Source organism: Janthinobacterium sp. CG3, from assembly GCF_000344615.1.
In the GTDB taxonomy this organism is placed as follows: domain Bacteria; phylum Pseudomonadota; class Gammaproteobacteria; order Burkholderiales; family Burkholderiaceae_D; genus Janthinobacterium.
Map to the genome: position 1 here is coordinate 56048 of NZ_KB467826.1, position 57671 is coordinate 113718.

At 61.3% G+C, this 57671-nt stretch carries 54 protein-coding genes and 2 pseudogenes (2 of these 56 running past the window's edge); 37 read left to right on the forward strand and 19 right to left on the reverse strand.

Annotation, left to right across the window (positions count from 1 at the left end; translation table 11 throughout):
• On the reverse strand, positions 1-955 hold the 5' portion of the coding sequence (locus JANGC3_RS0127425) for a methyl-accepting chemotaxis protein (protein WP_157407077.1). It extends 791 nt beyond the left edge of the window; the window shows 955 of its 1746 coding nt (coding positions 1-955); it begins with the start codon at positions 953-955; the stop codon falls past the left edge of the window.
• A 124-nt stretch (positions 956-1079) separates the two neighbouring features.
• The gene (locus JANGC3_RS0127430) at positions 1080-1580 is read right to left on the reverse strand and encodes a chemotaxis protein CheW (RefSeq protein WP_017879701.1); all 501 of its coding nucleotides are present in this window, start codon (positions 1578-1580) and stop codon (positions 1080-1082) included.
• 605 nt (positions 1581-2185) lie between these two features.
• On the opposite strand from JANGC3_RS0127430, the gene JANGC3_RS30375 reads away from it, so the two are divergent.
• Together JANGC3_RS30375 and JANGC3_RS0127445 are read left to right on the forward strand one after the other, a co-directional pair.
• Positions 2186-2878 (forward strand): IS6 family transposase, encoded by a 693-nt coding sequence (locus JANGC3_RS30375; RefSeq protein WP_017879703.1) that lies wholly within the window; start codon positions 2186-2188, stop codon positions 2876-2878.
• On the forward strand, positions 2875-4218 hold the full coding sequence (locus JANGC3_RS0127445; RefSeq protein ID WP_269746288.1) for a PLxRFG domain-containing protein: 1344 nt from the start codon (positions 2875-2877) through the stop codon (positions 4216-4218). The genes JANGC3_RS30375 and JANGC3_RS0127445 overlap by 4 nt, the downstream gene beginning before the upstream one ends.
• A gap of 79 nt (positions 4219-4297) precedes the next feature.
• Here the strand turns inward: JANGC3_RS0127445 and JANGC3_RS32000 are convergent.
• Positions 4298-4579, reverse strand: a pseudogene (locus JANGC3_RS32000) (zinc ribbon domain-containing protein); the annotation flags it as partial.
• A gap of 2 nt (positions 4580-4581) precedes the next feature.
• On the opposite strand from JANGC3_RS32000, the pseudogene JANGC3_RS32005 reads away from it, so the two are divergent.
• From JANGC3_RS32005 to JANGC3_RS30380, 3 genes and pseudogenes are all read left to right on the forward strand, one after another.
• A pseudogene (locus JANGC3_RS32005) lies at positions 4582-4935 on the forward strand (RNA-guided endonuclease InsQ/TnpB family protein); the annotation flags it as partial.
• A gap of 723 nt (positions 4936-5658) precedes the next feature.
• Complete coding sequence (locus JANGC3_RS0127455; protein ID WP_157407078.1) at positions 5659-5922, forward strand: hypothetical protein; 264 nt, start codon at positions 5659-5661, stop codon at positions 5920-5922.
• Between the two features lie 234 nt (positions 5923-6156).
• Positions 6157-7152 carry a tyrosine-type recombinase/integrase gene (locus JANGC3_RS30380; protein ID WP_157407079.1) on the forward strand — a complete coding sequence of 332 codons (996 nt, stop codon included), beginning with the start codon at positions 6157-6159 and terminating at the stop codon, positions 7150-7152.
• A 21-nt stretch (positions 7153-7173) separates the two neighbouring features.
• Here the strand turns inward: JANGC3_RS30380 and JANGC3_RS0127465 are convergent, their stop codons facing one another.
• From JANGC3_RS0127465 to tnpA (JANGC3_RS0127500), 6 genes are all read right to left on the reverse strand, one after another.
• Positions 7174-7623 carry a hypothetical protein gene (locus tag JANGC3_RS0127465; protein WP_017879708.1) on the reverse strand — a complete coding sequence of 150 codons (450 nt, stop codon included), beginning with the start codon at positions 7621-7623 and terminating at the stop codon, positions 7174-7176.
• A complete protein-coding gene (locus JANGC3_RS33100) occupies positions 7620-8627 on the reverse strand; it encodes a hypothetical protein (protein WP_157407080.1) in 1008 nt (335 codons plus the stop codon). The genes JANGC3_RS0127465 and JANGC3_RS33100 overlap by 4 nt, the downstream gene beginning before the upstream one ends.
• A 255-nt stretch (positions 8628-8882) precedes the next feature.
• A complete protein-coding gene (locus tag JANGC3_RS32010; RefSeq protein ID WP_081612065.1) occupies positions 8883-9839 on the reverse strand; it encodes a ParB/RepB/Spo0J family partition protein in 957 nt (318 codons plus the stop codon).
• On the reverse strand, positions 9836-10891 hold the full coding sequence (locus JANGC3_RS31055) for a ParA family protein (protein ID WP_157407081.1): 1056 nt from the start codon (positions 10889-10891) through the stop codon (positions 9836-9838). Before JANGC3_RS31055 ends, JANGC3_RS32010 begins: the two co-directional genes overlap by 4 nt.
• Before the next feature lie 140 nt (positions 10892-11031).
• Complete coding sequence (locus JANGC3_RS30395; protein WP_017879713.1) at positions 11032-11373, reverse strand: DNA ligase LigA-related protein; 342 nt, start codon at positions 11371-11373, stop codon at positions 11032-11034.
• 187 nt (positions 11374-11560) lie between these two features.
• The gene (gene tnpA / locus JANGC3_RS0127500) at positions 11561-11977 is read right to left on the reverse strand and encodes an IS200/IS605 family transposase (RefSeq protein ID WP_026133604.1); all 417 of its coding nucleotides are present in this window, start codon (positions 11975-11977) and stop codon (positions 11561-11563) included.
• Between the two features lie 21 nt (positions 11978-11998).
• Between tnpA (JANGC3_RS0127500) and JANGC3_RS0127505 the strand changes: the two genes are divergently transcribed.
• A complete protein-coding gene (locus tag JANGC3_RS0127505) occupies positions 11999-13240 on the forward strand; it encodes an RNA-guided endonuclease InsQ/TnpB family protein (protein WP_017879715.1) in 1242 nt (413 codons plus the stop codon).
• On the opposite strand, the gene JANGC3_RS0127510 is transcribed toward JANGC3_RS0127505, so the two are convergent.
• The 8 genes from JANGC3_RS0127510 to tnpA (JANGC3_RS0127540) form a co-directional block, all read right to left on the reverse strand.
• Entirely contained in the window at positions 13237-13434 is a 198-nt protein-coding gene (locus JANGC3_RS0127510) for a hypothetical protein (RefSeq protein WP_035789228.1), read from the reverse strand. The genes JANGC3_RS0127505 and JANGC3_RS0127510 overlap by 4 nt on opposite strands.
• The gene (locus tag JANGC3_RS0127515) at positions 13431-13736 is read right to left on the reverse strand and encodes a hypothetical protein (protein ID WP_017879717.1); all 306 of its coding nucleotides are present in this window, start codon (positions 13734-13736) and stop codon (positions 13431-13433) included. Before JANGC3_RS0127515 ends, JANGC3_RS0127510 begins: the two co-directional genes overlap by 4 nt.
• Entirely contained in the window at positions 13733-13975 is a 243-nt protein-coding gene (locus tag JANGC3_RS0127520) for a hypothetical protein (protein ID WP_017879718.1), read from the reverse strand. The genes JANGC3_RS0127515 and JANGC3_RS0127520 overlap by 4 nt, the downstream gene beginning before the upstream one ends.
• Positions 13972-14100 carry a hypothetical protein gene (locus tag JANGC3_RS34190; RefSeq protein ID WP_269746289.1) on the reverse strand — a complete coding sequence of 43 codons (129 nt, stop codon included), beginning with the start codon at positions 14098-14100 and terminating at the stop codon, positions 13972-13974. The genes JANGC3_RS0127520 and JANGC3_RS34190 overlap by 4 nt, the downstream gene beginning before the upstream one ends.
• The gene (locus JANGC3_RS0127525) at positions 14097-14681 is read right to left on the reverse strand and encodes a hypothetical protein (protein WP_157407082.1); all 585 of its coding nucleotides are present in this window, start codon (positions 14679-14681) and stop codon (positions 14097-14099) included. The genes JANGC3_RS34190 and JANGC3_RS0127525 overlap by 4 nt, the downstream gene beginning before the upstream one ends.
• Positions 14682-14691: 10 nt before the next feature.
• Positions 14692-15147 (reverse strand): transcriptional regulator, encoded by a 456-nt coding sequence (locus tag JANGC3_RS30400; RefSeq protein WP_017879720.1) that lies wholly within the window; start codon positions 15145-15147, stop codon positions 14692-14694.
• Positions 15144-15299 carry a hypothetical protein gene (locus JANGC3_RS33105; RefSeq protein WP_157407083.1) on the reverse strand — a complete coding sequence of 52 codons (156 nt, stop codon included), beginning with the start codon at positions 15297-15299 and terminating at the stop codon, positions 15144-15146. The genes JANGC3_RS30400 and JANGC3_RS33105 overlap by 4 nt, the downstream gene beginning before the upstream one ends.
• 153 nt (positions 15300-15452) lie before the next feature.
• Positions 15453-15866, reverse strand: a complete 414-nt coding sequence (gene tnpA / locus JANGC3_RS0127540) for an IS200/IS605 family transposase (protein ID WP_026133605.1) — start codon at positions 15864-15866, stop codon at positions 15453-15455.
• A gap of 21 nt (positions 15867-15887) precedes the next feature.
• On the opposite strand from tnpA (JANGC3_RS0127540), the gene JANGC3_RS0127545 reads away from it, so the two are divergent.
• The 29 genes from JANGC3_RS0127545 (at position 15888) to JANGC3_RS30435 (ending at position 52987) form a co-directional block, all read left to right on the forward strand.
• Entirely contained in the window at positions 15888-17105 is a 1218-nt protein-coding gene (locus tag JANGC3_RS0127545) for an RNA-guided endonuclease InsQ/TnpB family protein (protein ID WP_017879723.1), read from the forward strand.
• Between the two features lie 100 nt (positions 17106-17205).
• Positions 17206-19563: a hypothetical protein gene (locus tag JANGC3_RS0127550; RefSeq protein ID WP_157407084.1), complete on the forward strand. Its 2358-nt coding sequence runs from the start codon at positions 17206-17208 to the stop codon at positions 19561-19563.
• On the forward strand, positions 19560-19793 hold the full coding sequence (locus tag JANGC3_RS0127555) for a hypothetical protein (protein ID WP_017879725.1): 234 nt from the start codon (positions 19560-19562) through the stop codon (positions 19791-19793). The genes JANGC3_RS0127550 and JANGC3_RS0127555 overlap by 4 nt, the downstream gene beginning before the upstream one ends.
• A gap of 84 nt (positions 19794-19877) precedes the next feature.
• The gene (locus JANGC3_RS0127560) at positions 19878-20762 is read left to right on the forward strand and encodes a hypothetical protein (RefSeq protein WP_017879726.1); all 885 of its coding nucleotides are present in this window, start codon (positions 19878-19880) and stop codon (positions 20760-20762) included.
• A 258-nt stretch (positions 20763-21020) separates the two neighbouring features.
• Complete coding sequence (locus JANGC3_RS0127565; protein WP_017879727.1) at positions 21021-21998, forward strand: N4-gp56 family major capsid protein; 978 nt, start codon at positions 21021-21023, stop codon at positions 21996-21998.
• Positions 21999-22078: 80 nt separating this feature from the next.
• The gene (locus tag JANGC3_RS0127570) at positions 22079-22459 is read left to right on the forward strand and encodes a hypothetical protein (protein WP_157407085.1); all 381 of its coding nucleotides are present in this window, start codon (positions 22079-22081) and stop codon (positions 22457-22459) included.
• Positions 22460-22533: 74 nt separating this feature from the next.
• Positions 22534-23331, forward strand: coding sequence for a phage adaptor protein (locus JANGC3_RS0127575; RefSeq protein WP_035789229.1), 798 nt, complete (start codon positions 22534-22536; stop codon positions 23329-23331).
• An 86-nt stretch (positions 23332-23417) separates the two neighbouring features.
• Positions 23418-23975: a phage adaptor protein gene (locus tag JANGC3_RS0127580; protein ID WP_017879730.1), complete on the forward strand. Its 558-nt coding sequence runs from the start codon at positions 23418-23420 to the stop codon at positions 23973-23975.
• Positions 23975-24361 (forward strand): hypothetical protein, encoded by a 387-nt coding sequence (locus JANGC3_RS0127585; RefSeq protein ID WP_017879731.1) that lies wholly within the window; start codon positions 23975-23977, stop codon positions 24359-24361. The genes JANGC3_RS0127580 and JANGC3_RS0127585 overlap by 1 nt, the downstream gene beginning before the upstream one ends.
• On the forward strand, positions 24361-24981 hold the full coding sequence (locus tag JANGC3_RS0127590; protein ID WP_017879732.1) for a hypothetical protein: 621 nt from the start codon (positions 24361-24363) through the stop codon (positions 24979-24981). The genes JANGC3_RS0127585 and JANGC3_RS0127590 overlap by 1 nt, the downstream gene beginning before the upstream one ends.
• Before the next feature lie 12 nt (positions 24982-24993).
• A complete protein-coding gene (locus JANGC3_RS0127595) occupies positions 24994-25434 on the forward strand; it encodes a hypothetical protein (RefSeq protein WP_017879733.1) in 441 nt (146 codons plus the stop codon).
• Entirely contained in the window at positions 25434-28610 is a 3177-nt protein-coding gene (locus JANGC3_RS31060) for a LamG domain-containing protein (protein WP_017879734.1), read from the forward strand. The genes JANGC3_RS0127595 and JANGC3_RS31060 overlap by 1 nt, the downstream gene beginning before the upstream one ends.
• Entirely contained in the window at positions 28603-29136 is a 534-nt protein-coding gene (locus JANGC3_RS0127605; RefSeq protein ID WP_017879735.1) for a hypothetical protein, read from the forward strand. Before JANGC3_RS31060 ends, JANGC3_RS0127605 begins: the two co-directional genes overlap by 8 nt.
• Positions 29137-29153: 17 nt before the next feature.
• Positions 29154-29510: a hypothetical protein gene (locus JANGC3_RS0127610; RefSeq protein WP_017879736.1), complete on the forward strand. Its 357-nt coding sequence runs from the start codon at positions 29154-29156 to the stop codon at positions 29508-29510.
• On the forward strand, positions 29507-29791 hold the full coding sequence (locus JANGC3_RS0127615) for a hypothetical protein (protein WP_157407086.1): 285 nt from the start codon (positions 29507-29509) through the stop codon (positions 29789-29791). Before JANGC3_RS0127610 ends, JANGC3_RS0127615 begins: the two co-directional genes overlap by 4 nt.
• Positions 29767-30177 carry a holin gene (locus tag JANGC3_RS0127620; protein ID WP_232429835.1) on the forward strand — a complete coding sequence of 137 codons (411 nt, stop codon included), beginning with the start codon at positions 29767-29769 and terminating at the stop codon, positions 30175-30177. Before JANGC3_RS0127615 ends, JANGC3_RS0127620 begins: the two co-directional genes overlap by 25 nt.
• Before the next feature lie 130 nt (positions 30178-30307).
• Entirely contained in the window at positions 30308-30838 is a 531-nt protein-coding gene (locus JANGC3_RS0127625; protein WP_035789232.1) for a glycoside hydrolase family 19 protein, read from the forward strand.
• Between the two features lie 26 nt (positions 30839-30864).
• Positions 30865-31323: a lysis system i-spanin subunit Rz gene (locus JANGC3_RS30410; RefSeq protein WP_157407087.1), complete on the forward strand. Its 459-nt coding sequence runs from the start codon at positions 30865-30867 to the stop codon at positions 31321-31323.
• Positions 31324-31381: 58 nt separating this feature from the next.
• Complete coding sequence (locus JANGC3_RS0127635; protein ID WP_157407088.1) at positions 31382-32977, forward strand: hypothetical protein; 1596 nt, start codon at positions 31382-31384, stop codon at positions 32975-32977.
• A 64-nt stretch (positions 32978-33041) separates the two neighbouring features.
• Entirely contained in the window at positions 33042-34847 is a 1806-nt protein-coding gene (locus tag JANGC3_RS0127640; RefSeq protein WP_017879742.1) for a phage tail tip fiber protein, read from the forward strand.
• On the forward strand, positions 34844-35203 hold the full coding sequence (locus tag JANGC3_RS0127645) for a hypothetical protein (protein ID WP_017879743.1): 360 nt from the start codon (positions 34844-34846) through the stop codon (positions 35201-35203). Before JANGC3_RS0127640 ends, JANGC3_RS0127645 begins: the two co-directional genes overlap by 4 nt.
• The gene (locus tag JANGC3_RS33110) at positions 35200-35370 is read left to right on the forward strand and encodes a hypothetical protein (protein WP_017879744.1); all 171 of its coding nucleotides are present in this window, start codon (positions 35200-35202) and stop codon (positions 35368-35370) included. Before JANGC3_RS0127645 ends, JANGC3_RS33110 begins: the two co-directional genes overlap by 4 nt.
• A gap of 124 nt (positions 35371-35494) precedes the next feature.
• Entirely contained in the window at positions 35495-36064 is a 570-nt protein-coding gene (locus JANGC3_RS0127655) for an aspartyl/asparaginyl beta-hydroxylase domain-containing protein (protein WP_017879745.1), read from the forward strand.
• The gene (locus JANGC3_RS0127660; RefSeq protein WP_017879746.1) at positions 36061-36270 is read left to right on the forward strand and encodes a hypothetical protein; all 210 of its coding nucleotides are present in this window, start codon (positions 36061-36063) and stop codon (positions 36268-36270) included. Before JANGC3_RS0127655 ends, JANGC3_RS0127660 begins: the two co-directional genes overlap by 4 nt.
• Positions 36267-36743 carry a hypothetical protein gene (locus tag JANGC3_RS0127665; RefSeq protein WP_157407089.1) on the forward strand — a complete coding sequence of 159 codons (477 nt, stop codon included), beginning with the start codon at positions 36267-36269 and terminating at the stop codon, positions 36741-36743. Before JANGC3_RS0127660 ends, JANGC3_RS0127665 begins: the two co-directional genes overlap by 4 nt.
• Positions 36724-37638 carry a hypothetical protein gene (locus JANGC3_RS31065; protein WP_157407090.1) on the forward strand — a complete coding sequence of 305 codons (915 nt, stop codon included), beginning with the start codon at positions 36724-36726 and terminating at the stop codon, positions 37636-37638. The genes JANGC3_RS0127665 and JANGC3_RS31065 overlap by 20 nt, the downstream gene beginning before the upstream one ends.
• A gap of 2 nt (positions 37639-37640) precedes the next feature.
• The gene (locus JANGC3_RS30420; RefSeq protein WP_157407091.1) at positions 37641-39356 is read left to right on the forward strand and encodes a hypothetical protein; all 1716 of its coding nucleotides are present in this window, start codon (positions 37641-37643) and stop codon (positions 39354-39356) included.
• A gap of 285 nt (positions 39357-39641) precedes the next feature.
• Positions 39642-52298 (forward strand): PLxRFG domain-containing protein, encoded by a 12657-nt coding sequence (locus tag JANGC3_RS31070; protein WP_198292120.1) that lies wholly within the window; start codon positions 39642-39644, stop codon positions 52296-52298.
• Positions 52295-52987, forward strand: a complete 693-nt coding sequence (locus JANGC3_RS30435) for an IS6 family transposase (protein WP_017879703.1) — start codon at positions 52295-52297, stop codon at positions 52985-52987. The genes JANGC3_RS31070 and JANGC3_RS30435 overlap by 4 nt, the downstream gene beginning before the upstream one ends.
• Positions 52988-53564: 577 nt before the next feature.
• Here the strand turns inward: JANGC3_RS30435 and JANGC3_RS0127695 are convergent.
• A complete protein-coding gene (locus tag JANGC3_RS0127695) occupies positions 53565-54245 on the reverse strand; it encodes a hypothetical protein (RefSeq protein WP_026133609.1) in 681 nt (226 codons plus the stop codon).
• Positions 54246-54398: 153 nt separating this feature from the next.
• Positions 54399-54524, reverse strand: a complete 126-nt coding sequence (locus JANGC3_RS34195; protein ID WP_269746290.1) for a hypothetical protein — start codon at positions 54522-54524, stop codon at positions 54399-54401.
• A 792-nt stretch (positions 54525-55316) separates the two neighbouring features.
• Between JANGC3_RS34195 and JANGC3_RS0127710 the strand changes: the two genes are divergently transcribed.
• Together JANGC3_RS0127710 and JANGC3_RS0127715 are read left to right on the forward strand one after the other, a co-directional pair.
• Positions 55317-57242 carry a methyl-accepting chemotaxis protein gene (locus tag JANGC3_RS0127710; protein WP_017879753.1) on the forward strand — a complete coding sequence of 642 codons (1926 nt, stop codon included), beginning with the start codon at positions 55317-55319 and terminating at the stop codon, positions 57240-57242.
• A gap of 12 nt (positions 57243-57254) precedes the next feature.
• Positions 57255-57671, forward strand: partial view of a chemotaxis protein CheW gene (locus JANGC3_RS0127715; protein ID WP_026133610.1) — the 5' end (the start) only. The gene runs 1158 nt beyond the window's last position; only the first 417 of its 1575 coding nucleotides appear in the window; its start codon is at positions 57255-57257; the stop codon falls past the right edge of the window.

Here is a 57671-nt window from a genome sequence, read left to right on the forward strand (position 1 = left end):
CGGTGGAAGTCAGTTCTTCCATCGAGGAGGCGGTTTCCTCCAGTGAACTGGCTTGCTGTTCGGTGCGCGATGACAGGTCCAGGTTGCCGGACGCGATCTGACTGGACGCCGTAGCGATGGCGTCGGTGCCACTGCGCACTTGGCCGACAATATTGGCGATGCTGTCGCGCATGGTCTTAATCCCATGCAGCAAGCTCGAGTTGTCACTCCCCTTGAGCTCAATCGACACCGTCAGATCGCCTTCGGCGATGCGGCGGGTGATACCGGCTGCATAATCCGGTTCGCCGCCGAGCTGTTTTAACAGGCCGCGTCCAATCACGACGCCGACCGCCAGCAAGATGCCACCCAGGATTAGCGAAGCGAGCGAAAAATTTAGCACCCTGTTCCAGATCGTCGCATCAACCGTATCGATATACACACCCGAGCCAATGATCCAGCCCCAAGGCGCGAACCCCTTCACGTATGACACCTTCTGTACCGGTTTGTCACTGCCTTGCTTGGGCCACATGTAGAACACGAAGCCGGCGTTGGAAGCCTTAACAATCTTCACAAATTCGACAAACAGATGCTTGCCGGTCGGATCCTTGTTGTCGCTCAAGTCCTTGCCTTCCAGATCCGGCTTGATTGGATGCATCAGCATGGTTGGATGCATGTCGTTGATCCAGAAATATTCGGTGTCGCTGTAACGTAGGCCCTTGATGCTGTCCATCGCCTTCTGCTGCGCTTCCTGCTGCGGCAGCACGCCTTTGGCGGCCTGTGTGTTGTAATACTCGAGAATGCCGTATGCGGTTTCCACCGCTTGGCGCACATTGCTTTGTCTTTCGTTCAGAATCAGTGTCCGTTCCGAATACAGGAACAGCGCGGTCAGGACCACGATGCCGATGATCGCGTTCATGGTGAGCAGGCCGAGTTTTTTGGCAATGCTTATGGATTGGATGCGTGATGAGTTCAACATAATGGCCTGTCTATGGTTCGTGTAGGTGGTTACTTGTCCATCGTCTTACTAGTGTTGCTATAAGCTGCCGGCCCGATTTGTCTTACAGCCAGCGCAAGCAGCGCGAGCCTTCAACGAACCTAGCTCAGGCAGCCAGCTTGTCGATTAGTCCGATTTCCGAACTCGACATCAGTTTGCCGATATCGACCAAGATCAGCATGCGTTGGTCCAGCGTACCCAAGCCGATCAGGTAGTCGGTATCGAGTGCGCCGCCCATCTCCGGCGCCGGTTTGATTTGCTCGGCGGTGAGCGTAATCACATCTGATACGCTGTCGACCACCATACCCATCACGCGTCCCGCGATGTTGAGAATGATGACCACCGTGAATTGGTCGTAGGTTGGGTCGCCAAGATTGAACTTGATGCGCATGTCGATGATCGGCGCGATGACGCCGCGCAGGTTGACCACGCCTTTGATAAAGGCGGGCGCATTGGCGATGCGGGTGACGGCATCATAGCCGCGCAGCTCCTGCACTTTTTGAATGTCGATGCCGTACTCTTCGTCGCCCAGAGTAAAGGCGAGGAATTCCAGTGCGGCGAGTGCCGTACCGGCAGTCTTGATTTCGGGCGCTGTGGCAAACATCATTGTTCCTATCATTGAGGGTGATTGGTTTGAAAAATTTCGTGCTGGTGATCGCTACGCACCTGCGGGCGGGTCATGTATTGATATAGCAAGAGCAGTTCGAGTTCGAGTCTGCAAATCAATCGTTTACATCGATTCAGGCTCGGCGCTGACGGTGTCGTGGCGGGGCCGCGCGTCGAAGCCCAACCCGGCTCTGTGGGAATTCGAATTCGTATGAGACTGCCCATCCACCGCATGGCAGTTCTCCTGTGCTGCATTTGCATTGAACACTCGATGGCACGCGCCCATAGTCGAGGCAAGCGAAAGTTCAACGGGTGCTATAACGTGATAAATGCCGCCGGTTTGGGCCGAAGGATTAAGTGCTGATCGCGGGGGGGGGCAACATCATTTGCAATGTCCCTAACAAATCGATTTGTTAAGCTTTGAGCGACATGCTGGTTTAGGCGCGACGCTTTGCGCGTAAAGTTCATTGAATATACACTAGAAGTTACCCATGGAACACATTCTTTACGGAATCATGAGGGTGATGCTGAGGGGTTCTGTCGCATTAGCGAACGTCAACTGACCAATCAGGTAAACTGCGGCGCCCGAACTCATGACGAATCGATATGATCAATTTCAAAGGGATGCGCTTTCCTATCGATGTGATCCTGGTCTGCATCCGTTGGTATGCAGCCTACCCGCTGAGTTACCGGCACCTCGAGGAGATGATGGAAGAGCGCGGCGTGTCGGTCGACCATTCGTCGATCAACCGGTGGGCGGTTCGTTTCCTGCCGCTCATCGAAAAGATGGCCCGGAAACACAAGCGCCCGGTCGGTGGCAGCTGGCGAATGGATGAGACCTATATCAAGGTCAAAGGGGTCTGGAAATACCTCTACCGCGCTGTCGACAAGCAGGGTAAGACCGTCGACTTCCTGTTGACAGCCAAGCGCGACATGGCTGCAGCGAAGCGCTTCTTCGAAAAGGCGATGGGGGCGAACGGCGATCCCGACAAGATCGCGATGGACAAGAGCGGTGCCAACAAGGCGGCGATCGACGAGGTCAACGCTGGTCGCGACGTCCAGATTATGGTGCGCCAAGTCAAATACCTCAACAACATCGTCGAGCAGGACCATCGCGCCATCAAGCGGATGACCAGGCCCATGCTCAACTTCAAATCGTTCCGGTCCGCCAGTTCGGTGCTGGCTGGAATAGAGCTGATGCACATGATCCGCAAAGGTCAGTTCGAGATCGACGGCGCTGAGGCGATGTCGTTCGCCGACCAATTTTCTGCGATGGCAGGAGTGGTCCGTCCAGTTTGAGGGGAGCAGCTCCGTTTTCGGCCAATTTCCGCCGTTTGATCAACAACGCGACAGAACCAGGCATCGTCGCGCCCCAAGAGGTGCACTATCTGCAAGCGCAGGCGGCCGGTACCGGCGCGCTGCAATCGGGCGACGGCACGAAGGTGGGCGACACGCGCGCCGCGTTGAACAACACGATGTCGAAAGTGATGGTCGGCTGGGGCAAGCTCTTTGCGATGGCCGAGCTGGCCAACCGCCGCGTGACGTTCATCGCGGCGTACCGCACCGCCGTCGAGCAAGGCATGGCCGACCCGGCGCGCTTTGCACAGGAATCGGTATCGCAAACCCAGGGCACCTACAACCCCGGCAACAAGCCGGTCTGGGCGCGCGGTGCGCTAGGCGGGCTGGCCCTGACGTTCAAGCAATATTCGATTGCCTACGTCGAGCTGCTGTCGCGGATGGCGTTTGCTGGACTGCCTGGATCGCCGGAGCGCGCGGCCGGCCGGCGCGGCGCTCTGTACATGCTGGCGGTCCTGTTCCTGATGTCGGGGGCCGATGGCCTGCCCTTCGAACAAGACCTGGAGGACGTCATTGACGGCATCTTGCAGCGGATGGGATTCAACTTTTCCAGCAAGCGTGCCAAGCAAGCCTTCCTTACCGACGTGTTGGGCGAAGGCGGCGCAGACTTCGCGCTCAAGGGAATCTCCAGTTTGCCGGGTATGCCGATCGACGTCGCCGGACGCTTCGGCATGGGCAACCTGATCCCCGCCACCGGGTTGTTCACGAAAAAAGAATCCTACGCAAACGATATCGGCGAGCTGGCTGGCCCCGCCGCCGACCTGGCCAAGCGCACGTTCAACGGCGCCGGCAAGGCGCTCGGCGGCGACCTGGCCGGCGCGGCGCTGGAGCTGTCGCCAGTATCGGTTCGCAATCTGACCAAGGGCGTCGACATGCTGGCCAGCGGCGCGTACAAGGACAGCCGCGGCTACAAGGTCAACGACGTAACGGCGATCGAGGGCGCCATGAAGATCGTGGGCTTCCAGCCGAACAGCACGGCAGCGATTCAGGACGCCAAGGGCCAGGCGCTCAACATGATTACCCAGAACCGGATGCGCTCGGCACAGATCCAAGAGCATTGGGCGCAGGGGCTGGCCGTCGGCGACAAAAACACGGTGCAGCAGGCCCGGGAAATGCGCGACGACTGGAACGCCAAAAATCCGGAGGCGCCCATCAAGGTCAGTATGCCGGCGGTGATCAAGCGTGTTCGGGCGATGCACCAGGACGTGCTGATGCGCACGCTGAAAACGGCGCCGAAAGCCATGAAGGCGGCCGTGCGGGAGGAATTGGCCCAAACGCGTTAAGGCAATGCGGCCCCATTCTGTTCGGGGTCGTTTTGTTAAAAGGTTTGCACGGATCGGTTGGCTTGACATCCTCCCCGCCCTAAAGGACGGGGATTCCTACGGCGCTGCGCGATGATTTGCGAGTCGCTTCGGTGGGTTCCTGCTTCATCGAGCGGCCTGACTGCGCCGACTCTCCACAGGCTAACAAGCGATATCCTCGCTCTAAAACATTGATCGCGCCGACGACATCGGCATTATTTTCGTAGCCACAATCGACGCACAAAAACGTTGCCTGCGTAAGCCGATTGTCTTTCGATATATGGCCGCAGCACGGGCAAGTGCGACTGGTGTTGTGCGGCGGTACAGCAAGCAACATGCCGCCGCAAGATGGTGAAACAGAAATCCGGCCTGAACCGCGCTATTCTCGATCAGGGCTGGGGCGAGTTCAGGAGACAACTGGACTACAAGGTGGCATGGAACGGCGGCATGTTGCTTGCTGTACCGCCGCATAACACCAGTCGCACTTGCCCTTGCTGCGGTCATATATCGAAGGACAATCGGCAAACACAAGCGAAATTCTTATGTGTCGATTGTGGCTATGAAAATAACGCCGATGTCGTCGGCGCTATCAATGTTTTAGAGCGGGGATACCGCTTGTTAGCCTGTGGAGAATCGGTGCAGTCAGGCCGCTCTGTGAAGCAGGAACCCACCAAAGCGACTCAAGCAGTTTTTGTTTGAGCGCCGTAGGAATCCCCGTCCTTTAGGGCGGGGAGGATGTCAACAATGACCACCAACGAATTCTGGACCCTTGGTATTGCTGCATACGCTGCCGTTATTGCCACATTCGTCCTTGGAAAATCGAACACTTGGGTGTAGGCGGCTTTGTATATTATCCGCCGCAGCCGGTGCCGCGCCCTGCTCTTCCGCTCATTCAGCCTGTGATTGCCAGATAACTTTCAGTTCACATATTGTCGCGCGATGAGCTATATCAATCAGTGGCCGGAAGCGGCCCACTACTATCAACCTGACTGATAACTCGAGGGCGACATGGACAATTCCATACCAAATATTCCAGATGAAATATGCGATATCTTCCGGGCGTGGGCGCGGGCGGGCACCGCCTGGCTGGCCGCGCGCCGCTAACGGCGGCGGCGCGCCCCGCCCTTGCGCGCGCTCAACTCGTGATTAGTTAAGTAATCACGAGTTCATTGTTGAGCGGAGAAACGTTGGTAGAATTGACGGGCGTGCTGGCCGGCACGCGCGGCCAACATGAGTAGGGATGCATGGACAACGGGAACGCCGGCGACGGCAAGGTGCTGTACCACTACCAATGCGGCGCCTGCCAGGCCCACGGCAACGTGCGCCTGGAGGGCGACGGCCACGACGGCGAAAAGGCCGTCTGCCGCGATTGCGGCGCGCAGGTCGGAGCTGGAGTGGGACGGCGGCGTCGTCCTGGAGCTCGTGGAGAAAAAGAACATCGTCGAGGTGAAGGACAACCCGCGCACCGCCGAACGGGAGAGCATGGAAATCGTCCACCAGGCAATCGAGCTGCAAGTGACCTTTCTCGCTTACCGGGAGGCCACCGCCCCGCAGGACAAGGCCCGCGTCCGGGCCGCGCTCGACGGCTTCCGCCTGATCGGCCAGACGGCCGCTTTTTTCGGGCACTACAAGGGGATGCTGGCCCTGAACAACGCGATCGTCGCCGCCGGCGGCGACAGCTATTGAACCAACCACATGTGGGACGGCATCGCCGGCTGGTTCCCCTGACTCCCGCCCAATCCCCTCCTGAGTGACGCCATGCCCAAGCAATACCCCCTCACAGGTGGGCGGCGCGCAACCGCGCCGCTTGACCCTGGGGCCGCCGCCGGCGCGCCGCGCGTTAGCCCCCCTGCCCTCCCCCGCCGCCTCGCTGCCGTCGACGACGACGCGCTCGTGCACGCCTGGCTGGCCCGGCCCGGATTGTCCCCGCGGACGGTGCGCAACGGCGGCAAGGAGGCGCGCCGCTTCCTGAGCTGGTGCCGCGCCGGCGGCAAGGACTTGCGCGGCCTGCGCTTCGAGGACCTGGCCGCCTACTCGGCGTTCCTCGTCGACCCGCAGCCGGCGCCGCAGTGGATCAGCGTCACGAAATGGCCGCGCACCGACCCGCGCTGGCGCCCCTTCGCCGGCCCCCTCGCCGCCAACTCGCACCGGCAAGCGATCGTGCTGGTGCGCAGCCTGCTCAGCTGGGCCTGCAAAGCGCGCTACCTGGACGACAACCCGGGCACGCTGCTCGGGCGGATGCAGGTCACGGTACAGGGAACCGTGAAGCGCCACTTGTCGCGCGCGGCGATATCGATCCTCGCCGAGGCCGCCGAGCGGATGCCGCTGGCGCGCCCTTCAGACGCCCTGCGCCGCGCGCGCGCGCGCTTCCTGGTCGCGCTCTACTATTTGACCGGCATCCGGCTGCAAGAGGGCGTCGGCGCCGACATGGGCGCGATCAGCCAGGCCGACGATGGAGCGTGGTGGCTGCACGTCACCGGCAAGGGCGGCAACAGCCGCGACGTGCCCGTGCCGGCGGCGCTGCTGGCCGAGTTCCAGCGCTACCGGCTCGCCTTCGGTCTGGCCGCCCTGCCGGCGCCGCGCGAGGCGCTGCCGCTGCTGCTAACGACCCGCGGCGCGCCGGCGCGCGCCACGTCCGACACGATCTACCAGGCGCTCAAGCGGCTCTTCGCCGGCGCCAGCGCCATCGCGCACGAGTTGGACAACGCCACCGCCGCCGACCGCCTGCAACAGGCGTCACCGCACTGGCTGCGCCATTCCGCCTTCACGCACCAGGTGCAGGGCAAGACGCCATTGAAAACCGTGCAGCTCAACGCCGGCCACGAGAACATCAGCACCACGTCGCGCTACCTGCACGAGGACGACGCGGCGCGCCACGCCCAAACCATTGACGCCGCCGGCATCAAGCCGCTGTAGCCCTATTGCGCGCGCCGGGCCTCACATGCCCAGCGTGTGTTTCATCAGGGTCAGGTTCTCGTCCCTGCCGGCCGGTAGCGCCTTGGTGGCCAGCTCCCGCCGCAACCGTCCTTCGGCCGACCTGGCCGCCCGGTCCTGCGCCGCCTTCAGCTCGGCCTCGACGCCGGCGCGCCGCGCCGCGATGAACGCCCGCTCTAGCGCCAAAACTTCCGGCGCCACGCCCGGGTCTGTCCCGCGCGTGCTGTCGCACCAGCGGTGCAGCTCCCACAGCGAGCCGAAGGGGGCTTGCCTGTGCCGGGCTTCCATCATCATCGACGCCAGCGCCTGGCGCGGGCCGAAGCCGCGCCGCCAGGCCGTCAGCAACACCCGGTCGACCTTCGCCAGCGGCAGCTCGCGCAGGAACCCGGGCACTGGGATGCCGGCCGGGGTAAAGCCCCAGTAGCCCGATTCGAGGCGCTCCAGCTCGGTCACGCGCGGCGCCGCGCCAGCACGGCCCGTTCGGCTGTTTCCGTGGCGAGCACCAGCCGTCCCGTCTCGACGGCGGCGATCCAGGTGCGCAAGTCGTTCAGCGGCGCGAACGACTCGCCGGCGTCATCCGCCACCGAGACGTAGCGGACGTTCTCGTCGAACCGGTACAGGCACGTGAAGTTGCGGTCGACCAGCGCGGCGCGCCCGAAGCGGGCGCGGAAGAGGCGGGCGCGATGCTCGTAGTGCTCGCGCTCTTCCGTGCTGGCGGCGACGGCGCGCGCTTCCACGGCGGCCATGGTGAAGTCGGTCGGGCCGGCGATGAGCTTGGCGAGATAGCTGTACAGGTGTCCGCCTTTCAATGGCTTCAAGTAGGTGCTAGTGGCGACCACGATGTCCGACAGGCGCTTCTTGGCCTGGGTTGCCAATTCCATCAATTTAAAAACTCCCGGCCTCGATAGCCCGTTCCCAGTCAGCCAACTCAAATCCGACGGGAGGCCGTTCGTCAGCCGGGGAGCCGGTTGATTCTTTGCATTCGTTGGTTCAGTTAACCCCTGGCCGCATGACATTTTAGCGGACGGAGCCTTGTGGATAACCATATTTTCCGGGTCGTCAAACTCGCCCGGCTCGGGCTTGATGAAGCCCAGCAGCGCCGCCGCCTTGCGCGTCAACCGGATCGTCGTGACGGCGAACTTCCCGTTGCGGCTCTTGCGCGCCTGCGGCAGCGTCTCGATCAGCAAGCGGGCCTTGAGCATAGCAAGATGGCGATACACGGTCCTCTCGTCGGCCCCGATGCGCTCCGCGATGGTAGTCTTGTGGGCGAAGACGGGGGCAAAAGGGTTGCTTTGCGAGACAAAGCGCACCAGCTCGGCCAACGTATCCTTGACGCTGCGGGGAAGGCCGGCGACGTGCTTCGCGGCGTCGTAGGCGCGCAGGATTCGGTTGGGAAGATTTCTTGATTTAGACGGCGTAACCGCGATTGCATTTACTGCTAGTAAAGTGGCGTGCATAGACTCCCCTAGTTGCATCACAATGCAACAAAGTGTTTGACGACCACACGAAGGGGGTATAGGATGAGGTTTCTGACGCATCACCTGTTCCCCCATTCGTGAGGAACGATTTCAAAGAATACGGAAAAGCCCCGGCCTGCAAGCTGGGGCTTTTTCGTTTATGTACACCTAAACGTTCATAGTGTTAGTTTTCCTGAATTTTCTAGAAAGTAGGGTTACGGATTATTACTCAGTAATAATCCGTAACTCATTGATTTAATTGATATTTTTCTCTTCTGCTGCTGCTTCTTCTAGCTCACGCAGCATCTTGTCGATTTTTAGTTGAACGGATGATATATCAATCGTTGGGTCTGCTAATCTGACAATGATGTCGCGTTTTTTTGTTTGAGTGACATAGCGTGGAACCCCGGCAGAAGAGGGGATCACATGCTTTTGTGGCCCCTTTGCAGCCTTGCTAGTGGTCAATTTTTGCAGTACCCAACCTTTTATTGATCCTTGGTCCGCACCGTGATTTAGGCGGTCAATGGCTTCCAATATAGTTGCGTGATTGTCTGGATATTTAGCCCACAATGCTGTGATCTCTTTTGCCGCTCTTGCTCCAAATAAAGCTGAATTTTTATTAAGCAAGGCAATGACAGGTTCCGGTAGATCCAGCATGGATAGGCAGTTTGATACTTTAGCTTGCGAGCAAAGGTACATGTTGGCGACGACGGTTTGGGTTTTCGCCGCCGAATCTTCCTCATCCAGCTCAGCTCTGAACATGAGAGCGTACTCATATTCGTTGAGCTTTGCGCCTTCATTGTCTATCCGGGTATCAAGCTTTGCCTCGCGCTCATTACGCACGACGATAAGAGCTTCCAAGTCCGTCCAGCCAATACTCGCAGCGCCTCTGCGACGATAGTGCCCTTTGAGCGTTTCAAACCGCTCTGGGTTCGTGGGCGACACTCGAAGCGTGACCGGTGTGCGTTGCCCAGTGGTCAAGAGCGACTGCCCAATTTCGTCTACATGGAGTGGATCGTATTGTCGACGCGGTTGGTATGGGCTGTCATCCATCAAGTGCAGCGGGACGCGGCGAGTGGCCGGCTGGGCCGGTGCACTTGAGTTGGTCTGTTCTGCGGGGGCGTCAAAAGCGGTCGATACTTGGACGCCTTGCGCCGCGGATAATTTACCGGCTGCAATCAGCCCGGATACCTTTACTGGCGGCTTACTCATTGAGCGACCTCGGTGCCGGCCAGGGTCGTGCCCGCAAGCCTTATGTCGTAATGCTTGATGAGGGATTTCGTCAATTCGATGATGTCTCGGGCGCCGACGCTGTTGGGTTCTTTTTCAAGAACTGGGCCGTTCGATTCGATATGATCCGGGTCTGTTTCTCGAAGGAAGCCGACAAAATCACGAACGATGGTATCGTTAATTTTTCCGGGATATTTGGCGATCAGTTTTGCAAGCGCCGTGTTGTGCGGTTTTTTTGATTGATTGTACTGATTGACAACTATGTGAACGTCCAAGTTGGCGTCTTTGAATGCGCCATTGATTTCCTGAACGTTCGATGCCAGGACGTCGAGCGCAGCTATGGCCTGGCCCTCTGGCGATACAACTGTCAGCAGCATTTTGCTGGCGACCATGAACGTTGTCGCCAACAATGACGAGCCCGGGGCCGAGTCGATGATGATGACGTCATACCGGCTGAAGAACTCAAGCTCGGCTGCGATCAGTCGAACGAATGCCTGCTCCCTGTTCATGGTGCCCATCAACCAGGTGTCGTCTGCCATGGTGATATCGCTGGGTATGATATCGAGCATTCCGCCGCCGTAGACTGGCCAAATGGCCTTGTCTGGATGAACGGGTTCCCCCTTTGATGCCCGACGCATCAATTCACCAATATGTGTAATATCGGCATCGAGCCAATTAATGCCGAACAGGCCGGTCAACGACGACTGGGGATCGCCATCGATGAGCAAAACCTTATAGCCCGAGAGCGCCATGCAGCTAGCGACATTGCCGGTGATAGTGGTTTTGCCGACGCCGCCTTTTGCCATTCGGGCATCCAGAATGGGGGGTATAGTTTTCGGGCGTACAGTATCGGCCGGGATGTTTAGCAGTTTCATGCGGATGTCACGAATTAGTGCCGCAGAATACAGCTTGGTTGCGCTGTCGTCGGCGTCACGAAATCGAGTGCGGAACATCTTGGCCGAGCCATTAAAGGCCGAAAGTTCCAAGGCCAATTTAGGCTTTACGCCGGCAAAAATTCTCATGTAGTCGTTCATGGGGTAGTTTCTTTGGTGGATCATATATTTATACTTGGCTCTTTGCAACGTCTTTTCGGTAAAAAGACGTCCAAGAGTGATTACTGAGGCCGGGAGACATGGACTGATCCGCCGCGCGTAGAGGACATCGACCTGGTCGTTTAGAACAGGCTGCCTTGCGCTGGAGCTGCCGGCCGAGTAAGCGGCGGCAGAGGAGCTGCCGCCATTGCGACGTCGGGCATTGCGTACAAAGCTAGGACTTGCCGGGTTTTCGCTCGCACCCATTCATCTTTAGGCAAGTGCATACCTGTCGAGCCATCCCAGTCTTCAAATGCCCGATCGTAGTGGCCGTTTTTCCGGCTGTGCGCGCCCTGGAGCGCCACCAGCTCGTCGGCCCAGCGCTGCCAAACATCGTCCGAAATCATCGGCGTGTCTAACACGTAGTAGGCATAGGAGTGGATCAGCATCTGGGTGCGGCGCCGCCGGATCAGTTCGACGTACATGGGGGAGGTGCTGCGATAGCCGTCTCGGCGTCAATTACCGTGTCCAAATCGACGTCGATGAAGCGGCCCGGCGCCTGGTCGCGGTCTTTCTCTGCGGCTTCGGCGCGCTTGATCGGTTGCGCGGCAAACCTCGCCCTTCAGGGCGGGGTCAAGAGCGCGGACGGCGCAGCCGTCCGGTTTGGTGCGTCTAGTGCGGCGTCTGCTGCTGCTCGATGTACTGCCGGATAATAGCGATAGGCGCACCACCGCAACTGCCGGCAAAGTAGGAAGGCGACCATAGTGCGCCGCCCCATAGCTTCTTGCGGATGCTCGGATAGTTCTTCTTCCGAATCATGCGGCTGGAAACGCCTTTCAGGCTGTTGACCAGGTTAGAAACGGAAACCTTGGGCGGATAGTTCACCAGCAAGTGTACATGGTCATCCTCGCCGTCGAATTCCACCAGTTCCGCTTCAAAGTCCGTGCAGACGCTGGCGAACATCGGGCGCAGGTCGTCAAGGATCTCTTTTGTGAAGACTTCACGACGGTATTTCGTTACAAAGACCAAATGCACATGCATTAGAAAAACGCAGTGTCTTCCGTGGCGAATATCGTTGTCATTACTCATAGACCAAACTATAATTGAATCATGCAACGCTTACAAGCCTACAAATACGAACTGATGCCAGATGGCGAGCAAGAGCGCGATATGCGCCGCTTTGCCGGGTCGTGCCGGTTCGTCTATAACAAGGCACTGGCGCTGCAAAAAGAAAATCATGAAGCGGGGAATAAGTTCATCGGCTATGTGGCGATGGCGAAACACCTCACGAGATGGCGCAATGGACTTGACACGCCGTGGCTCAAAGATGCGCCTTGCCACCCTTTGCAACATGCCTTGAAGGACTTGGAACAGGCATACAAGAATTTTTTCGCCAAGCGCGCCGACTTTCCGAAATTTAAGCGCAAGGGTGGTGGTGATGCTTTCCGCTACCCCGACTCGAAACAGATCAAGCTCGACCAGGGTAACGACCGCATCTTTCTACCCAAGCTCGGCTGGTTGCGTTACCGCAACAGCCGCGACGTGCTGGGCGAGGTGCGCAATGTCACCGTGATCCAGTCGGGCGGCAAGTGGTTCGCGTCGATTCAAACTCAACGCGAGGTCGAACAGCCACTGCCCACGGCGACGACAGCCGTCGGCATCGATGTCGGCATCGCTCGCTTCGCCACGATGAACGATGGCAGCTTCATCGCGCCGCTTGGCAGTTTCAAGAAGCACCAACAGCGCCTTGCGCGTTATCAGCGGCGCATGAGCCGCAAGGTCAAATTCAGCAACAACTGGAAAAAGGCGAAAGCCAAAGTTCAAAAGATTCACACCGGCATCGCTAATGCCCGGAAAGACTTCCTGCACAAAACCACAACGACGATCAGCCAAAACCACGCGCTCGTATGTATTGAGGATTTGCAGGTACGGAACATGTCCAAGTCGTCCAAGGGCAACAACGAACAGCACGGCAAGATGGTGAAACAAAAGTCCGGCTTAAATCGTGCCATCCTCGATCAGGGCTGGGGAGAATTCAGGCGGCAACTGGACTATAAGGTGGCATGGAACGGCGGCATGTTGCTTGCCGTACCGCCGCACAACACCAGTCGCACTTGCCCGTGCTGCGGCCATATATCGAAAGACAATCGGCTTACGCAGGCAACGTTTTTGTGCGTCGATTGTGGTTACGAAAATAACGCCGATGTCGTCGGCGCGATCAATGTTTTAGAGCGGGGATACCGCTTGTTAGCCTGTGGAGAGATGGCGCAGTCAGGCCGCTCGATGAAGCAGGAACCCACCGAAGCGACTCGCAAATCATCGCGCAGCGCCGTAGGAATCCCCGTCCTTTAGGGCGGGGAGGATGTCAAAGCCTTATCGAATAGGCGCTCCCAAGCAGCAACTTTTCGGACAAGCTCGGCCAGTGCTGTCCGCAAGTCATTGATTTCTGCTTGCATAGTCGGATTGTTATATTGCAGTTGTGCTATCACCTCATCCGAGAAGTGCACCTTCAGCCGGTCCTGCCACTTCTTAATCCCGGCGCTCATGCTGCGCTCCAACTCGCGCGCTTGGCTTGGTTCGCCGCCAAGGCGGCCTTGTAGCTGGCCTTGGCCGCTTTCATCGTCGGCTTCCAGTCGCCAGCGACGCGCGGTTTCCAGCAGCCTCTGGTGTGCTCAGGGCGGACATAGCGATAGTGGTCATCTGGCCCGGCGCCGAAGTGGTTGCGCCACGGCTCGCGGCGGCGTTCGTTGATGCCGAGCGAGTGGTGCAGCAGGCCGACCTGCCGTTCTGTGGCCAGGAGCGGCCCGGCCGCCGCAGGGTTTAGTTGGGCGCCGCTGTTTTTTGTCATTGCGTTCTCGCTTGCAGTTGAATTTCGGATGCGTTGATGGCGATCGGCGAGCCCGTCAAATAGATCGTGCTATCGAGCCCGCCGCCCAGTTGCTGAATGTGCAGGGTGTGGATGAAGCGTGGCTTGCCCTGGTAGAGCACCGGGTTCGCGCTTTCCATCGCTTGCAAAAGTGCGATGCGGTGTTTTGCCGCAGCCTCCAGCGCTGTCGCGGCGGTGGGCTTGCTGCCCGGGCGGCTCATTGTTGAAAAGCCCGGAAAGCGACAAAAACGACCGCCGCCGTAGCGCCATAAACGATGAGCATTTCCAGCGCCACCGGCCGCCATTGAGGAGGGGAGGGCTTGCGCCGTTTTCGGGAATCCATCATGCCGCGGCCTTCTGGTTGGCCAGCTCGGCGCGGATCTGGACCGCTACGCTGAAATCGCTGAACTGCTGGGGAGTGAGCGTTCGCGTGATGCCGGCCATCCACTCGGTAGTTGCTCTCGCGGCCTCCAAGTCGCGGCGGAACACCGGCATGTGGACGTCGATCATTTTCGCCAGGCGGCGCAGCCCAGCAGTTTCATCTGGAACGCCGGCGTCGGCCGCGATCAGCTCGTAGATGTCGCACATCGAAAGGAAGCTGCCGACAACCGGAATCAACAGCTCTGGATCGTCTTCAAGGCTCATCACCGCCATCCCCTGAAGCCTATCGATTTCGCCGGAAGACTCCATGGCGTCCATCCAAGCTTGGATTGGGCCGAACGTGATGCCGAATTTGTGCGCGTTCTCAGGGTGCCCCATCGGAAGGTTGTTGATGCGGTCGATGCGCTGTTGTGCTTGCTCGAGCTGGAGCGCTTCCCCCAACAGGTTGAACTGGCGGCACAGGTTGGCATCCGCGCGAGCTTGGGAAACCCCCGCGAAGAGATCGGCTGCGCTGCGGCCGTGAGGGTCATGGCGTTCGCGTTTCATCCGGCTACTCTTACCCATTGGCGGCCTCGCAGGCGCCGGGGGCTATTGGATAGGCTTTCCCGAAGGCCAGCAAGGCGCGGATGATGTCGCGCGTCAGGCATTGCAGAGGTTTTTCCATGGTTTCGATATCAGCGACGATGTTTGCGATAATCGCAGCGCCGGGCGATGTTGCAAATTCGCGGGCCGCAGCCTCCGTCCCGAAGCGCAGCCAGTCGCTGGTGACGTCAAGTATATCGGCCAGGATGCGCAGCTTTTCTTGGCGGGGGATCGATTCGCCCAAGAGCCATTTCCTTGCCGCGTTGGCCGTGATCTGGACGTCCGGGAATTTGGCGTTGAATCGCGCCGCCAGTGCGGTGGGGCTCCGAGTGTAGTCGGCATCCCTAAGTGCTTGGAGCAGCCGCTTTTGGAAGCGCGCGCGCTCGGCAATCGCCGAATTTGTATCGGGGGTATTGCGTCCGGGTTTCATTTTGCTGCCGCCACTTCTTGCTTGCCCGAAAGGGACTCGTACAGTGGGGAGCGGAGCGGGTAGCCGGCCAATTTCAAGTTGGCCACCAGTGCGGCTGGAACATTGCACCAGGTGCCGTTTTGCGCCTGGGTCTGCATTATCGAATTCATCATAAACATCCTTTTTATTGGTTTTGACCAGATGCGCGACAAGCCCCGTCCAAACGATCGGTTGCGCAGCAACCTCTAGGCGAAGCCGTCGAGTTTGGGCGGGGAAGGATAGCGCGGACGGCAAAGCCGTCCTTTCGCCAGCAAATTTTTTGTTAGCTAATGTGGTGTTTGCTGCTGCTCGATGTACTGGCGGATGATACTAATCGGAGCGCCACCGCAGGATGAGGCGAAGTAGGACGGCGACCAGAGAATGTCTTTCCAGTACCGATCCTTAATGTCGGGCCGCTCGGTGCGCAGACGCCGACTGGACGCGCCTTTGAGGCTGTTCACCAGGGAGGATACGGAAACCTTCGGCGGGTATTCGACCAGGAGATGCACATGGTCGTTTTCGCCATCCATTTCTACCAAGCTCGCCTCGAAGTCGGTGCAAACCTTCGCGAACATCCCGCGCAGACGTTCGATGGCATCGCCATCGAACACTTTGCGGCGATATTTCGCTACAAAGACCAAATGAACATGCATCTTAAAAACGCAGTGTCTACCTTTACGAATTTCGTTGTCATCACTCATAGACCAAAGTATAATCGAAGCATGAAACGCCTTCAAGCATTTAAATTCGAACTTCAGCCGAACGGTGAACAGCAGCGCCTCATGCGTCGCTTTTCCGGGTCATGCCGGTTCGTGTTTAACAAGGCGCTGGCGATGCAAAAAGCCCTGTACGAACAGGGCGAAAAGAAGCTTGGCTACGCCGGGCTATGCAAGGCGCTCACGGGATGGCGCAACGACCCGGACACGCTCTGGCTGGGCGATGCTCCGGTTCACCCGCTACAGCAGACACTCAAGGACTTGGAGCGGGCCTACACCAATTTTTTCGCCAAGCGTGCCGATTTCCCCCGCTTCAAGAAAAAGGGCATGGGTGATGTCTTTCGCTACCCCGACGCCAAGCAATTCAAAATCGACCAGGGCAACAGCCGCCTGTTCTTGCCCAAGCTCGGCTGGGTTCGCTACCGCAACAGTCGCGACATTGTCGGTGTCGCCAAGAACATCACCGTTTCCGGATGTGGCGGCAAGTGGTTCGCGTCAATTCAGACCGAGCGCGAGGTCGAACAGCCACTGCCAACAGCAACATCGGCGATCGGCATCGATGTCGGCATTGCCAGATTCGCCACGATGAGCGACGAGACGTTCATCGCGCCGCTGGGCAGCTTCAAGAAGCATCAACAGCGCCTTGCCCGCTACCAACGGCGCATGAGCCGCAAGGTCAAGTTCAGCAATAACTGGAAGAAGGCGAAAGCCCGTGTCCAGAAGATTCACACCGGTATCGCCAATGCCAGGAAAGACTTCCTGCACAAAACCACAACGACGATCAGCCAAAACCACGCACTCGTATGTATTGAGGATTTGCAGGTACGGAACATGTCCAGGTCTTCCAAGGGCACCAGCGAACAGCCGGGCAAGATGGTGAAACAGAAATCCGGCCTGAACCGCGCTATTCTCGATCAGGGCTGGGGCGAGTTCAGGAGACAACTGGACTACAAGGTGGCATGGAACGGCGGCATGTTGCTTGCTGTACCGCCGCATAACACCAGTCGCACTTGCCCTTGCTGCGGTCATATATCGAAGGACAATCGGCAAACACAAGCGAAATTCTTATGTGTCGATTGTGGCTATGAAAATAACGCCGATGTCGTCGGCGCTATCAATGTTTTAGAGCGGGGATACCGCTTGTTAGCCTGTGGAGAATCGGTGCAGTCAGGCCGCTCTGTGAAGCAGGAACCCACCAAAGCGACTCAAGCAGTTTTTGTTTGAGCGCCGTAGGAATCCCCGTCCTTTAGGGCGGGGAGGATGTCAAAGCATTCACCAATCCAACAAGCCACCCTCGCCGGTGGCCTTTTTTATGAGCACGCACATGACCGACAACATCGCCCCTGACGACGATAGCCAGCTGGGCGCGATGGCGCATGCCATGCTCAACGCCGCAGCCGCGGCCAAGCGCCAGGCCGACGAGAGCGAGTACGAGCAGGCGTCACGCGAAGCGATGCAGTCGGACGAGCCTGGCGCGGCGCCATTCCAGACGCTAGCCAGCCTCGGATCGATATTCCTTGCGGAGTTCAGCCAGGCCGAGCAGGACCGGCGCCCGACGGAAGAGCGTTGGTTGCAGGATCTGCGCCAGTATCGCGGCCAATACGATCCCGAAGTCCTGGCCGCTATGGGAGCAACCCGGTCCAAAGCGTTCGTGCGTAAAACCCGCGTCAAGGTTAAAACCGTTGACTCCCGCGTGTTTGACCTGCTTTTCCCCGCGAACGCCGACCGTAACTGGTCGTTGGAGTCTACTCCCGTCCCGACGGTAGCACCCGAAATCGAGGCCGAAATAAGAAAACAACTGGTGGCGGCCTTGGGAAAAGCGCCGACGCCGGACGAAGTCAAGCAGGCCGTCAAGCACATGGTCGATGCGGCGGCAAAGGAAATGGCAACCGCGATCGACGACCAGCTGACCGAATCGCGCTACAAGAAGGCCGCGCGCCAGGTTATGCACTCCGGGCACCTCTACGGCACCGGCATCCTGAAAGCGCCGCTGATCGAGCGAAAGGTTCGCAGCCGCTTCGTGATGGAAGAGGGAAAGTGGGTGATGAAGACAGAATCGTATGTCGTCCCATTCGTCGACTACGTCCCGCTGTGGCGCTTCTTCCCGGACATGAGCGCGACCGAGCTCGAGAACTGCCGCTACGTGTACGAACGGCACGTCATGGGCAAGGCGGCGACATTGGCGTTGGCCGAGCGTAAAAGCTTCGATACAAAAAAGATACGCGACTATGTGCAGGGCAACCCGAACGGCACCCAGGCGCGCAAGAGCTTCGACGCAGAAATTCGCCAGATCGGCGACCGTATTGCACTTGGCGCGACCGATGGCCAGTACGAGATTCTGGAACGCTGGGGCTGGGTCGATGCGACGCAGCTGGCCGCGTGCGGCGTCCACGTCCCGCTGGAGCGCATGCACGAGACGTTTTTTGCCAACGTCTGGCTGCTCCCCAACGGCGATGTGATCCGTGCCGCCCTGCAGCCGATCAACGGCGTGACTTGGCCCTACCACCTCTACTACTTCGACAAGGACGAGACGTCGATATTTGCCGAGGGGCTGGCGACCATCATGCGCGACGACCAGACCATGATCAACGCCGGAACCCGGATGATTCTGGACAACGCGGCCCTTACGGCCGGGCCGCAATTTGAAGTGAACATGGATTTGATGGCGCCGACCGAAAAGGCGGAGGACATGCACCCGTTCAAGCTCTGGCTGCGCACTGGTAAAGAGCCGGGAAGCCCGGCCATCCGGGTGCTGAACATTCCCGGTAAGCTGGAGGAACTGTACCCCATCGTGGCGATGTTCGAGACGAACGCCGATGAAGTCACTGCCGTGCCGCGATACATGGGTGGCGAGAACCCGACGCAGGGCGCCGCCGGCACCGCGTCGGGCCTGTCTATGCTGATGGGCAACACGTCGATCGTGATGAAAGACTTGATCAATGGCTACGACGAGGGCATCACGACCCCATTTATCGAAGCGCTGTACCGGTGGAACATGCAGTTCAACACCAATAATGCCGTCAAGGGCGACTTCAACATCAAGGCGCGCGGCAGCGCCTCGCTGGTGGCGAAAGAAATCCGGTCCCAGCAGCTCGATGCCTTCGCCGCCCAGACCGCCAACCCCATGGATGCGCCATTCATCAAGCGCGAACACCTGCTGCGGCAGCGTGCCGAGGCGCACGACCTGGTCGACGTCGTCAAGACCGAAGAAGAAGTCGCGGCGGAACAGAACAACGACTTGGCCAAGCAGCAGCAGCAGTTGACGCAGCAACAGAATGAGCTGTCGATGAAAATCCAGATGGCCACCCTCAACGATCTGACGGCGAAGGTCGAGCGCACGTTAGCAGATGCGCGCCGACTGAACGCCGAAGCGGTGGCGAAAAACGTTGGCGCGGTGTACGCCGCGACACAGGCGAGCGGGGTGGCGGCACAGAATGCCGCGATCGCGCCGGGCGCCGACGAGATTCTTCGGTCCTCTGGCTGGGTCGATGCGGCGCAGCCGCAAGCTATGCCAGAAGCGCCACAGGGCACCGTGGCGGCCCCAACGGCCGGCAACGACCTCCCAGCCCCGCCAGTACCTGACGCGGCGGGGGAACCAGCGCCACAGCCGCCAGTTCCGCAAATGGAAGGCCCGGGCGCAGGTCTGCACGACGGCATCGAGACGCAAAGGATTGACGAATGAGCACGAAAGAGAACCTGAGCGAAGCGCTCACGACAGTGCAGGAATATCGGGGGGCGCCGCTCTATCTGGCGTTCATCAAATTGCTCGACGCAATCGATGCGGAGCACCTGGAGGATCTGCTAACCGCTCCGCTCGAGCGCGTGCAGCATGTGCAAGGCGCCGCTGCGCAGGGCCGGGCACTCCGACTGGCGCTTGTCCACGCGGGACTTCACACCTGGCCAATCGGCTAACGATTCTTTGACCCCTGCTCACGCAGGACAGCCAAAGCCACTCCTCGGGGTGGCTTTTTTTATGAGCCAACCACAGGAGATGTAATGGCAACTACCGACGAAGACCAGAAAAAAGCGAGCGAGGATTTTGCAGCCGGCTACGACGAAGACCAGCCGGTCAAAAAAACCATCGGCGATGACGAAGCATTCGGCCTCATGCCCGACGAAGCGCCAGGCGCAAATACTCCGGCCGGCAGCGCCCCGACGGTGACGATCGCGCCAGATGCGGACGCCGCCGGCGCCGACAACGCTGCTGCGGCGGCGCCTGCGGGCGACGCCGCAGCCCCCGCGCTCGACGTCGAGAAGGAAACCCAGCGCTTGAAGTCCTGGGAAGGCCGCTTGAAAGTCCAAGCGGCTGAGCTGGCGGCGAAAGCGAATACGGCAGCGGCGCTTGATGAGACGTCGGTAGCCCTAGCGGGTGGGACTGAAGAAGGCGACGACGATGCCGACGAGAAGGCGCTGACCGAGGACTTCGGCCCTGAATTCGTCGCGCTTATCACCGCGATCGTTAAAAAAATCTGCAAGAGAACAGCGGAGGAACACACGGCCCCCTACCGCAAGGACATCGATGACGTAATTGCTGAGCTGAACAACGAAAAACAGCGCGCCCACTACGAAAAAATCGTCGACGCGTATCCTGACTTCATGGACATTGCGAACTCGGACGAGTTTAAAGCCTGGATCGAAGGTCTGGAACCGGAGAACAAGGCCGACGTCGAGCGCGTGGTCAATGAGGGTAACGCCAAGGAAATCATTGCGATGCTCAAGGAGTACAAGGCTTCGCTGGCCGCGCCGGCGCCTGAAGCCAGCGGCGGCGATGACATGACTGCCGCGCTGGACGCCGCCGAAGGCGTGCGCTCCGGTGGCCTGAAACTGCCCGCCGCGCCCGTCGGTAAGGACGACTACGCCAGCGCCTGGAACGAGAATTAACCACCTGTAACTGCACCTGCGCAGTCTCGCAAGTCGCATCCCGCCGGCGTCATCGGCGGGGCCACAGAAACACAACCATAGCGCAAACAACACATAGCCGCGGCACGACGCCGCCGGCCATGTCGCGCCTGCATACGACTGGTTCCCGAATTTCATGGTGTGAACGGACAGGCCAACGGTGCCCCCGGTCCCGCGCTGAATCGACTGTGCAACCCAATTTTTTCTATTCGATTTTGCATCCTTTTAAAGGAAATTCTAATGCCCGTTTATGGTGATATCTCCCCGCGTACCGCAGCCTTCGCTGCAAAAGAGCTGCTGAAACGCGGCATCCCCTACCTGATCCTGGAGAAATTCGGCCAATCCAAGCCGCTGCCTGAGAACTCGTCCAAGACGATGAAATTCCGGCGCTACAACGCGCTCGACAGCACGCCGACCGCCCTCGGTGAGGGTGTGACGCCGGCGTCGCAAGCGCTGACGATCACCGATGTCACCGCGACACTGACCCAGTACGGTAGCCGCATCATGGTGAGCGACGTGATTATCGACACCCACGAAGACCCGGTCCTGATGGAGTCCGTCGGTCTGCTGGGCGAGCAAGCGGCGCAAATGATCGAAAAGATGCGCTTCGGCGTCCTCAAGGCCGGCACCAACGTGCTGTACAACAACGGCGCGCTGCGCACCGACGTCAATACGGCGCTGACCCTCGCTACCCAGCGCAAGGCCACCCGCACCCTGAAGCGCCAGAACGCACGCCCCATCACCACCATCATCAAATCGACTTCAGCATGGGGCACCGAAACCGTCTCGCCAGGCTATATCGGTCTGGCTCACCCGGACATGGAAAGCGACATTCGCAGTCTGGTGGGCTTTGTCCCGGCCGAAAAATACGGTTCGATGACGCCGTTCGAGAACGAACTCGGCAAGGTTGAAGACGTCCGTTACCTGACGTCGACGATCTTCGAACCGTTCGCCAATGCCGGCGCTGCAAAGGGTGCGACGCTGTCGACCACCGGCGTCAACTCCGACGTCTACCCGGTCCTGTATATCGCCGCCAACGCCTACGGCATCGTGGCGCTGAAGGGCATGTTCGCCGTCACCCCGATGGTGGTCAATCCCAAGCCGTCGGACAGCGATCCGATGGGACAGCGCGGCCACGCCGCATGGAAAGCCATGCAAACAGCCGTAATCCTGAACGACTTCTGGCTTGCGCGCGCCGAGTGCGCCGCCACGGCATAACCTCCGCTCCCAGCGCCAGTGGAAGGCCCGCTTAACAGCGGGCCTTTCCTATTTCTACTCCAAATTCAAGGTATCCCAGTATGAAAATCGATAAAAAACCCGCGTCCGAAAACTCCAACATTTCCACTCTTGAAGACGACGTAGTTGATGCCGTGGGTTCCACCTCGCGCGACGTCGCAGCTGTAGCCGGCTCCATTCACGACGACGCCATGTGCGGCGATCGCCTGGACATCACGATGTTTGAGCAAGAGGGCGAAGCGGGCAGCGAAGCCGTTTCGCTCGGCGTCAACGGCGTCGGCTACCTGATCCCCCGCGGCATGCGTGTCTCCGTGCCGGTGGAAGTGGTGCATGTGCTTGACAACGCCGTGCAGCGGATCTACGAACCATTGAAAAACGGCGAGATGCGCCCACGCGAATTGAAGCGCTTCAACTACACCGTGCACGGCCCAACACGGGCCTAAAACTGCTGGCCCTGACCGGCGCGGCGGGCACTCCACGAGCTTTCCCCAGCAACACCATCACTTGGATATGACCAATGCCATCCACAAAAGTAAAAGAAGTGCTCTACCGCGTCTCGACGCAGTTGCAGGACATCGCGCCGCAGTTCACCCGCTGGCACGAGCGCGAGCTCGTGACGTGGCTCAATGACGGCCAGCGCGCGATCGCCAAATTTTTGCCGGCGTCCTGCACGCGCATCGATGCGCTCAAGCTGAAACCCGGCACCAAGCAATCGATCGAGCTGATCGCGCCCGCCGACGTCAAGCCAGGCGACGGATCGCCGGCGGCGGCTGTCTATGGCAACTTCTTGAACGACGTGGTGCGCAACATGGGCGTCGATGGTCTGACCGCCGGCCGGGCCGTGCGCGTGGTGTCGCGGGAAGTGCTCGATAGCCAAAATCCTGACTGGCACACGATTGTAGGAACGGGCCGCGTCGACCAGTTCGTGTTTGATCCGCGTTCGCCTAAAGTTTTTTACGTCACCCCCGCAATTGGTGCGGCGCCGGCAGTATGGATCGAAGTGTCTTACCTTGCCAATCCGGTTGACATTCCTAGCACCGGAACCGTGGCCGCACCGCTGTACGGCGCCGACAGTGCGAGCGCCACCGTCATTTCCGTCGATGACAAGTACGTCGATGATCTGGCGAACTACATCCTGGCGCGCGCCTACATGAAGGACGCCGACTTCGCGTCGTCCCAACCCAACGCGGTTGCCTACTCCAGCATGTTCACCAGCTCTCTGAACGCGCAGGTCCAGGCGTTGACCGGCAACAACCCCAACCTGACCGCCTTGCCCTTCGCGGCGCAGAGTCAGACCCCGGCAGCGGTGCGATAACCATGGCGGCATCCATTGATGTATTCATCCCGCACGTTCTCCCCTCGGTCATTGGCTGCCCAGATTTCAGCGTTCGGAGCGCCATCATGGAAGCCGCGATCGAGTTCTGCACTTACTCGGGCGCGTGGAGCGAAACACTCGATTTCGTCTACATGAGCAACGGAACGCACTCCTACGATCTTGAACTGCCGAAAGGCTCTCGGGCGCTCGTCATCAGCAATGTCTGGACGAAAAGCGGCAGTTTGGTGTCCAAAACCATGCATGAAATTGCCGGGCTTATTCCAGACTGGCAGACCGCGCAGGGTCAACCAGTCTATTACAACCAGCAAAACTGGGATGAGCTGCGCGTCTATCCAACGCCAAACGGCACAGATCTTGGTACCTTGACTGTGCGCACCTCTTTAGCACCAACCCGGGCGGCGACCACGCTCCCCAATTTTCTCGTGGACCGTTATTTGCAAACCATCGCGGCCGGCGCGCTTTACCGCCTTCTGATTGTGCCGGCACAGGGCTGGAGTAACCCTCAGCTCGCCGCCTATTTCAAAACCGAGTTCAACGCAGGTTGCGCTGCCGCCAAGGTAGAGATTTTCCACGACCGTGTCGCCGGTAGCGCGCGCGTGACGCCACGCAGATTCGGAGGTTAATGGTGGCAGAAAAGATAAAACTGGTGGCCGGCGACACCCGCCCGCAATTGGTGCTGTCGATCACCGATGACGTTACCGGCTTCCCGATCGACCTGTCCGCACCGGGCACATCGATCATTCTCAAGTTGCGCAAGGTGGGCGTCAGGGACATCAAGGCTACGCTGGCCTGCGGCAAGTTGGCCGGTGTACTCACCTCCTCGGGCAACATCGACTACACCGGTATATACGCGGCGCCTGGCGTCGGCGGCCGGGCATTCATGGACTGGACGCCTGGCGCGCTGGACACGGAAGGGGAGTACGAAGGCGAAATCGAAATCACCTTTGCCGACGGCGGCATTCATACCATTTTCGACACGCTCAAATTCAAGGTCCGGGCGCAATACTAATGGCGCTCACGCTGACATTTATACACCCGGCCCTCGAAGTTTCCGTGCAAGTGCCGGTCGCCGGCGTATCCGCCGTGGTGCTGGCGGCCAGCGCCGCTCTCGACTCCCGCAGCTTGAACCGCACCCTGTTCGACGGCGTCAATGCGGTTGACCTGGCCACGATCGCCGTCACGAAGCGGTTGGCTGATATCGCGGTGGCCAGCAATGCCATACCTGTTTTTATCCTGTCCAAGGTCTTTCAGGATGCTGCTGTGTCGTCCGACGTGGTGGCGATCGTGGCGCAGTTTTTCCGCGCCTTCGCCGACGTCGCCAGTTCCACCGATGTGGCCCTGATAACGAGTGGCAAGGAACTGGCTGACACAGGTTCCGCCAGCGATAGCGTCACAACGCTGACGGGCAAGGCGCTGGCCGATGTCACGACGGCCGCCGATGCCCTGAACGTCTCCAGCACGAAGGCGGCGGCCGACGCGGCCACCGCCACCGACGCTGTGCAAGCAGGGGTCACAAAAGCGATCAACGATACCGCAAGCGCAATCGAATCCGCCCTGCTTTTCATGACCGATTACGCAGACATAACATATTTCGCGGCCGATTACGTCGGCAGTTCGCGCACTTTTTAAGGAATTTGCACAATGCACCTGAACGAAATGCCAAAGGCCAGTGGTTTCTTGAACATCAAGCTGTTCGATGCAACCGGCCAGCTCAAAGACGAGCGGAACATCCCGAATCTGCTGGTCACAACCGGCCTGAATTGGCTGGCCGCCCGTGCCGTTGGCACGCCGACGGCAATGAGCCACATGGCAATCGGGTCCACCGCGGCCGCCCCGTTGCCGGCCAACACGACCCTTGGCGCCGAGCTGGGCCGCGCCGTGCTGACCTCGCAAACATCCGCGCTCAACGTCGCCACCTACTCCTCAACGTTTGCCGCCGGCGTGGGCACGGGCGCCGTCACCGAGGCCGGGATCTTCAACGCCGGCGCCGCCGGCACCATGCTGAACCGTGCGGTCTTCGCGGTCATCAACAAGGGCGCGCTCGACACCATGCAAATTAACTGGACTGTGACGCAGAATTAATGGCGACGCCGATCACTACCCGGGCGGGCAAGGGCGCGCCGCTGACCAATGACGAAATCGACGCAAATTTCGCCGGCCTGCGCGATCGCGTAGACTCGGAAGCGCTGCCGGAATTCACACAAACGATACATTCGGGAGCGGTTGTTCGCACCCTGGTTTACGACACGACGCGGGACTCGGACGGCGGCGCCTGGCGCAAGCGTTGCGCCGGCAAGAGCTGGTATAACGAGCCGGCCCCTGCGGGAGCATGGCTTGGCCGTTTCGCCAACGAGCTTGCCGCGCGCGGCGGGGATAATCTGGTTGCCGCCCCGGAGGAGTTGGATAACGCCGGGTGGACGCAGAGCGTAACCGGCTCCGGCCAGGTCATAGTGATTACACCAAACGCTGCGCTCGACCCCGACGGTTTCATGACTGCGGATCAGGCGGTATTCAACATCGGCGCAGGGACTACCTCCGCCGATTTGTGCCAGTTGCAGTCGCCGGGCATCACATACCCTAGCGGGATGAATTCTGGCTCGTTTTATATAAGAACGCTAGACGGAGGCACCAGTGTTTTTTCAATGACGCTCCCCAATGGCGCCTTCAGCAGTTTCACCGCTACGCCAGAATGGCAGCGGGTTAGCCTTTCCAGTGTCGCCGCCGTCGCCGGCGCTAATTACGTGCGTATCCGCCTGCGCGGGAACGAAGGAACGGCCAAGGTTGCGACTGTCGCCATTTGGGGCGTCAAATTCAACGCCGGCGCGGCTCCTACGCCGTATGTCCCAAGCCGCATGTTTGAGGGCGGCTACTTCCAAAAAACCACCGACGGCAAATTCTACGCGATGCAGAGCGCGTATGGCGCTCTGGAAGTTGTGCGCGGAAATCGCCGGGATTTTCCCGAGAAAGTGGCCATCGTGGGCGAAGCTGCGCGCACGGTAATCTACGATCTGACGCGCCCCGGGTCGCCAATGTGGATGGTGGCATCAAACAATTTTGGTCCGACTGCCGCCCTTGATGGCTTGCTCATTACGGGTTTGTGCGAAATGTCGTTCGTTGCCGATGCCCGCATCGTTCGTCGCCGGGTGGTCGGGGATCCCCGCTTCGGGCCGATTCCGGTTGTGGAGCGCGAGCGGACCGGGGTATCGGCAACCGGCAGTGTGTCGGCGGCCGAGGCCATCATCAACGGCACTATCCATGCCGTGAGCATGGTCGTGCTGCAGGGGGCGCCAATTGCTCCTGGCATTGGTTTGCCCGTGGCAACTGTAGCGTATGCCACGGCGGCGGGCGTCAGCATCTGCAGGCACGACGGTACGGTGGCGAACTGGCTGACAAATGCTGGGCAAATTTTTTCTATTTCAATCAGCAAATTCGGGAGAATGTTCGCCACTGGCGGCGGCGGGGTCGCGCATGGTTGCTGGTTCAAAAACGCCATACCAACTGCATCGCCAGATAACACGGTGGACTACTCGTTCAACGCCTCGTCAATCCCGACTCGCCGCGGCACCGACTCTGCAACAGGTTCGATTGGTCTGCATGTGCTCATGCCCAACAGCATGAAAGCTCTTGGCGCTCTCACTTCAATGTACCTGCTTCGTGACAACCCGGCTGCGCCGACGAAAGGTATGCTGGCCCAGATCGGTGCAACCCACCCCGGGGCGTGGCAGGTCGGGGACTCGCGCGGTTTGTGGTTGTCCGACACGGCGGCCGAGACTGCTAACGCATCTGGCAACTTGGTGGCCAATGGCGCGTTTGATGTGGACACTGCGGGCTGGACTTCGGGCGGAGGTGCGACGCTCTCGGTTGCGGGCTGGGCAATGCGGGTGACGGCCACCGCCTCCAGCCCGTCGGCGCGCACATCTGTAACTTGCGTAATTGGGAAAATATACCAAGTGAGCGTGCAGTGGGTAACGGACTCCTTAACCGGAAACTTTTCCGTCCTGGTGGGGACGACGCTGGGGGCGAATGACACCGCATCGTTGACGCGCACCATCGAGTTGGGGCTTATGTTGGTTAGTTTCGTGGCCACGCAAGCGACGCACTACATCACGGTTTCCGGCACTAGCGCCGCGATTTCTGGCGATTATTTTGATGTCGATAACGTCGACGTGCGCTTGGCCGAAGCTGACCGCAGCCCAAAGAATAACGTCATGATCGTTCGTGGCGCGATCACTAAGGCCGCCGCCGCGCCTGGCGCTCAGATGGTGGCGTATTCCGGGTTCAGCGCTGCAAACTACCTCGATCAGTCATACACCCCGAACCTTGACTTCGGTGCCGGCGACGTATGCGTGATGGGCTGGCTCAAGGCAGGGTCGCTACATGGCGGCGCGATGTTCGACAGAGCGTCGGCGGGGTCCACGGCGCGCCTCCTGGTTCGGACAGACGTCTCTGGCGCAATCATGCTTTACATGGCGGATGCCACCCCGGTGAGCCAGTATGTAATGTCTGGCCTTTATCAGGTAGGTGTATGGGCGTTCGTGGTCGGGTATCGCAAGGGCTCTCAAATGTCCATCTACGTAAACGGGGCACTGGTTGGTACTACGACGACGGCAGCGCTGAATATCACAAACACATCGGCGACCTCCCGCATCGGCGCTTACTGGAACGGGGCCGCCCCGTTCAACGGGTCACTGGCACTTGTACGAATTAGCGCTACGGCTCCTAGCGATGAACAGATCGCTCAGATCTACCGAGACGAACTTGCCCTTTTCCAGCCTGGTGCGCAATGCACTATGGTCGGGGCGCCGACGGCGATGTCATGGGACGATGCGGCCGAAACCCTGCATGTCGCTGTGTCGAATGTGCGCTACGCGTTCTGCGGTCTGGCGCAATTGAGCAGCGAGGTGACGGCTATTGGCCCGCTTGCTGGCGTCTCAGCGTGCGGTGGCTCCGTGCTGCAGGGCGGGACGTCATGCGCGAGCGTGACGCAGCCATCTGCGTTTCTTCGTGAAAATGCAGCGCCCGCTTTGCTCGGCGCCCCGCCCGCGCCAATCTGGGCTACCGGCGACGGCGTAGCGACGGACTTCCCCCTCACTATGGGATTTCAGCCGGGCGCGGTCTACAAGCAAGGCGTCTTGATGCGCGACGGCAGCTCCAACGACTACACCACTTCCTTTGATGGATACCAGTGGACGGTGGGGTTCACGGCGGCGCCACTCAACAATCACAATATTTGCATCATGGGGGTGCGCAATGGCTAAAACTATCTTGGACGCGGATCTGGTGAACCCGGTCGTGAAACGTTTGATTGTCGGAACCACCGTGGATGACGGTGTGAACCAGTTTCAGGTAACGGGCGCCGTCAAGGTCGTCGGCGTCGTCGGCGGCGTGGCCACATCGGACGGCGGCGTGGCCAGCTTCCGCCGCACCGGCGCGACCTACAACGCCGGCGTCTTCATGGGGGCGACGGAGGCGTCCGGCATCGCATGGCTGGATTTTTCCGGCTCTGTGACCCCCGCGCGTGGGTCGATCCGCCTTGGCGCCGCCGAAGTCATCTTCATGACGCCTGGCGCCGCGGGCGTCACCGGCACGCTTGCAGTCAGCTCGACCATCCAGCCCGGCACCTTCACCGTCGCCACACTCCCGGCCGGCGCCAACGGCAAGACCGCCTACGCCTCAAATGGCCGCAAGGTTGGCGAGGCTGCGGCCGCTGGCACCGGCATCCCAGTTTACTACTCCAACGGCGCCTGGCGCCGGCATTCGGACGACACGGCAGCAGCCGCTTAACCCGCCACAAGGAACTTATGGACTACAAAGAAACAACCGTCACCGGCAGCGCCTGGCGCCGATTCCGCTCCATCGCCATCGAAAACGGATGGCTGCAAGTGCCGATGGTGGTCTGCGTCGAGCAAGAGGTCATTTCGCTGGCGGCCGGCGAGATCCTGCGCGATGTCGGCAACCTGAATTTCCCGTTCAGTCCAGCCGACGCCTTCCCCATCCTCGACCCAATGACCAACGAGCCAGTCGGCATCTGCGCCACCGGCGCCGAAGTGTACGCCCTGGTCTATTCTTACGTGATGGCGAAGGCCATCGAGCGCGACGCCGCGACGGCGCCAACCGAAGCGGCCCCGGCCGAGCCGCCCGCCGAGGCCGCCCAATGACGCGCCTGGCCATGCTGGGGATCTGGGTGGGCTGCCTGATCTCTGGTGCTGTCGCGTCGGTCTGGATGCTGGCGGCCATCGTAGCCGGCTCTCGCCGGGGCTGGCGCCTGGCGAAGGCATTCGACCGTCTTGCGAATGCCGCGACCGGCGGCGCCGACACCGAGACGATCAGCAGCAGGGCGAACAGGGCGCGGTCCGAGGGGCGGCGCTGGGGGTGCGTTCTATGCCGGCTGTTGGACCGGATCGACAAGAATCATTGCAGGAAATCATCCGGTATTTAAACCAACCCGCTTCGGCGGTTTTTTTCATGGGAGTCTGCATGGCAGAGCCAGTATCAACCCTAGCGGCACTCAGCGCTGCGGTTATCAAATCAGCGGTGGCATTCCTACCGGGCGCGGCCGGCGCGGCCGTCTCGCTGAAGTTCCTTGGCGACGGGCTCAGCTTTTCGCAAAAGCTGATCTCGTTCGCGGTCGGCTTCGCCTGCGCGGTCTACATCGCGCCGGCGTTGATCGATTTTTTCAGCATCGGCGGCGAGCGGGTCCACTCCGGTGTGGAATTTCTGGTCGGGCTGTTCGCGCTGGCCACCTGCCGCGAGCTGTTCACCGAAATCAATTCGGCCGACATCATCGGCTCGCTGAAACGCCGCTACTTCGGGGCCGACAAATGATTGCCCAATGCGCCGCCGGCGCCGTGGTAGCCGTTTGCGTATGGGGCGTGCTCGATCGCAGGCTCCAGACGCGAACGGCCGGCACGGTCGGTCTTTCCATTATCGCCATACTTGCCTTGGGATTTTTTTTATGACATTGGAACAACTGTTAAAAATCATGCCGTATGCCCGCCCCCGAGCGGGTATTTTTTTGGCCCCGCTCAATGCGGCCATGACCGAATTCTTCATCAACACCAAGGCGCGCCAGGCTGCGTTTTTATCCCAAATCGGTCACGAGTCCGGCCACCTGCAGTTCACGCACGAACTCGCAAGCGGCGCCGCCTACGACACCGGCGCCCTGGCCCAGCGCCTGGGTAACACCCCCACAGCCGACGGCGACGGTCAGCGCTGGAAAGGCCATGGGCTGATTCAAGTAACCGGACTCGGCAACCACCAGGCGTGCGCCACGTATTTCGGCATTGCGCTGGATCGCATTGCGGCCTGGCTCGAAACCCCGGAAGGGGCGTGCCGTTCGGCCGGCTGGTTTTGGCACACCAAGGGGCTGAACCAGCTGGCCGACGCCGGCGACCAGGTGCGCGTAACGCGCCGCGTCAACGGCGGCATCAACGGCCTGGCTGAGCGCTTGACACTGTTCGACGTGGCCGTGCGGGTGCTGTCGTGATTTCGGTCATGGGACCGCGCCTGTGGTTGGCGATCCTGCTTGTGGCACTCACCGGCTTTTTCTGTGGCGAATGGCACGAAAGCCGCGCCAGCAACGCCCAGCGCCAGGCGGCCGACAGCGCGGCCAAGCTGGAGCTGGCCACCGCCACCGGCCGCGTGCGCGAGGTCGAGCGCCAACTGAGTCAAAACATCCTCAACATTGATGAAGCACGAACTAAGGAGCAAGACCATGCAAACGCGACTATCGATTCTTTGCGCACTGACGTGCGCAATGGCGCTCTCCGCCTGTCAATCGCCACCCGTGCGCACGATCCAGGCCCCGTCGGTGCTGATCCCGCCGCTGGCGATCCAGAAGCGCGAGCCGAGCTTTTGCCATCGGCTGCTATCGCTCTTATCGACCTCGCCGCCGACGCAGACAGCACGGTGCGCGCGCTCAACGCCTGCCTCGACCAGTACGACGCCGTGAGGCGCGCGGTCAACCCGTAACACGCCTGCCAACCATCCAAAGCCCGCAACCAGCGGGCTTTTTTCATTTATGGAAGCCATGATCTTTATTTCAAATTTAGGCGGCATGATCCCGCGCCTCAACGCGGCGATGCTGCCCGATACTGCGGCGCAACTGGCCCTGAATTGCACGCTGTGGAACGGCGACCTGCGGCCGCTGAAAAGCCCGCTGGCCGTTGTCACCCCTGGCGCGCTCGGTGGTGCGATCAAGAGCATCTACCGCATCGGCATGGCGCTTCCTGAAACGCAATATTGGATGGCTTGGACAACGGACGTCGACGTCGTGCGCGGCATGATCGCCGGCGACACGTCCGAGCGGACCTATTTCACTGGCAACGGCGTGCCGAAAGTGACCAACCTGCAAATGGCAACACAGGGGGGAACGAGCTACCCGGTCAACTCCTACGCCTTGGGCGTCCCTGCGCCGGCCGCGGCGCCAATCTGCGTGCCAAACGCCAGCACCGCGCCGGCAGAAACACGGGTCTATATCTTCACCTACGTGTCGGCGTGGGGCGAGGAGGGCGCGCCGTCACCGCCCAGGAGCGTTGCGGTAACGGAGGGCGGCAGCGTTCAGCTCACAGCGCTGGCCACCGCGCCCGGCGGCAATTACAACCTCGTCTCCAAGCGCATCTACCGCAGCCAGCAAGTGGCCGGAGGCGCCCCGATCTACCAATTCGTAGCAGAGATCGCCAATGCCACCACCAGCTACAACGACACCCTGAAGAGTACCCAGCTCGGCGAGGAACTTTCGACCCTGCACTACGCGATGCCGCCTGCGTCGTTGACCGGACTGGTGGCATTGCCGAACGGGATCATGGCCGGCTTCTCAGGTAGCGACTTGTACTTCTGCGAGCCGTATCTTCCCTACGCCTGGCCTGAGAAATACAGGCTTACCACCGATTTTCAAATCGTGGGCCTGGGGGTGTTCGGATCGAGCTTGCTGGTGTGCACGAAGGGTTCGCCCTACCTCGTCACCGGCGTGCATCCAGATGGCATGAGCATGGAGCGCATCGAGCTGGACCAGTCGTGCGTCTCGAAGCGGTCCATCGTCTCGGTCGGCGGGGGAGTGATGTACGCCTCGCCTGACGGGCTGTTGTATGTCGGCGCCGGCGGCTCACGCGTCGTTACGGCGGGCCTGTACACCCGGGCGGAATGGCAGGCACTCGACCCGAGCACCATCAACGGCTACTTTTATGACGGAAAGTACATCGCGCTGTATGCCGGCGGCGGCTTCATCCTCAATTCGATCGAGGACACAAGCCTGACTAAATTTGACGAGGCGGTCACGGCCGGCTACTCCGATCCGATCAACGACGCCTTGTACCTGTCGATCGGGGGATCGATCAGGAAGTTCAACGCCGGTGCGGACAAGACCTATACCTGGCGCTCGAAAAAATTCCAGCGCTTCGCCCGCCCCATGTACGCCTGCGCGCGCGTCGACGCCGACAGCTACCCCGTCACGCTCAACATCTACGCGGATGGCGTGCTGAAACACACCAAGGCGGTGGCCGACGAGGACATTTTTAGAATCCCCGGCGGCTACCGTCCGCGCGAGGTCGAAATCGAGCTGACCGGCACTGCGCGCGTGCGCATGGTCGGATTGGCGGACAATCCAAAGGAATTGAAAATTGGTTAAGTTGCCAAGTATCCCCTCCGTATCTTCCCGGGTACCCGCCGAAATTAGCGCCCTGTTGCGCCCTATGCGCGACATTCTTACCGCTTTCACTTCGGGCGATAGCCAGGTGGCCACCATCGGCGGCCTGCGCCGAAGCGGGCTAATCCGGGGTGTCAATCCCGATGGCACATTCCAGCCGGGCGACGACTTCGACGCCACGCCGCCGCCGGCCCCCACAGGCCTGAGCAGCGGCGGCGCGCTGGCCAACATCATCTTGAGTTGGGATGCGACGACCTATAGCAACTTGTCGCACACCGAAATCTGGCGCGCCCAAACGAATGACTTCAGCCTGGCGCAGCTGGTCGGCCGCGGCGACGGCCGCATCTACGTGGACAACGTCGGCGGTGCCGCCGTCCGCTACTACTGGATCAGGTACATTTCGCGCGCCAATATCCCGGGGCCGTTCAACGCGCAATCGGGCGTCCGCGGCGAAACTGGCATCGACGCGGCCTATCTGTTGTCGGTCATGACCAACCAGATTACCCAGGAACAGCTCTACGGCGACTTGGGCGCGCGCATCGACCTGATCGACGGCCCTCCCACGCTGGCTGGGTCGGTCAGCGCCCGCATGGCGACCGAGGCAAAAACGCGATCGGACGCGGACGGCGCCATGGCAACGAAGACGGAGCAGCTGCAAGCCATCGTTACCGATCCTACCACCGGCCTGGTCGACAAGTACGCCGCCGTCAAGATGACTGCGGAGGCGACCGCCACGGCGCTTGGAAAGGTCCAGGCCAAATGGGCGGTCGAGGTGGGAGCCGGCGGCGTCGCCGGCGGTTTCGGCATCATCGGCACCGGTGACGGGTTAACCGGCCGAATCGATTTCGGGGTCCGGGCCAACAGTTTCTTCGTTGCCGCCCCCAGCGGCGCAGGCATGCCCACGGCTATCCCATTTATCGTGCGCACCACTGCGTCGACGATTAACGGCGTTAACGTCCCGGCCGGCATCTACATGGCCGATGCGTTCATTGCCAACGGCGCGATCAGCAACGCCAAGATCGGCAACGCCGCCATCGACGACGCCAAAATCGCCAACTTGGATGCCGGCAAGATTACAACAGGCTATATCGATGCGGCACGAATCAGTGTCGGTTCGCTGGATGCGAAGATTGCGAATCTTGGCGCGGCTGTCATTACCTCCGGTTATATCGATAAAGCCAGGATTAACAACGCGTCAATTGCCAACGTAACAATTCAAAACGCACAAATCGAAAACCTGGATGCGGCGAAGGTCACAAGCGGCTACATGTCAGCGGAACGCATCGCAGTTGGTTCCTTCGACGCGAAAATTGCTAATATTTCCACAGCGCAGATTGCGATGGCGAAAATTAGCAATGCCCAATTTTCGGGAGACATGTGGAGCGATAACTGGGAGTACGGTAAAGCCGGCTGGTATCTAGCGAGGAATGGTAATCTTTATGCCAATAATGGCGAATTTCGCGGAAACTTGTCAGGCGCAGGCGGAACATTCAGCGGCACGCTCACTGCAAAAGAAGTAATCGTCACTGATAACATCATCGCGGACGGTATATCCAGTGTCGATATATTCCCAAATGGTTTTGTTTCGGAAACCTTTATCGTTAGCCGAAAAAGCAAAGTGTTGCTGATAGCGAGTTGCGCTGTTGACAGTAACTCGGCAGGTGGTTTTGTCGTGTCCAAGGATGGTGTTAATGTCATTCTAGCTACAAACACACGGTACATTCAAGGATATACCATCGGAACAGTAATCGCCGTCGGAACCTTGGAAGCCGGGCTCTACAACATGGGTGCAAATCATGGCGATGGCTCCGCACGAGTATTATCCATGTACGTACTGAAAGTAATGAAATGACAAAAGAAATCACGCTATACGATGATGCCGGCCGTATCACTTGCATCGCTACGTTGTCCGAGGAAACTTTCGATTTTTACGTGAATAGCGGGCGGGCGATGGTTGTTGGCGTTCATGGCGATACTGAGTTGCAGTATGTGGTGAATGAACATATCGTGCAGCGGCCGGCCAGCCCGGCCGTTCTAACCGGGCTCAAATTGGAGAGGCTACCCACGCCTTGCCTCGTCATTATCAACGGCGCCGAATATCCTTGCGACGAAGGAGTCGCTGATCTTGAATTCACCTACCCGGCGACGTATAAAATCATTGTGCGCGCCTTCCCCTATCTGGACGCGACGTTCGAGGTGGTCACATGAAAATCAGCCATACCGAGGACTACGAGAGCCTTCGGCGACGGGATTATCCGCCGCTGGAGGTGCTTGCCGACGCGCTCTACTGGCAGTCGCAAGGTGACGCGGGAAAGATGGCGTCGTATTTTGACGCCTGCGACCAGGTAAAGAAAAAGTACCCGAAGCCCGGGTAAAAAAAATCAACAACAAGCCGCCTTCGGGCGGTTTTTTTTGCCCAAATGGCGGCTTGGGAGAATTCCAAGTATCTCGAAAACCGGTGATATTGTTCCCGCGCACACATAAACAGGACTTCCCATCATGAAAAATTTCCAGCTTGTCGCCGCCGACATGGACATCACCCCACTCTTGCTTGCAATCAAGCGGCAACCGAAATTGTGGCGCGAGGACACCTTTTTGCGGGACTTCCCGCAGGGTCCGTTCGGTGAAGTCGAAACCATCATGCTGCGCTTCCCGACCAAGGGCGTGTACGCCTCGATCGAGGAGGTGCAAAACCATCTCAGCAAGTACGACCAGCACGAGAACGTCGATTATCCACCCTATAAAACGCTGACGGACGCGCGCCCGCTCATCATGTGGTTGATGTCGCGCGTCAGCGGCGAGCGGCTGGGGCGCTGCATGATTAACAAGATCGCGCCCGGCGGCCACATCTTCCCGCACGCCGACACGCCGGAGCATGCCGACTACTACAGCCGTTTCCACATCGTGCTCCAGTCAAACGACCAATCCATTTTCCGGGCCGGCGACGAGAAGGTGAACATGCGCGCCGGCGAGGTCTGGTGGTTCGACAACAAGCAGACCCACGAGGTGGTCAACGAGGGCACCAACGACCGCATCCACCTGGTCGTCGACATCAGGACCGCGAGATGACGGCCGGCGACATCAACACCGTCAGCTACGTCATGGCATTGCTGGAAAGCAAACGCCAAGCCCATGGCTCCGGCCCGATCCGCCAAGGCTATAACGACGCGCTCGACAAGCTGCGCGCCCTGGAATCGGCGCTGAAGAAACAGCCGGCGTTGCCGCGGCCCGAGCCGCGCTACATCTCCTCCCTTCTCAAATGGTGTCGCAAATGATTACGTTCCAAGTGGAAAAATGGCGCGACGCCCTGCCGGAAATGGAGCCGATCCTGGTGCAGCACTGGCATGAAATCGCACTCGGCCATGCTCAAGTGCCGCTCGATATCGCCCGCGATCGCTATCAGGCGATGTGCGACGCCGGCGTCCTGCACGTCGTGACCGTGCGCGATGACGGCGTCATGGTCGGCTACCACGTCGCCATCGTTTCGGGGCACCTGCACTACCTGAGCACCGTTCACGGCATCACGGACGTGTATTTCATCCTGCCGGCGTACCGCAAGGGTTTCACCGGCATCCGCCTGTTCAAGTACGTGGAAGTCGCCATGCGCAAGCTCGGTGTGAAAAAGCTCATCACCGGCACCAAGCGGCACCTCGACCAGGGGAAAGTTCTTCAGTTCCTGGGATACAGCCCAACCGAAACGATTTATACAAAATACATAGGTTCCCTTGATGAAAAAACTTCGCAGTGAGCGCAAGCATGATGCCGTGCTGAGCGTCGGCCGCCGCTACTGTTGCGTGGCCGCCGCCATGATCGGTGGCGCGGTTGTCGGCGGAATGATGGCGCCGGACGCCCCCGACAACAGCGGCGCCATCAACGCCAGCGCGCAATCGTCGGAGCGCGTCGGTATGCGCCAGCTCGACCTGCAGGAGAAGCAGGACGCCGATCAGAAGATCCGCACCGAGAAACTGGATGCGTTGCAGGAAAAGGTATCCGGCGCGCAACTGGCGTCGATGGCGACGAACGAGGCGCTCTCCAAGGAATATGCCGACTACCAACGCACCACCTTCCGCCCGCTGGAGCAAGGCATTGTCGATGAAGCGAAAAAATTCGACAGCCCCGAGGAGCAGGAACGGGCTGCCGGCGCGGCATCGGCGGCCGTCAAACAGAACGTGACGCAGGCGACCGAGGCGAACACGCGCGCCCTGGCCCGCATGGGCGTCAATCCAGGTTCCGGCCGCTCGATCGTGACGCAAAACGAAACCGCGATCACCGGCGCGCTGGGCGAGGCCGGGGCCGAGAACGCCGCGCGTCAAACCGTTAAAACCTTGGGGGCCGCGAAACGAATGGATGCGGCGAGCCTTGGCCGCGGCTTGGCCAGCTCGCAAGCGACCAGCGCCGGCGTGGCAATCAACGCCGGCAACAGCGCCGTGGGCAACGCTGTGGCGGGCGTCAATTCCGCCAACGGCGTTGGGCAAACCAGCGCCGGCATGCTAAGCGGCGCTAACACGTCGTTCGGCACCGCCACCAGCGGATTGATCGGAGCCAAAAACGTGGCGATGCAAATTTATAAGGTGCAGAGCGAAAACCACAACAACACCATGGGCGCCGTCGGCAAGGGCATCGGCATGTGGGCGGGAGCGTAATCATGGCAAATTTCGGCGGTATCGGTGGGTTGATAGACGGGTTCCAGCAGGGCTACGGATTCTCGAAGGACATCAAACGTAGGGATGAAGACGACGCGTTCCAGCGGAAGACGCGCGCGCGCGAAGAAAAAAAGTGGAACCGGGAGGACGACCGCGAAGCGCAAATCGCTGCGCTGAACAGTGAATTTTTTCCCCAAGAAGCCAAAACAACGCCGGCGCCCGGCTTGGGCATACGCGCGCCGGCGGCGGTCAACGCTCCAACGCCTGGCGAGCAACCCGCCACGGCCGAAACCAGCGCCGTGGAAACGCCAACCACGGAGCTGACGCCGAGTTCGTCACCGGCGGCGGCAGCGGCGCCAGCAGCAGCGGCGGCACCGATGGCCATTCCCGATTCCGGCCCCGTCGCGCCGGGGCGAGGGTTCCCGCAGCCCGGCCCGGCGCAGCAAGGCGCCGCGCCAACGGGATTGCCGGTCCAGCCAAACCAAATGCGCAGCATGAACCAGTCCCTCGACTATTTGATGCGCCGTGCACAAATTGACATGCAAGGACCGGACGGGAAAGGCGACGGCGTAATCAATCTGCACAGGCTACAGGAGGCCAACCGCAAGGAAGGGCTGACGATGGCGGTCCAGCTGCTGCAAAGCGGCGACAACGACGGCGCCATGCGCGCGTACAACGAAACCGGGCAATCGAAGGGATGGACCGTGCAATCGTCCGTCGACGGGATTTTCAAGCACGGCGGCACCGAGCTGCCGACCAAGCTCGTCACGGTCAAGAACGCCGACGGCACCGTGCGTACGATTAACACCGCCCAGGCGATGATCCAGAACCAAGAGATCGACAAAATGATCACGCAAGCCCAAAAGGGCACGGAGCTGGACGACCGGCGCACCGATGGCGCCGCCAACCGCGCCATCCAGCAGCAGAACGCGGACACGCAGGAAAACTACCGACGTGACCAGGCGGAAAACATGCGCGGCCAGCGCCGGCTGCAAGAACGGGGGATTGATGCCAAGGCCGGCGCCGCCATGGCTCCGATTTGGGACGACAAGGCCGACACCTTCCTCAAGCAGCGCTACACGGCGGCAGATCCGGTGACCGGCGCTGTTGCCGTCGACGGCGACGGGCTCCAGTTCGGCAAGGCTGTGGCGCTGTCGCGCGCCAGAAGCAACGGCGGCGACGCAACGACCGGACTGGGTTATGCATTCGACGTCGATAACCGGCTCAAGATCGCCGCCGGGCAGGACGTGGCGAAGCTGCGCCAGTTGCGCAGCGAATATCTCAAAAAAATATCCGCGTCGGCACCAAGCCCGTCGGCCGGCAACGGCACCTCGCTCAACGCCAAGTGGGCCGCCGTGAATGCCGCGAGCCAGGCGGGCGCGCCGGCGCGCGACGAGGGGCGCCGAAGAATCATTGAGCAAGAATTATCGGAAGAAAAAGACCCGGCGAACATTGAAACGCTCAAGCGCGAGCTGGCGCGGATGGGGCCAGCGCCACAGCGCCCCGCCGCAGCGCCATCGCGGCCGGCAGACGCCGCGCCCGCCGCTGGAGCCCGCGAACCGGCATCGGACGAGCCTACCAAATACGTCGAGGGCATGCCGGGCTACATCACTAAAGAGTGGGCCGCATGGAACGCGAAGAAGGCGCCGCAGACGAACCGGCCCTCGCTCAACTTCATTGCCGGCGGCCTGCGCCCATTGGGCGCACCAGCTCGATAAGCACTTAATCAAAATTAGAATATCTAGGATTTCACCCCAATGAGTAAAAATAAGCAGCCACCAGCCTATCTGCGCCAAACCGAAGAGCAGCCGAACTGGGGCGCCGGCGAGTCATTCCTCGCATCCCTCCAGCAGGAGGGTGAGCAGGAAAAGCCGCGCGCCGGCGCCGGCGTACTCCGCACAGCCGGCGACGTCGGTATCAAGCTGGCCCAAGGCGCCGTCGGCCTCGGCTCGGCCGTCGTCGGCCTGGGTAGCCTCGTCACCGGCGGCCTGGTCGGCAAGGGCATGCGCGCCATCGGATACGACCCAAAGGCGACCAACGAAGCCTTCGGCGAATACCTGAGCGATAGCCAGAAGGCATCCGACGCCCAAGTCCAGAAAGCCGACGGCTTCGTCGACTCGATCGCCGCATCGGTCCAGAACCCACGCTCGATCGTGGGCAGCATTGCCGAATCGGCCCCAGGCATGCTGGCCGGCATGGGCGTCACCAGCGCGATCGCGCGCGGCATCGCCACCAAAGCCGCGCTGGCCACCGCCGAGGGCGCTGCCGCCAGCGCGGCGGAACTGGCGGCCGGCAAGACTGCGGCGCAAGCCACCACAGCCGCGCTGGCCACCGATGCCGGCGGCGCTGCGGCCAACGGGGCGATCGAGGCCGCTGGAGCGAGGCTGATGGCCACCGGCGCCGCGACGGAGGGCGCTCAGGGCGCCGGACAGATCGCCGACGCTGCGCAAGCCGAAGGACGGAACTACACCGATTATGCGCTGCCGGCCATCGCCGCCGGCGCTATCACCGGTGGGATCGGCTACGGCGCCGGCAAGCTGATGGGCGACGCCGCGACCGAGCTGGCCACAGGTGCGCGCTCAGCCGGCGTGAAGGGCGGCATCGCCGCCCGCGCCGGCAGGGAGTTTGTCAGCGAGGGCGTGCTGGAGGAAATGCCACAATCGGCGCAGGAGCAGTATTTCACCAACATCGCGCAGGGCGAGCAGGACAGCATGAAAGGCGTCGGCAGCGCGGCCGGCGCCGGCCTGGTCACTGGGGGCGTGATGGGCGCCGGCATGGGCGCCATGCAGCGCAACCACAGCGCGCCCCGCGCCGAGGCGCCGGAAGTGCCCCCAGCACCGCCTGTTCCCTTGCCGAACACCGGCCCGCTGTCGCGCGCCGCCAACGCTGTACAGGCCGCCGCCGCTGCAAATCCCGTCGCCGCCACGCCGGCGCCCGCACTGCCGTCGTTCGAGGAAATAAGCGCCCGCCTCGCCGAGCTCGACACTATCGCCCGCGGCGCGCCGACGCGCCGCGAGCCGGACCAGAACGGCATCACCGTCACCATCCCATCGGTCAAAGCGCGCAAATTCACGCTCGAAGAGCAAGCCGAATTCAAGAGCCTGATGGAAGCGCACAACGCGCGCACCGCAATTCCCGAAGACCAGCGGCCAGAGTTCGAGGCCATGCTGAAGGAGGAGGCCGCGGCGCAGCAGAAACAGCGTGACGAAGCCGTAGCCCATGCCTTGGCGGTCGATCAAGATGCGCAGTTGAGCCAGCTTCTGGCGGAAGAACAAGAGCAGCAGCACGCCGCAGCCCAGGCCAAGGCGCGCGCCGACGCTCTCCTCGAGCAGCAAGAAACCGTAACGACCAACACCATCGTGGAGCACGAGCGCCAGGTGCGCGCCGAAGCCAACCGCGCGGCGCTGCGCAACGATGTGCTGGCCGATGCGTCGATCCCGGCGGATCAGAAAAAATCGGCATTCCGAGCCGCATTGCGACGTGAAGGCTATGCCAACGTCCTGTTGACCGACATCGACCAAGCCGAAATCGTTCGCGCCACAGCTCCCATCCCGAGCGCGCCGAACGAGCTGGTCGACGTCGTGCCGGAGCTCCAGCCGGCACCCGCCGCGCCGGCCAAGGCGAACACCAAAGCAGTCGACGACGCGATCGCCGCCGGCATGCGCTTGAAAACGCCGAACGGCGCCGTCCTGCACAAGCCGGGCTCGGCGAAGGTATTCCGCCTGAGCACCGCCCAAAAGGCGTATTACCAGAAAAAGATGGCGCCGCCGGCGGCGCCAGGCGCCGACGACCTGTACGACCAGGCCGCAGCCTTGGTGCTCAGTTCGCGCGATGCGTCCATTCCCACCGTGCAGAGCCATTTCAAAATCGGCTACAACCGCGCGGCGCGCCTGATGGAGAGCATGGAAGCGGCCGGCATCGTCTCCGAGATGGAGTCGGACGGCCGCCGCACCGTGTTGGCCGAGGTCAAGGCGCTCGACGTCGCCGCGCACGAGGCGGCGACGTCGCCCCACAACGACCTGGCCGAGCCGACCGCCGCCCAAAAAGTGGCTGGCAACTACAAAAAAGCGCATGTGAACATGCACGGCCTGGATATCTCGATCGAAAACCCGGTCGGCTCCAAGCGCAGCGGCACCGACAAGGACGGCGCCGCGTGGGAAAACGAGATGCAGCACCACTACGGCTACATCAAGGGCACCGTGGGCATGGACAAGGACCACATCGACACCTTCATCGGCGCCAACCACGCCAGCGACAAGGTGTTCGTGGTCGACCAGATCGACCCGGCCACCGGCAAGCCTGACGAGCACAAGGTCATGCTCGGCTTCGACAGCGCCGAGCAGGCGCGCGCGGCGTACCAGGCCAACTACGCCACTGGCTGGGCCGGCGGCCAAGAGGTCACGGAAACGGACGTCCAAGGTTTCAAGGACTGGCTGTCCAACGGCAACACCAAAAAGCCTTTTGCCGCCCAAGCAAAGCAGATCAGTGCGCAGAATGAGCCCTCCGCGGCGCCAGCCGCTCAACCAGAACGCGATGCGATCGCGGCCCGCTACGCTGCGCTACTGGCCGAACGCCGCGAAGGTGTGAGCCCAGCGCCGATGGAGTTCCATCGCAGGTTCGCCGGCGACCTCCTGGCCAAAGACGCTTACGCGTTGAAATGGATCACCAATGGCATGAACGACACGAGCAAGAAAGTTTTTGCCGAGTTCACCGGCACCAAGTTGCCCAAAGCCCAAGGTGCGTCCTGGACGGCATTGAAGGCATGGGCCGGCGTAACGGACGAGCAAGACGCGGCCGTCACGGCGCGCGCCGATGCCGCGCGCCGCGCCAAGGAGGAACAGGATAATGACGAAGCGGCCGAGCGGGGCGCGCGCAATCAAAAATTCAAGGCCGGCTCGAACGACGACACAATCGTGACCGGGAAGGAGGCCGTCGATCGCCAGATTGCCGAGGGCTACAAGTCGATCCAGAACATCGCAAAGTCGCCTGTCCCTAAATACGCCCTGGTCAACGTCGAGCTGGGCCGCTATTACCTGCTCGACAAGGTGGCCAAGCGCTATGCTGAGGTGGCGCTGAAACGGCTCGGCCAATCGCCGATCGCTAAAGACACGGATGGCGACGCGCTCACCAGCGCGGGCCAGGCCGACGCAGACCAAGCGGAGCATACGCGCGAACTGGCGGATGCGGCGGCAAAGGGCCATACGGTTGCCGATGACAACGACGTCTCGCATTTGTTTGGGAAAAAGCCTGCGGCACCTACAGCGGCCGCGCCCGCTCTGCCAAAACTGACCAAGCAAGAGCTCAACGCGATCTACGTGACGGACATGACTCCCGACCAGCTCCTGCAGGCCAAGGAAATGTTCGCCGGCCTGCCGCGCGCGAAAAAAATCGATAAGGAAATTGAAAAACGTGGGCTAACGCCACCGGTTGCCCCAGCAGCGGCCGTAGAATCTGCTGTAGCGCCACCAGACGTCGCGGCGCCGGCTGCTGTTGTGCACGCCAGCACTGCGCCGGAACACGCTCAAAACACCGGAAAACCGCTCGACCGCAGCACCAAGTTCATTCCGACTGCTGACCCGGCCGACGTTGTCGACGCCGAATTGAGCGACGCGCTGTCGCACTTGGGCGACGTGCTGGGCGACGTCTTCGGCGCCAAGCTCAACATCACAGGCCAACAGCACACGGCCGGCGCCTTGCTGCCGGCGTTGTCGAAGGTCATTGAGCTGTTGGTGCGCCGTGGCGCGCGCTCCCTGGCGGACGCGCTCTCGCAGTCTGCCAAGGTCATGCGCGCCAACGCCGCCATTGCGCCGCATATGGACCAGATCAGCGCCCGCCAGTGGAAGGCGGCCTATAACGCGATCGCCGAATACCACGAGGGGACCGACAGCGAAGCGTCCGTCGCCGGCGTCGACGCCGATGCCGTGTTACATCTGGTGCGCGGCGATGTTGCAAAATCAGACACAAAGACCGATACTGAACAAAAGGAGCAAGAAAATGATTCCACCGCTACAACCAGTTCGCCTGCGCTCGATCGCGCGGTGGATGCAGGACTGCGACCCGCTGGCAGCGATGCGCCCCTCCGCGGAGCTCGACCGGCTCGCCCTCGCGCTGGACGAGCTGATGATGGAAGCGTTCGAAAATCGGGAAGACCTGCTAAAAGAACAGATGATGGCGTCGGGCGTGTGGGGGACGGCGGCCGGGCTGACGCAGTTTCCGACGGACAGAATGACGCTGTGGCAGGAAGTGACGAGCGAGTTCCTGGCGCCGATTTCCGACCCGCTTCCGGTGGACTGACCCGCGAAGGTTCCTGGTACGAGACGGCCAAGCGCAATATCGACCTGATCGACCTGGCCATCCAGATCGACAAGGAAGGCCGGCCGGCAACGCCTGACGAACAAACCCTGCTGTCGAAGTACGTCGGATTCGGCGCCGGCGAGATCCGCAATAAGATTTTCCCCATCCCCCCCGGCTACGCCAAGCAGGCAGAGCCTTCGCGCCTGATCTGGTCGAACCACGTCGCCGACGCCCGCTGGAAGTCGCTGGCCGAGCGCCTGGAGGCGCTGCCGCGCGACTGGCAAAAATCCGTGCTGCAATCCTCCCAGTACGCCCATTACACCAGCGAGGGCATCATCCGGTCGGTGTGGAGCGCCATGCAGCGCCTCGGCTTCACTGGCGGCAAGGTGTTCGAGCCGGGCATGGGCATCGGCTCGTTTTCGATGCTCATGCCCGAGGCGGTGCGCCAAACCTCCCGCTACACCGGGATCGAGTTCGACGGCCCGACCGCGCTGGTGGCGAAACTGCTGTCGCCGGAACAGAACGTGCTCCACGACGACTTCATCAAGCGCAAATTCCCGAAAAACTTCTTCGACGTGGCGATCGGCAACCCGCCGTTCTCGCAAACGAAGATTTTCGGCGACGCCGAGTACGAGAAAAACGGCTTCATGCTGCACGATTTCTTTTTTGCGAAGAGCATCGACCGCGTGCGCCCGGGCGGCCTGCTGGCGTTCGTGACCAGCAAGGGCACGATGGACAAGCAGACCGACAAGGCGCGCAAGTACCTGTCCGACCGCGCCGACCTGCTGGGCGCGATCCGCATGCCCTCGACGGCGTTCGAGGCCAACGCCGGCACAAGCGTCGTCACCGATGTGATTTTCCTGCGCAAGCGCCAGGTCGGCGAAGCGCCGGCGGGCGCCGCGTGGGGCGGCCTGCAGACCGTTGACACGGTGGACGGTCCGGTCGTGGTCAACGAGTATTTTGCCAAGCATCCTGAAATGGTGCTGGGCCAGCAGCGCCTGTCCGGCAACACCGACGACATTGGCCGGCGCATCGACAGCAACGGGCGCGGCGGGGAGCGTTACACCGTCGTTTCCTACGACAAGACCCCGGCCGAGCTGGACGAGAAATTCGCCCTGGCCGTCGAGCGCCTGCCGGAAAACGTCTATTCCGTGCTGTCGCAGTCGGCCGAAAGCGTCAAACGCGAAACGGCCAAGGTGGATTTTGACCCCAGCGTCACGCGCGAAGGCGTAGTCTATCTGGCCAAGGACGGCTCGGTCATGCGCGTCGAAAACGGCGTGGGCCGCGCGCTCGACGGCGCCGTCAAGCTGAGTGAGAACGACAAGGCGTGGTTTGCGGGCTATGTCGGCCTGCGCGACCTGGTGCAGGCGACGCGCCTGGCCCAGGCCACGGACGGCGAGTGGGCGCCGGCGCTCAAAAAACTCAACAAAGCCTACGACGCGTTCCGCAAGGAGCACGGCCCCATCAATGATTTCCGTATCCAAGTGCGTAAATCGACCGATGAAGCAGGCAACGTCGTCGAAACGGAATCGCGCGTCTTCAAAAACCGCCGCCGCTTCCGCGAGGACTACGACTCCGCGATCCTCACCCAGCTGGAAACCATCAACGAGGCCGGCGAGATCGTCAAGTCGCCGTTCATGTTGGGGCGCACCATCGGCAAGCCGGTCACGCGCGAGGTCAAGAGCATCGGCGACGCCCTGGCAGTCTCGCTGGACGCGATCGGCGTGCTCGACCTGGCCGACGTGGCCGGCCGGATCGGCCTGACCGTCCCCGAAGCGGTCGAAGCGCTCGACAAGCAGGTTTACAAAACCCCAGACGGGCAATGGCAACTGGCCGATGAATACCTCGCCGGCGACGTCGTGGCCAAGCTGGAAGAGGCCGAGCTCGCCGTCCGGGTCGATCCGCAATTGCGGCGCAACATCGAGGCGCTGAACGAGGTGCAGCCGGAAAAACTCGGCCCGTCCCAGATCAGCGCCAAGTTGGGCGCCTCGTGGGTGCCGGTATCGCACGTCAACGCGTTCGCCGCCGAGATCGAGGCCGGCTCCGTGACGTTCGACCCGACCACAGAAACGTGGCAGGTCGACGGCGGCAATCTGCGCAGCCAGCGCCGCGCCGGCGCGGAGTACGGCACCGCCATGCGCTCGCCGTCGGAGCTGCTGGAGGCGGCGCTCAACAGCCGCTCGGTGAAGATTGTCAGCCGGGACGAGAACAAGAAGACCATCCCCGATGTGGAGGCGACCACCGCCGCCAACGAAGCGCTCAGGAAGATCAAGGACAAGTTCAAGGGATGGGTCTGGACCGACTCGGAGCGGGCGTTGGAGCTCGTGGAGAGTTACAACAAGCGCTTCAACAATATCGCGCCGCGGCGCTTTGACGGATCGCACTTGACGTTGCCGGGCGTGAGCCTGCGCTTCAATCTGCATCCGCACCAGTTGCGCGCGATCTGGCGCATGATCCAGACCGGCAACACCTACCTCGCGCACGCCGTCGGCGCCGGCAAGACGATCGAGATGATCGCCGCCGGTATGGAACAAAAACGGCTGGGCCTGATCAAGAAGCCGATCTACGTGGTGCCGAACCACATGCTCGAGCAATTCGCCAACGAATTCATGGAGCTGTACCCGCTGGCGAACATCATGGTGGCGGACGACGAGAATTTTTCCGCCGAGCGCCGCAAAGCGTTCATCGCCTCGGCCACCATGAACGGCCCCGACGCGATCATCATCACGCACGACGCCTTCCAGCGCGTCGGCGTGAAAGAGGAAACCGTCGCCCCGATCCGGGACGAAATCCTGGCCGACCTGGAGATCGAGCTCTCGGAAACCGCCAAGGACAACGATTCGCGCGTGCGCCGCAGCCAGCTCGAACAGCAGATCGAGGCCGTGACCCAGCGCTTCGACCGCATCATCGCCGCCGGCGGCAAAGACTCGACCATCAAGTTCGAGGACATGGGCGTCGATTTCGTCTTCGCCGACGAGGCGCACGTTTTCCGCAAGCTCGACTTTCATACCGCCCAGCAGATCAAGGGCATCGACCCCAACGGGTCGAAGCGCGCGCTCGACATGTACGTCAAAACGCGCTGGCTGGAACAGCAGCGGCCAGGCCGCGCGATGGTGTTCGCCTCGGGCACGCCCGTCACCAACACCATGGGCGAGCTGTACACCATCATGCGCTTCTTCGCGGCCGACGAACTCGACCGCGCGGGCATTTCGACGTTCGACGCCTGGGCGCGCCAGTTCGGCGAAGTCTCGCCGGCGCTGGAGCCGAACGCGGCCGGCAAGTACGAGCTGATCGAGCGCTTCGCCAAGTTCGACAACGTGCCGGAATTGATGAGCCGCGTTCGCCAGTTCATGGACGTGCTCACGTCGGAGAGCCTGGGAGCGCTGGTGAAGCGCCCGGATCTGATCGGCGGCAAGCCGAACTTGAACGTCGTGGCGCCAAGCGCGGCGCTCGACGCCTACATGAAAACCGAGCTCTCCACCCGCATCGCGGTATCGAAGAGGTGGAAGCCGAGCAAGGAGCAGCCGAACAACCCCGATCCGATCGTAGCGATCATCACGGACGGCCGCTTCGCCGCCATCGATCCGCGCTTCTTCGGTGGCCAGCTGGACGAGGGCGGCGCCAGCATCATCACCGCCATGGCCGACAAGGTCGTGGCCGGCTACCATGCCGGCAAGGACAACGTCTATCTGGACAAGGCCGGCAAGCCCGAGCCGACCAAGGGCAGCACGCAGATGGTGTTCTACAACCTGGGCTTCGGCGAGCAATCGCAGAAGAACCGCGGCTTCAATTCCCGCGCGGCGTTCACCAAGCGCCTGACGGACGGCGGCATCGCGCGCGCGCACATCGCGTGGTTTGAGGACGCCAACACCGACGCCAAGAAGGAAGCGATCTTCAAGGCCATGCGCAGCGGCCAGATCCGCGTTTTGATCGGCTCGGCGAAGAAGATGGGCACCGGTGTGAACGTGCAAAAACGCCTCGCCGTGCTGCACTACCAAGATCCGCCGTGGTTCCCGGCCGACGTCGAGCAGCCGCACGGGCGCATCATCCGCCAGGGCAATCAAAACGACGAGGTGGCCATCGAGTGGTACACCACCAAGGGCACCTACCAATCGACGATGTGGCAGATGGTGGCGCGCAAGCAGCGCTTCATCGACCAGGCGTTCATGGGCGACAAGTCGATGCGCAGCATGGACGACTTGGGCGAAGCCTCGTTGTTCGAGCAGGCCGCCGCCGTCGCCTCCGGCGATCCGCGCGCGATCCAGCTTGCCGGCTTGAAGCAGGACGTCGAACGCTTCGAGCGCCTGCAGGCGGCCCAGGCCAACGAACAAATCGCCGTGCGCAGCGCCTTGCGCAACGCCGAATGGGAAGTTACGAGCGCCGACCGCGCCGTCGCCACCTACGGCGCCGCCTTCAAAATCGTCGGCGAGCGGCTGTTCACGTTCACGAGCGCGAAAGTGGGCGCCGCCGAATACGACAAAATGGGCGAGTTTGGCCAGGCGCTGAAGTCAGCCTTCAACCAAACGGCCGCCGACGCGGTGACGCACCCTGCCGCGGCGAACGAACGCCAGATCGCCACCCTGGGCGACGGGCTGGTGGTCACGTTGGAGGGTTCGCGCGAGCCGGAGTCAAAAAAACTGACAGGCAACTTCGAGCTGTCCATCCATGTGGGCGACTTGCAGATGCACGTCGCCATGGGTGAGGGGCTGGGCGCCGAGGTCGACGCGACCGGACTGGCGCGCCGCGTCGTCAACAAAATCAACGGGGTCGAAACCGAGCTGCAACAGGCCCGCCGACGCAAGGCCAGCAATGAAACGGACATCGTGCGCCTGCGGAAGAAAATGGGCGCGCCCTTCGAGTATCAACAAGAATTGGCCGAGAAGTATGCTGAGCTGAAGCGTCTCGAAGAAGAGCTGCACCACGAAGGCATACAGGCGGCGGCCGCCTTCGTCGCGCCCGCAGTCCAGATCAACGCCGACGGCAGCACCGGCGTGCCGGCGGCGCCGGCCGACGTCCCCTTGTTCAGCCGGGACGCCGACTATTTCCGCGATGTCGACAATACCTACCTGCCGGCGGCCCCGACGCCGCAGGCCGAGGACGGCGCCGCATCGACGGCGCCGGCAGCGCTAACCGGCCTGGAGCTGCTGCAAGCGATGAAAGACACGCAGATGTTGAACAAGCAGCTGGAGAAAGCCGGGATGGCCCCCGTGCGCGCGCTGCGCGCTGCGCCCAGCGCCGGCTTCGCGCTCGCGCGCCAAATCGGTAACGTATTCGGCATCAAAGTGCATTACGTCAGCAAAAACGACGACTTCGAAGGCGTCGCCTACAAGGGCGTGGCCTACATCGCGGAAGGTATGCGCAATACCGAACTCGCTATTGCCGGCCACGAAACGCTGCACGCCCTGGAACAAGGCAATCCAGAGTTGAGCAAGCAGTTGCGCGCGCAGATCCGCACCTACCTGAAGGACGGGGTGGTGCGGGACCGCCAAGCGCAGGAGCAGGCCCAGAGCGGGCACATGCCTGTGTCGGAGCGGAAAGCCGAAGGCGAAGTGCTGGCCGACATCAACGGCGCCATGTGGATCGATCCGGTATTCTGGTCCGACATGGCCAAGGCGGACCGCAACCTGTTCCGCCAAGTCGCCTACAAATTCATGCAGCTGGCCACGCAAGTGATTGGAAGCCTGCGCGGCTCGCGCTTTGACGTGGCGACGCTGGTTGGCGACGTGGCGGCCGTGCGCGCCATCATGGTGGCGACCTGGGCCGAGCATGTGCAAGGAGTCGAGCAGGACATGCCCGTCGACGAGCGCGCCCTTTTCTCCCGCGATCCCGTTGGCGGCGGCCAGGCCGCCCTTGATCGCCAGCAGGATGCCGCTCGCCAATTCGCCGCCGCGGAACTACAATACGGTGGGCGCGCCGCTTATGGCGAACTGAAGGCGGCCGGCGGGACATTACTGAGCTATCCGCAGTGGATCATCACCAAGACGCCTAACTTCAAACATTATTATGGGCACTGGGAGAACGAACATGCAGCGGACGGAATCGAATCGGCAGTTCATCAAGGCGAGCGGCAAAGCCAAGACGCAGAAGGAGTTCACGCGGGCCGTGATGACGTTCCTGCCGGACGGCCCCCCACCTTCCCCGGACAGTCTGGACCCGTTCGAGCGCTTGGAAGCCCAGAATCTGCAACAGGTGGAGGAGCGCACGCGCGCGCTGCGCAAGAGCCGGTAATCTACTACCACGGTAGCCGGGCCGATATCGATTCCTTCGATTTGAGCCATGGCGACCGCAAGGACCACGGCTGGCTCGGCACCGGCGTCTACGCCACCACGGACGCCGACCTGGCCCACAGCTACGCCAGCCTGAAAAACGGCGCCGACAAACCCAATATAGCCCCGCTGTTCATCGCCGTGCGCAATCCATTTATCGCCACTTCGGCGGTCAAAAGCAAGCTGAGCCGTGCGAGCCGCGCAGATATTGAGCAGTTCACGGACGACCTGAAGGCCGCGGGCTACGACGGCGTGGCGCTCAATTTCGAAGACGGCTCGCAGGAGCTCGTTGCGTTCTCCCCTTCTGCCGTCAAATCCGCGATCGGCAACGCCGGCGGCTTCGACGCGGGCAGCGCGGATATCCGCTTTAGCCGCGCCGGCTTGGGCGTCGCGCTGGGCGGCGCCGCCAACAGCATCAACGCGGTGCGCCTGCCGGCCAATTACCTCGTTGGCGACCTGTTCAACGATTCCGGTAAGCTCAACTGGTGGCACAAGAGCATCGGCACCATGGACAACCTGGCCAAGCGCGCGCCGGCGTTCGGGAAGGTGTACGAGGCGGTGCAAAGCTTCATCGGCGACGTCTCCCGCTATGCGGTGGTGGCGGCCGACCTGGCGCCAACGCTGCTGCCGAAGCTGGAGAACGTCGGCGACATTTTCGGCGCCGCGCGCAAGAAGCCGCTGACGGCCGCCGACACCAAGGCGATCGGCGCGCCGATCTTCGAGGGCACGCTGGTCTGGGCGCGCGACGAGCACGGCGACCCGATCAAGGTCAAGGAGCTGGAGGACCGCGCGGCATTGCTGACCGTCGACCAGAAGGCGCAGGTTTTGCTGCAAAAGCGCATCATCGACGACGAGCAGAACAAGGCCTGGCGCAACAGCCCGCTCGATTTTTACGAGGAGACGATTACTCGCCGCTTCAACGAGACGCAACTCAAGACCGGTCTGGTCTGGTCCGGCGCCGAACTGCGCGCGATGTTCCGCCTGACCGATGCGCAGATCGGCCAGTACCGCGAGTTCCGCGCCGCGACCGACAAGAGCCTGACCAACCTGTCGATCAGCGAAATGGTGAAGCTGGGCGGCAAGGACGCGAAGGGCATGCTAGAGAAGGCGGTGGGCACCGGCGATATCAGCAACGCCGGCGAGCTGCTGCGCGACCACTTCATAGCGCTGGCCAGGGCCAACCCGGAGACGATCAACATGCACCTGGACACGGCCAAGCAGATCATGGACGTGGCCGACAAGGGCGCCGACCTGATGGCCCGCGGCTACGCGCCGCTGTCGCGCTTCGGCAAATACACCGTCTATGTGGAGGAGAACGGCGAACAGGAATACTTCGGGATGTTTGAATCCCAGTTCGAGGCGTCGAAGATGGCGCGCAAGATGCGCGCCGAATTCCCTGACGCGGATGTGCGCCACGGCACCGTGTCGGAAGACGGATACAAGATGTTCGCCGGCGTTTCGCCGGAGACGATCGAGTTGTTCGGCTCGATGGTGGGCCTAGACAGCCAGGCCGACGCCAAGAGCACCGAGGTATACCAAACCTACCTGAAGCTGGCCAAGAACAACCGCAGCTCGATGAAACGTCTGATCCAACGCAAGGGCATTGCCGGCTTCAGCGAGGATGCCGGCCGCGTGCTCGCCGGATTCATCTATTCGAACGCGCGCCTGACGGCCGGCAACGCGCACCTCGGCGAAATCGACGCCGCAGTCACAGAAATCCCCAAGCAGCAGGGCGAGCTGATGGACGCGGCGGTACAACTGCGCGACCACATCAAAAATCCGGAGAGCGCCGGCGTCAAACTGGGCGGCCTGATGTTCGCCCAGTTCCTGGGCGGCTCGGTGGCGTCAGCCATGGTCAACTTGACCCAGCCGCTGACGATGACCTTGCCCTACCTGAGCCAGTTCGGCGGGATCGGCAAGGCCAGCAAGCGCATGGTCAGCGCCGTGCGCGACGCCGGCAAGGACGTGACAGGCGACGCCGGGCTCGACGCCGCCTTGCGGTGGGCGACTGAGGAAGGCATCGGGTTCTGTCGCATTAGCGAACGTCAACTGACCAATCAGGTAAACTGCGGCGCCCGAACTCATGACGAATCGATATGATCAATTTCAAAGGGATGCGCTTTCCTATCGATGTGATCCTGGTCTGCATCCGTTGGTATGCAGCCTACCCGCTGAGTTACCGGCACCTCGAGGAGATGATGGAAGAGCGCGGCGTGTCGGTCGACCATTCGTCGATCAACCGGTGGGCGGTTCGTTTCCTGCCGCTCATCGAAAAGATGGCCCGGAAACACAAGCGCCCGGTCGGTGGCAGCTGGCGAATGGATGAGACCTATATCAAGGTCAAAGGGGTCTGGAAATACCTCTACCGCGCTGTCGACAAGCAGGGTAAGACCGTCGACTTCCTGTTGACAGCCAAGCGCGACATGGCTGCAGCGAAGCGCTTCTTCGAAAAGGCGATGGGGGCGAACGGCGATCCCGACAAGATCGCGATGGACAAGAGCGGTGCCAACAAGGCGGCGATCGACGAGGTCAACGCTGGTCGCGACGTCCAGATTATGGTGCGCCAAGTCAAATACCTCAACAACATCGTCGAGCAGGACCATCGCGCCATCAAGCGGATGACCAGGCCCATGCTCAACTTCAAATCGTTCCGGTCCGCCAGTTCGGTGCTGGCTGGAATAGAGCTGATGCACATGATCCGCAAAGGTCAGTTCGAGATCGACGGCGCTGAGGCGATGTCGTTCGCCGACCAATTTTCTGCGATGGCAGGAGTGGTCCGTCCAGTTTGAGGGGAGCAGCTCCGTTTTCGGCCAATTTCCGCCGTTTGATCAACAACGCGACAGAACCCCTTCAAGCGCCTGAAGCACCGCCTCAATCTGGAGCATGTCACCGGGCTGTCCCAGTTGGCGGTGCTGCAGGACTTCGCTGCCAAAGTCGTTTGCGACAATCTGCAGGCACTGACGGTGGCGGCTTCACGCGCCCAAGCTGGCTTGCCACAGACACATCGTATCAACCGCGCCTACGCCCACACTGCGCTCAAGCCGCTGCTTCCGGCGCTACTGCTGGGCAGGGCGGCTGCGCAACAGCTCCAACAGCTCATGGAACTCATCGCGGGCGCCACTTACCGACACCGACCCGGCGCATCCAAACCCCGCCCCCAGCAGTCGAAGCCACACAGGCCCATGACGCAGAAGCCATGCTGAAGTCAGATTCTGTTAAGTCCGGTAGATTGCCAAGCGGCCCTACGACATCCATTCGTTGTCGCGCCCGCTCCCAAACGGCATCAGGAAGTGTCAAGACCCCTTGCTCGGCTATGCGCTGTATTTCTGTTGCCACGCCCGCACCTCACTTCTGTGCATAGGAGTATTAAGCATAGACGATGATGGCGAAGACGGCTACTGACAAAAGTAAGTCAGGACTCGTGTGCACAGTCGCCGTCTGGGCCAGCAAAATGGTGCAGTCGCCTTCTGAAAATGACACATAGCCTCGCATACTGGCCGACAGGATGCACGCTTGAAGGCGCGCGCAAGGCCACCTCGGCGTCGCGCCGCTCGGTGATATCGCGGAAGCTCCCGACCCGCCCTTGGGCAGCGACGGGAGCACATGGATTTGCGAGAAGCGCTCGAGCACGCGGCCGTCGGCCAGTTCCAGCAGGTCGTAGCTTTCCGGCAGCGGCGAGCCATCGATGCCCTGCAGTCTGGCCAGGAACTGCTCGGCATCATTGAACTGGACGCTGATCCGGCGCACCAGCTGGCGGTGATCGGCGCCGGACGCCAGCACCTGGCGCAGCCCGAACATGTCGGCCAGGCGCGCATTGAAAGCGCTGACCCGGCATTTGCCGTCGACCGCCAGGATGACGTCGATGGTCGACTCCACCGTGGCGCGCATGGTCGCCAGCGATTGCGCCAGCTGCGCGGCATTGAACTCGAGGTCGCGCTTGGCCAGCAGCAGGGCATCGTCGCTGTGCTGGCGCACCTGCAGGATGCTCTGCGCGTTCTGCAGCACTACCGAGCGCGGCATCGGCTCTTCGTCGTCGGCGAAACTCACGGCCTGCCGCCGAGGATTTCGGCCGCCATCGCGGTGCCGTCGATGCGCGCCCATATCTTGGAAAGCGCGGTGTCGCGCGTGGTCGAGGTGTCGTCGCAGCACCGCGAGAAGCCGTAATCGTCGGTGCTGCCGAGCTGGGGACAGCGGGATGTACTACGCCGCCTCGAACACGCAGTCGCACACTTCTTGCGCCGTCTTGATGTGCGGATCGATCGGCGCGACGACCCCGACGAAGATGCGCACGCCGGGCTTGAGTTGCTCGCGAATGATCTTGAGCACGCGCACCGGTCCGGTACGCCCGCCAGCGCGATGTAGAAGCTACCCACCTTCAGTTCAAACAGGCTCGGCAGCAGTTGGGCGTCGTCGATCTCCGCGCTGTGGGCCGAATTGCGGTCGCTGCCCGGACAGGTGTGGACATCGGTCAATGAGGCCCATGAAGTTGGCCGCGCCATGCCGGCCAGTCGCTGACGGTGCGACTCGGGCTGACCATGACCGAAGCACGTTTGCCGCGCTGCGCAACTGCCCTGGCCAGCCTGCCCCTGATTACGCATATACAAAAAAAACGATCGTTGCGTGGATGGTACAATATTTCCACATGACACTTTTTCTTTTGGACGTATACTCTGGACTATTTTACAGATTGAGCGCTCAGGAAACGAGTGGCAAAGAGACAATGACCATCGCAAGCGTCAAGCTCAACACACGCCTGACGCGGCCGGTTCCGCCGGCCAGCAATCGACAACTCCGACTCAATCGATGCAAGTCCTTTATTGCCGTTGACGACCACCCACATCTCCGACCATAAGTAGGCTAAAAAAGGTATGACACTACAGCCAGACACTCGTGAATTCCCCTCGATGACCCGATGACCAGCATGTCCAAGAGTTGCGCGATGATGAAAGCGTCACGCGTATCCCCAACAGCCCCGTACTGTTGAACCGCGTCGCGCGGCGGGGAACGACTGTGTGTACGCCCTAAATTCGTCTGGGGGAAAGAGGTTCTACGGCCTCAGTTTATTTGTGCAACATCCATTTCGTTCGTCGTTTGCAAGCAACCTCAAGGAATAACTCCATGGCTATCGTTAAGAAACTTACCAATAAAATCCCCGCCGCGTTTGAGCGTGACAGCGGCAAACCGAGCGCCGCATCCGCGCGCGACGCAGAAGTCCAGCGCAAAAGGGCGCGCACGCTCGGCAAGCAGCAGCAGGCGGCCGAGCGCATCGCCGCCGCCACCGGGCAGTTGTCTTCCGGCATCAACGAGGCGGCCTCTGCCGCCGAGGAGTTGAAGCGCGCTGCCGACCAGATCGCCACCGGCGCCGAGCAGGCCTCGGGCGCGGCGCAGGAATCGATGACCGCTTTCAATCAGGTCATTGGCGCCATTGCACTCCAGTTGCGCAATGCCGACATCAGCCAGACCAAAATGCAGGTCGCTCAGACCCTGGTCACCAAAACCGGTTCGGACATTGCCAGCCTCATTACCAACGTCGCCGTGGCCGGGCAACGCCAGATTGCCTCCGTAGCGATGGTGGTGGAGCTGGAAAAACAGGCTGCCAACATCGGCGACATCGTCAAGGCGGTGGCGCGGATTGCCGACCAGACCAATCTGCTAGCCCTGAACGCGGCCATCGAGGCCGCCCGTGCCGGCAAGCATGGGAAGGGCTTTGCCGTGGTCGCCGACGAGGTGCGGACCCTGGCTGAAACCTCGGAAAAGAGCGCCAAGCTGATCCAAGACCTGGTGGGCAATATCCAGGTGGATGTCAAGGCCATCGCCGACGGCATCAACTCCTCGGCCAAGGCGATCGAAGGCGAAGTCGAAAAAGGCAAGGTGATCACCTTGCAGCTTGAGGCTATCCGTACCGACGTGATCGAAGTGGTGCGCGGCATCACGGAAATCGCCACCGGCGCCAAGCAGTCGGACGCCGCCGCCCAGCAAGCCTTGAAGGGCTCGGAGGAAATCGCCGCCGCGGCCCTGGAGCAATCGGCCGCTGCCGAGGAAACCGCCAAGACCGTCCAGCAGCAATCCCAGGCGCTGGCCGAGTCCGAGCAGGCCACCCAGGCCATGGCCGAACTGGCCGAAGACTTAAAAAACTCCACCGATGTGGCCAAGAGCGCCGAGGAAGTCGCCTCTTCCGCGGAGGAACTCTCGTCCGCGGTACAGGAGATCAACAGCGCCAGCGCTCAGATCATGGCCGCGATCGAGCAGATCCGGAAGGGCGCGCAAACCTCGGCGGCGGCGTGCGAACAGTCCGCCGCTGCGGTCACCCAGATCGAACGCGGTGTCGAGCTGGCGCAGCAGCGCGCCACGGACGGCGGCGAAAAGGTGAAGAACGTGCTCGCCACCCTTGCCGTCAACAAGACGTCAGTCGATGAGCTGATCCGCGGAATTACCGCCTCAGTCATGGGCACGCAAGACAGCATCAAGCAGGTCAAGGACTTGGAGCAGGTGTCGCGCCGCATCAACAAGATTGTCGAAGCGATCACCACCGTGTCGATCCAGACCAACATGCTGGCAGTGAACGGCTCGATCGAAGCGGCGCGTGCCGGCGAATTCGGCAAGGGCTTCGTGGTGGTCTCGACCGACATTCGCAACCTTGCCCGCGACTCGGCGGAAAACGCCGACCGCATCAAGGACCTGGTCAAGGCCGTACAGGATCAGATCGCTGCGGTCAGTGCCGATCTCGACGGGATCGTCAAGTCCGCCCTCAGCGAAGTGGAAGGGGCCAAAGCCTCGACCGCGAACCTGGTTCAGATCGAAGCGGACATCCTCGTGGTCGACCAGGGGACACGAGAAATTCTCTCCGCGTCCCAGGAAATTGCCGCTGCCATCGGTCAGGCGAAGCGCGGCATCGAGCAGATTTCCAGCGCCTCCCAGCAAGCCGAGAAAGCCGCCACCGAAGCGGCCGGCGCTGCCACCCAGCAGTCGAAGGGCGCCGAGGAATTGGCCTCCGCCATCGAGGAAATTTCCTCGCTGGCCGACGAACTGCAAAGCGCAGCGTAAAGGGGCGCCATCATGACAACAGAAACGATTGAACAGCGGGTGCCCGAGTCGCACGCCGGGGACGATGGTCTCGAAGAACTGGTCTCCGAGACACGGCAGTTTGTCACCTTCATCACTGGCGGAGAGGTGTTCGCCGTGGACATGGCGCCGGTGCAGGAAATCATCCGCCTGCCCGAGGTGGTGCGGGTGCCGCTGGCGCCGGCCACGCTCGATGGCCTGGCCAACCTGCGCGGCAAAGTATTGCCCATCATCTCGCTGCGCCGCATGTTTGGTTTTCCCGAAAAGGAGCATGACGACACCACGCGTGCGGTGGTGATCGACGTCGGGCAGCCGCTTGGGTTCGTGGTCGACCGGGTGGCCAGCGTGGTCGGGGTCGAGCCCAACCAGATCGAGGATGTTGGCTCGATTCGGAGCACGGTCGATACCGAC

Coding starts and splice junctions, on each gene's coding strand:
- JANGC3_RS0127555 (WP_017879725.1), top strand. CDS start 19,560: ATGAGCACGAAAGAGAACCTGAGCGAAGCGCTCACGACAGTGCAGGAA.
- JANGC3_RS30400 (WP_017879720.1), bottom strand. CDS start 15,147: ATGAAACCCGGACGCAATACCCCCGATACAAATTCGGCGATTGCCGAG.
- JANGC3_RS0127590 (WP_017879732.1), top strand. CDS start 24,361: ATGGCGCTCACGCTGACATTTATACACCCGGCCCTCGAAGTTTCCGTG.
- JANGC3_RS0127665 (WP_157407089.1), top strand. CDS start 36,267: ATGATTACGTTCCAAGTGGAAAAATGGCGCGACGCCCTGCCGGAAATG.
- JANGC3_RS0127515 (WP_017879717.1), bottom strand. CDS start 13,736: ATGACAAAAAACAGCGGCGCCCAACTAAACCCTGCGGCGGCCGGGCCG.
- JANGC3_RS0127585 (WP_017879731.1), top strand. CDS start 23,975: ATGGTGGCAGAAAAGATAAAACTGGTGGCCGGCGACACCCGCCCGCAA.
- JANGC3_RS0127510 (WP_035789228.1), bottom strand. CDS start 13,434: ATGAGCGCCGGGATTAAGAAGTGGCAGGACCGGCTGAAGGTGCACTTC.
- JANGC3_RS0127640 (WP_017879742.1), top strand. CDS start 33,042: ATGCGCGACATTCTTACCGCTTTCACTTCGGGCGATAGCCAGGTGGCC.
- JANGC3_RS0127575 (WP_035789229.1), top strand. CDS start 22,534: ATGCCATCCACAAAAGTAAAAGAAGTGCTCTACCGCGTCTCGACGCAG.
- JANGC3_RS31070 (WP_198292120.1), top strand. CDS start 39,642: ATGCGCGCCATCGGATACGACCCAAAGGCGACCAACGAAGCCTTCGGC.
- JANGC3_RS31055 (WP_157407081.1), bottom strand. CDS start 10,891: ATGAACGACTACATGAGAATTTTTGCCGGCGTAAAGCCTAAATTGGCC.
- JANGC3_RS0127610 (WP_017879736.1), top strand. CDS start 29,154: ATGGACTACAAAGAAACAACCGTCACCGGCAGCGCCTGGCGCCGATTC.
- JANGC3_RS33100 (WP_157407080.1), bottom strand. CDS start 8,627: ATGCACGCCACTTTACTAGCAGTAAATGCAATCGCGGTTACGCCGTCT.
- JANGC3_RS31060 (WP_017879734.1), top strand. CDS start 25,434: ATGGCGACGCCGATCACTACCCGGGCGGGCAAGGGCGCGCCGCTGACC.
- JANGC3_RS0127655 (WP_017879745.1), top strand. CDS start 35,495: ATGAAAAATTTCCAGCTTGTCGCCGCCGACATGGACATCACCCCACTC.
- JANGC3_RS0127560 (WP_017879726.1), top strand. CDS start 19,878: ATGGCAACTACCGACGAAGACCAGAAAAAAGCGAGCGAGGATTTTGCA.
- JANGC3_RS33110 (WP_017879744.1), top strand. CDS start 35,200: ATGAAAATCAGCCATACCGAGGACTACGAGAGCCTTCGGCGACGGGAT.
- JANGC3_RS30435 (WP_017879703.1), top strand. CDS start 52,295: ATGATCAATTTCAAAGGGATGCGCTTTCCTATCGATGTGATCCTGGTC.
- JANGC3_RS31065 (WP_157407090.1), top strand. CDS start 36,724: ATGAAAAAACTTCGCAGTGAGCGCAAGCATGATGCCGTGCTGAGCGTC.
- JANGC3_RS0127605 (WP_017879735.1), top strand. CDS start 28,603: ATGGCTAAAACTATCTTGGACGCGGATCTGGTGAACCCGGTCGTGAAA.
- JANGC3_RS0127545 (WP_017879723.1), top strand. CDS start 15,888: ATGAAACGCCTTCAAGCATTTAAATTCGAACTTCAGCCGAACGGTGAA.
- JANGC3_RS0127525 (WP_157407082.1), bottom strand. CDS start 14,681: ATGAAACGCGAACGCCATGACCCTCACGGCCGCAGCGCAGCCGATCTC.
- JANGC3_RS0127595 (WP_017879733.1), top strand. CDS start 24,994: ATGCACCTGAACGAAATGCCAAAGGCCAGTGGTTTCTTGAACATCAAG.
- JANGC3_RS34190 (WP_269746289.1), bottom strand. CDS start 14,100: ATGATGGATTCCCGAAAACGGCGCAAGCCCTCCCCTCCTCAATGGCGG.
- JANGC3_RS30375 (WP_017879703.1), top strand. CDS start 2,186: ATGATCAATTTCAAAGGGATGCGCTTTCCTATCGATGTGATCCTGGTC.
- JANGC3_RS0127615 (WP_157407086.1), top strand. CDS start 29,507: ATGACGCGCCTGGCCATGCTGGGGATCTGGGTGGGCTGCCTGATCTCT.
- JANGC3_RS30395 (WP_017879713.1), bottom strand. CDS start 11,373: ATGTACGTCGAACTGATCCGGCGGCGCCGCACCCAGATGCTGATCCAC.
- JANGC3_RS0127635 (WP_157407088.1), top strand. CDS start 31,382: ATGATCTTTATTTCAAATTTAGGCGGCATGATCCCGCGCCTCAACGCG.
- tnpA (WP_026133605.1), bottom strand. CDS start 15,866: ATGAGTGATGACAACGAAATTCGTAAAGGTAGACACTGCGTTTTTAAG.
- JANGC3_RS33105 (WP_157407083.1), bottom strand. CDS start 15,299: ATGATGAATTCGATAATGCAGACCCAGGCGCAAAACGGCACCTGGTGC.
- JANGC3_RS0127660 (WP_017879746.1), top strand. CDS start 36,061: ATGACGGCCGGCGACATCAACACCGTCAGCTACGTCATGGCATTGCTG.
- JANGC3_RS0127645 (WP_017879743.1), top strand. CDS start 34,844: ATGACAAAAGAAATCACGCTATACGATGATGCCGGCCGTATCACTTGC.
- JANGC3_RS0127710 (WP_017879753.1), top strand. CDS start 55,317: ATGGCTATCGTTAAGAAACTTACCAATAAAATCCCCGCCGCGTTTGAG.
- JANGC3_RS0127520 (WP_017879718.1), bottom strand. CDS start 13,975: ATGAGCCGCCCGGGCAGCAAGCCCACCGCCGCGACAGCGCTGGAGGCT.
- JANGC3_RS0127430 (WP_017879701.1), bottom strand. CDS start 1,580: ATGATGTTTGCCACAGCGCCCGAAATCAAGACTGCCGGTACGGCACTC.
- JANGC3_RS0127570 (WP_157407085.1), top strand. CDS start 22,079: ATGAAAATCGATAAAAAACCCGCGTCCGAAAACTCCAACATTTCCACT.
- JANGC3_RS0127625 (WP_035789232.1), top strand. CDS start 30,308: ATGACATTGGAACAACTGTTAAAAATCATGCCGTATGCCCGCCCCCGA.
- JANGC3_RS0127580 (WP_017879730.1), top strand. CDS start 23,418: ATGGAAGCCGCGATCGAGTTCTGCACTTACTCGGGCGCGTGGAGCGAA.
- JANGC3_RS0127505 (WP_017879715.1), top strand. CDS start 11,999: ATGCAACGCTTACAAGCCTACAAATACGAACTGATGCCAGATGGCGAG.
- JANGC3_RS0127550 (WP_157407084.1), top strand. CDS start 17,206: ATGACCGACAACATCGCCCCTGACGACGATAGCCAGCTGGGCGCGATG.
- JANGC3_RS32010 (WP_081612065.1), bottom strand. CDS start 9,839: ATGAGTAAGCCGCCAGTAAAGGTATCCGGGCTGATTGCAGCCGGTAAA.
- JANGC3_RS0127565 (WP_017879727.1), top strand. CDS start 21,021: ATGCCCGTTTATGGTGATATCTCCCCGCGTACCGCAGCCTTCGCTGCA.
- JANGC3_RS30420 (WP_157407091.1), top strand. CDS start 37,641: ATGGCAAATTTCGGCGGTATCGGTGGGTTGATAGACGGGTTCCAGCAG.
- tnpA (WP_026133604.1), bottom strand. CDS start 11,977: ATGAGTAATGACAACGATATTCGCCACGGAAGACACTGCGTTTTTCTA.